The organism is Mesorhizobium sp. M0139, assembly GCF_040322455.1.
Taxonomy (GTDB): domain Bacteria; phylum Pseudomonadota; class Alphaproteobacteria; order Rhizobiales; family Rhizobiaceae; genus Mesorhizobium.
This window is the reverse complement of the sequence record NZ_JAMYTN010000007.1, coordinates 57,672-112,882: the sequence shown is the minus strand read 5'-3', so window position 1 is coordinate 112,882 and position 55,211 is coordinate 57,672. Positions and strand designations below refer to the sequence as shown.

Annotated in this window: 55 protein-coding genes and 1 tRNA gene (2 of these 56 cut by a window edge); 31 read left to right on the top strand and 25 right to left on the bottom strand. The window is 62.9% G+C overall.

Annotated elements, in window-relative coordinates; genetic code table 11:
* Positions 1-797 carry the 5' portion of a 4-hydroxy-tetrahydrodipicolinate synthase gene (gene dapA / locus NKJ58_RS13845; protein ID WP_352853324.1) on the bottom strand. It extends 85 nt beyond the left edge of the window, so only the first 797 of its 882 coding nucleotides appear in the window; it begins with the start codon at positions 795-797; its stop codon lies off the left edge, out of view.
* A 278-nt stretch (positions 798-1,075) separates the two neighbouring features.
* Here dapA and NKJ58_RS13840 point away from each other — a divergent pair, with 278 nt between their 5' ends.
* On the top strand, positions 1,076-3,109 hold the full coding sequence (locus tag NKJ58_RS13840) for a lytic transglycosylase domain-containing protein (protein WP_352853322.1): 2,034 nt from the start codon (positions 1,076-1,078) through the stop codon (positions 3,107-3,109).
* 311 nt (positions 3,110-3,420) lie between these two features.
* Positions 3,421-4,323, top strand: coding sequence for an alpha/beta fold hydrolase (locus NKJ58_RS13835; protein ID WP_352853320.1), 903 nt, complete (start codon positions 3,421-3,423; stop codon positions 4,321-4,323).
* Between the two features lie 59 nt (positions 4,324-4,382).
* On the opposite strand, the gene NKJ58_RS13830 is transcribed toward NKJ58_RS13835, so the two are convergent.
* The gene (locus tag NKJ58_RS13830; protein ID WP_352853318.1) at positions 4,383-5,459 is read right to left on the bottom strand and encodes a tyrosine-type recombinase/integrase; all 1,077 of its coding nucleotides are present in this window, start codon (positions 5,457-5,459) and stop codon (positions 4,383-4,385) included.
* A gap of 239 nt (positions 5,460-5,698) precedes the next feature.
* Positions 5,699-6,871 (bottom strand): porin, encoded by a 1,173-nt coding sequence (locus tag NKJ58_RS13825; protein ID WP_352625976.1) that lies wholly within the window; start codon positions 6,869-6,871, stop codon positions 5,699-5,701.
* Between the two features lie 464 nt (positions 6,872-7,335).
* Here NKJ58_RS13825 and NKJ58_RS13820 point away from each other — a divergent pair.
* The 3 genes from NKJ58_RS13820 to NKJ58_RS13810 all read left to right on the top strand — a co-directional run bounded on the left by NKJ58_RS13820 (position 7,336) and on the right by NKJ58_RS13810 (position 9,417).
* A tRNA-Ser gene (locus NKJ58_RS13820) sits at positions 7,336-7,426 on the top strand.
* Positions 7,427-7,879: 453 nt separating this feature from the next.
* Positions 7,880-8,122, top strand: coding sequence for a GIY-YIG nuclease family protein (locus NKJ58_RS13815; RefSeq protein ID WP_023747471.1), 243 nt, complete (start codon positions 7,880-7,882; stop codon positions 8,120-8,122).
* A gap of 122 nt (positions 8,123-8,244) precedes the next feature.
* Positions 8,245-9,417, top strand: a complete 1,173-nt coding sequence (locus tag NKJ58_RS13810; RefSeq protein WP_023687273.1) for a porin — start codon at positions 8,245-8,247, stop codon at positions 9,415-9,417.
* A gap of 91 nt (positions 9,418-9,508) precedes the next feature.
* Here NKJ58_RS13810 and NKJ58_RS13805 read toward each other — a convergent pair whose 3' ends face one another.
* Positions 9,509-9,670 carry a hypothetical protein gene (locus tag NKJ58_RS13805; RefSeq protein WP_023687272.1) on the bottom strand — a complete coding sequence of 54 codons (162 nt, stop codon included), beginning with the start codon at positions 9,668-9,670 and terminating at the stop codon, positions 9,509-9,511.
* Between NKJ58_RS13805 and NKJ58_RS13800 the strand changes: the two genes are divergently transcribed.
* The 9 genes from NKJ58_RS13800 (at position 9,669) to NKJ58_RS13760 (ending at position 18,256) form a co-directional block, all read left to right on the top strand.
* Positions 9,669-10,781 carry a pyridoxal phosphate-dependent aminotransferase gene (locus tag NKJ58_RS13800; protein WP_352853317.1) on the top strand — a complete coding sequence of 371 codons (1,113 nt, stop codon included), beginning with the start codon at positions 9,669-9,671 and terminating at the stop codon, positions 10,779-10,781. The two genes, NKJ58_RS13805 and NKJ58_RS13800, sit on opposite strands and share 2 nt — an antisense overlap.
* Positions 10,782-10,926: 145 nt before the next feature.
* Positions 10,927-11,217 (top strand): acylphosphatase, encoded by a 291-nt coding sequence (locus tag NKJ58_RS13795; RefSeq protein WP_023732008.1) that lies wholly within the window; start codon positions 10,927-10,929, stop codon positions 11,215-11,217.
* A 69-nt stretch (positions 11,218-11,286) separates the two neighbouring features.
* Positions 11,287-11,943 carry a TetR/AcrR family transcriptional regulator gene (locus tag NKJ58_RS13790; protein WP_023735525.1) on the top strand — a complete coding sequence of 219 codons (657 nt, stop codon included), beginning with the start codon at positions 11,287-11,289 and terminating at the stop codon, positions 11,941-11,943.
* A gap of 65 nt (positions 11,944-12,008) precedes the next feature.
* Positions 12,009-13,172 (top strand): isovaleryl-CoA dehydrogenase, encoded by a 1,164-nt coding sequence (locus NKJ58_RS13785; protein ID WP_352853316.1) that lies wholly within the window; start codon positions 12,009-12,011, stop codon positions 13,170-13,172.
* 1 nt (position 13,173) lies between these two features.
* A complete protein-coding gene (locus NKJ58_RS13780; protein WP_352853314.1) occupies positions 13,174-14,781 on the top strand; it encodes a carboxyl transferase domain-containing protein in 1,608 nt (535 codons plus the stop codon).
* On the top strand, positions 14,782-15,312 hold the full coding sequence (locus NKJ58_RS13775) for an O-acetyl-ADP-ribose deacetylase (RefSeq protein ID WP_352853312.1): 531 nt from the start codon (positions 14,782-14,784) through the stop codon (positions 15,310-15,312).
* Positions 15,313-15,432: 120 nt separating this feature from the next.
* Positions 15,433-15,807 carry a hypothetical protein gene (locus NKJ58_RS13770; protein ID WP_023670207.1) on the top strand — a complete coding sequence of 125 codons (375 nt, stop codon included), beginning with the start codon at positions 15,433-15,435 and terminating at the stop codon, positions 15,805-15,807.
* A 45-nt stretch (positions 15,808-15,852) separates the two neighbouring features.
* Entirely contained in the window at positions 15,853-16,230 is a 378-nt protein-coding gene (locus NKJ58_RS13765; protein ID WP_023684512.1) for a hypothetical protein, read from the top strand.
* Positions 16,231-16,279: 49 nt separating this feature from the next.
* Positions 16,280-18,256, top strand: coding sequence for an acetyl/propionyl/methylcrotonyl-CoA carboxylase subunit alpha (locus tag NKJ58_RS13760; protein WP_023738558.1), 1,977 nt, complete (start codon positions 16,280-16,282; stop codon positions 18,254-18,256).
* Between the two features lie 49 nt (positions 18,257-18,305).
* Here NKJ58_RS13760 and NKJ58_RS13755 read toward each other — a convergent pair whose 3' ends face one another.
* Together NKJ58_RS13755 and NKJ58_RS13750 are read right to left on the bottom strand one after the other, a co-directional pair.
* Positions 18,306-19,427, bottom strand: coding sequence for an ABC transporter substrate-binding protein (locus NKJ58_RS13755; protein WP_023738557.1), 1,122 nt, complete (start codon positions 19,425-19,427; stop codon positions 18,306-18,308).
* A gap of 386 nt (positions 19,428-19,813) precedes the next feature.
* Positions 19,814-20,080 carry an SEL1-like repeat protein gene (locus tag NKJ58_RS13750; RefSeq protein WP_006199745.1) on the bottom strand — a complete coding sequence of 89 codons (267 nt, stop codon included), beginning with the start codon at positions 20,078-20,080 and terminating at the stop codon, positions 19,814-19,816.
* A 437-nt stretch (positions 20,081-20,517) separates the two neighbouring features.
* On the opposite strand from NKJ58_RS13750, the gene NKJ58_RS13745 reads away from it, so the two are divergent.
* The 5 genes from NKJ58_RS13745 (at position 20,518) to NKJ58_RS13725 (ending at position 24,362) form a co-directional block, all read left to right on the top strand.
* Positions 20,518-20,859 carry a DUF2147 domain-containing protein gene (locus tag NKJ58_RS13745; RefSeq protein ID WP_023687258.1) on the top strand — a complete coding sequence of 114 codons (342 nt, stop codon included), beginning with the start codon at positions 20,518-20,520 and terminating at the stop codon, positions 20,857-20,859.
* A gap of 224 nt (positions 20,860-21,083) precedes the next feature.
* Complete coding sequence (locus tag NKJ58_RS13740) at positions 21,084-21,236, top strand: hypothetical protein (RefSeq protein ID WP_023738556.1); 153 nt, start codon at positions 21,084-21,086, stop codon at positions 21,234-21,236.
* A 39-nt stretch (positions 21,237-21,275) separates the two neighbouring features.
* Positions 21,276-21,470 (top strand): hypothetical protein, encoded by a 195-nt coding sequence (locus NKJ58_RS13735; RefSeq protein WP_023670200.1) that lies wholly within the window; start codon positions 21,276-21,278, stop codon positions 21,468-21,470.
* Positions 21,471-21,747: 277 nt separating this feature from the next.
* Positions 21,748-23,208: an AMP nucleosidase gene (locus tag NKJ58_RS13730; RefSeq protein WP_023731828.1), complete on the top strand. Its 1,461-nt coding sequence runs from the start codon at positions 21,748-21,750 to the stop codon at positions 23,206-23,208.
* 140 nt (positions 23,209-23,348) lie between these two features.
* On the top strand, positions 23,349-24,362 hold the full coding sequence (locus NKJ58_RS13725) for an endonuclease/exonuclease/phosphatase family protein (protein WP_156929813.1): 1,014 nt from the start codon (positions 23,349-23,351) through the stop codon (positions 24,360-24,362).
* Positions 24,363-24,387: 25 nt separating this feature from the next.
* On the opposite strand, the gene NKJ58_RS13720 is transcribed toward NKJ58_RS13725, so the two are convergent.
* Together NKJ58_RS13720 and NKJ58_RS13715 are read right to left on the bottom strand one after the other, a co-directional pair.
* Positions 24,388-24,987: a DUF922 domain-containing protein gene (locus NKJ58_RS13720; protein WP_023692824.1), complete on the bottom strand. Its 600-nt coding sequence runs from the start codon at positions 24,985-24,987 to the stop codon at positions 24,388-24,390.
* Positions 24,988-25,130: 143 nt separating this feature from the next.
* Positions 25,131-26,810 carry an electron transfer flavoprotein-ubiquinone oxidoreductase gene (locus NKJ58_RS13715; RefSeq protein WP_023698595.1) on the bottom strand — a complete coding sequence of 560 codons (1,680 nt, stop codon included), beginning with the start codon at positions 26,808-26,810 and terminating at the stop codon, positions 25,131-25,133.
* Between the two features lie 302 nt (positions 26,811-27,112).
* Between NKJ58_RS13715 and NKJ58_RS13710 the strand changes: the two genes are divergently transcribed.
* The 3 genes from NKJ58_RS13710 (at position 27,113) to NKJ58_RS13700 (ending at position 29,725) form a co-directional block, all read left to right on the top strand.
* Positions 27,113-27,667, top strand: a complete 555-nt coding sequence (locus tag NKJ58_RS13710) for a hypothetical protein (protein WP_023698594.1) — start codon at positions 27,113-27,115, stop codon at positions 27,665-27,667.
* Positions 27,668-27,808: 141 nt separating this feature from the next.
* Positions 27,809-28,687: a uracil-DNA glycosylase gene (locus tag NKJ58_RS13705; RefSeq protein ID WP_023670194.1), complete on the top strand. Its 879-nt coding sequence runs from the start codon at positions 27,809-27,811 to the stop codon at positions 28,685-28,687.
* Positions 28,688-28,912: 225 nt separating this feature from the next.
* Positions 28,913-29,725 (top strand): helix-turn-helix domain-containing protein, encoded by an 813-nt coding sequence (locus NKJ58_RS13700; RefSeq protein WP_352546224.1) that lies wholly within the window; start codon positions 28,913-28,915, stop codon positions 29,723-29,725.
* A gap of 19 nt (positions 29,726-29,744) precedes the next feature.
* On the opposite strand, the gene NKJ58_RS13695 is transcribed toward NKJ58_RS13700, so the two are convergent.
* Positions 29,745-30,647, bottom strand: a complete 903-nt coding sequence (locus tag NKJ58_RS13695; RefSeq protein WP_023687251.1) for a DMT family transporter — start codon at positions 30,645-30,647, stop codon at positions 29,745-29,747.
* Between the two features lie 420 nt (positions 30,648-31,067).
* On the opposite strand from NKJ58_RS13695, the gene pepN reads away from it, so the two are divergent.
* Together pepN and NKJ58_RS13685 are read left to right on the top strand one after the other, a co-directional pair.
* Positions 31,068-33,707 carry an aminopeptidase N gene (gene pepN, locus NKJ58_RS13690; RefSeq protein WP_352853309.1) on the top strand — a complete coding sequence of 880 codons (2,640 nt, stop codon included), beginning with the start codon at positions 31,068-31,070 and terminating at the stop codon, positions 33,705-33,707.
* A gap of 310 nt (positions 33,708-34,017) precedes the next feature.
* Positions 34,018-36,339 carry a PAS domain-containing sensor histidine kinase gene (locus NKJ58_RS13685; protein ID WP_023684522.1) on the top strand — a complete coding sequence of 774 codons (2,322 nt, stop codon included), beginning with the start codon at positions 34,018-34,020 and terminating at the stop codon, positions 36,337-36,339.
* A gap of 103 nt (positions 36,340-36,442) precedes the next feature.
* Here the strand turns inward: NKJ58_RS13685 and NKJ58_RS13680 are convergent, their stop codons facing one another.
* The 5 genes from NKJ58_RS13680 to NKJ58_RS13660 all read right to left on the bottom strand — a co-directional run bounded on the left by NKJ58_RS13680 (position 36,443) and on the right by NKJ58_RS13660 (position 44,011).
* Positions 36,443-36,916: an EF-hand domain-containing protein gene (locus NKJ58_RS13680; RefSeq protein WP_023715676.1), complete on the bottom strand. Its 474-nt coding sequence runs from the start codon at positions 36,914-36,916 to the stop codon at positions 36,443-36,445.
* A 65-nt stretch (positions 36,917-36,981) separates the two neighbouring features.
* A complete protein-coding gene (locus tag NKJ58_RS13675) occupies positions 36,982-39,936 on the bottom strand; it encodes a bifunctional [glutamine synthetase] adenylyltransferase/[glutamine synthetase]-adenylyl-L-tyrosine phosphorylase (RefSeq protein ID WP_502902300.1) in 2,955 nt (984 codons plus the stop codon).
* 11 nt (positions 39,937-39,947) lie between these two features.
* The gene (locus NKJ58_RS13670; protein WP_352853307.1) at positions 39,948-41,423 is read right to left on the bottom strand and encodes a sensor histidine kinase; all 1,476 of its coding nucleotides are present in this window, start codon (positions 41,421-41,423) and stop codon (positions 39,948-39,950) included.
* A 107-nt stretch (positions 41,424-41,530) separates the two neighbouring features.
* Positions 41,531-42,205: a response regulator transcription factor gene (locus tag NKJ58_RS13665; protein WP_023670185.1), complete on the bottom strand. Its 675-nt coding sequence runs from the start codon at positions 42,203-42,205 to the stop codon at positions 41,531-41,533.
* Positions 42,206-42,457: 252 nt separating this feature from the next.
* Positions 42,458-44,011, bottom strand: coding sequence for a Do family serine endopeptidase (locus tag NKJ58_RS13660; protein ID WP_023752740.1), 1,554 nt, complete (start codon positions 44,009-44,011; stop codon positions 42,458-42,460).
* Between the two features lie 191 nt (positions 44,012-44,202).
* Between NKJ58_RS13660 and NKJ58_RS13655 the strand changes: the two genes are divergently transcribed.
* Both NKJ58_RS13655 and NKJ58_RS13650 read left to right on the top strand, forming a co-directional pair.
* Positions 44,203-44,472, top strand: coding sequence for a CopG family ribbon-helix-helix protein (locus tag NKJ58_RS13655; RefSeq protein WP_023684527.1), 270 nt, complete (start codon positions 44,203-44,205; stop codon positions 44,470-44,472).
* Entirely contained in the window at positions 44,469-44,777 is a 309-nt protein-coding gene (locus NKJ58_RS13650; protein WP_023742647.1) for a type II toxin-antitoxin system RelE/ParE family toxin, read from the top strand. The genes NKJ58_RS13655 and NKJ58_RS13650 overlap by 4 nt, the downstream gene beginning before the upstream one ends.
* Here the strand turns inward: NKJ58_RS13650 and NKJ58_RS13645 are convergent.
* The 8 genes from NKJ58_RS13645 to NKJ58_RS13610 form a co-directional block, all read right to left on the bottom strand.
* The gene (locus NKJ58_RS13645; protein WP_352668411.1) at positions 44,774-45,238 is read right to left on the bottom strand and encodes a cytochrome c-type biogenesis protein; all 465 of its coding nucleotides are present in this window, start codon (positions 45,236-45,238) and stop codon (positions 44,774-44,776) included. The genes NKJ58_RS13650 and NKJ58_RS13645 overlap by 4 nt on opposite strands.
* Positions 45,235-47,226, bottom strand: coding sequence for a heme lyase CcmF/NrfE family subunit (locus NKJ58_RS13640; RefSeq protein WP_352853304.1), 1,992 nt, complete (start codon positions 47,224-47,226; stop codon positions 45,235-45,237). The genes NKJ58_RS13645 and NKJ58_RS13640 overlap by 4 nt, the downstream gene beginning before the upstream one ends.
* Positions 47,226-47,669, bottom strand: coding sequence for a cytochrome c maturation protein CcmE (gene ccmE, locus NKJ58_RS13635; protein WP_023670179.1), 444 nt, complete (start codon positions 47,667-47,669; stop codon positions 47,226-47,228). The genes NKJ58_RS13640 and ccmE overlap by 1 nt, the downstream gene beginning before the upstream one ends.
* Before the next feature lie 3 nt (positions 47,670-47,672).
* On the bottom strand, positions 47,673-48,827 hold the full coding sequence (gene ccmI / locus NKJ58_RS13630; RefSeq protein WP_023731026.1) for a c-type cytochrome biogenesis protein CcmI: 1,155 nt from the start codon (positions 48,825-48,827) through the stop codon (positions 47,673-47,675).
* 85 nt (positions 48,828-48,912) lie between these two features.
* On the bottom strand, positions 48,913-49,356 hold the full coding sequence (locus NKJ58_RS13625; RefSeq protein WP_023752744.1) for an RT0821/Lpp0805 family surface protein: 444 nt from the start codon (positions 49,354-49,356) through the stop codon (positions 48,913-48,915).
* A 172-nt stretch (positions 49,357-49,528) separates the two neighbouring features.
* Positions 49,529-50,947: an ATP-binding protein gene (locus NKJ58_RS13620; RefSeq protein ID WP_352853302.1), complete on the bottom strand. Its 1,419-nt coding sequence runs from the start codon at positions 50,945-50,947 to the stop codon at positions 49,529-49,531.
* Entirely contained in the window at positions 50,931-51,596 is a 666-nt protein-coding gene (locus NKJ58_RS13615) for a response regulator transcription factor (RefSeq protein ID WP_023670175.1), read from the bottom strand. The genes NKJ58_RS13620 and NKJ58_RS13615 overlap by 17 nt, the downstream gene beginning before the upstream one ends.
* Before the next feature lie 81 nt (positions 51,597-51,677).
* Positions 51,678-51,938 (bottom strand): hypothetical protein, encoded by a 261-nt coding sequence (locus tag NKJ58_RS13610; protein ID WP_352597549.1) that lies wholly within the window; start codon positions 51,936-51,938, stop codon positions 51,678-51,680.
* A 280-nt stretch (positions 51,939-52,218) separates the two neighbouring features.
* On the opposite strand from NKJ58_RS13610, the gene NKJ58_RS13605 reads away from it, so the two are divergent.
* A complete protein-coding gene (locus NKJ58_RS13605) occupies positions 52,219-52,605 on the top strand; it encodes an ester cyclase (RefSeq protein ID WP_023684533.1) in 387 nt (128 codons plus the stop codon).
* 6 nt (positions 52,606-52,611) lie between these two features.
* Here NKJ58_RS13605 and NKJ58_RS13600 read toward each other — a convergent pair whose 3' ends face one another.
* A complete protein-coding gene (locus NKJ58_RS13600; protein WP_023670173.1) occupies positions 52,612-53,019 on the bottom strand; it encodes a DUF3168 domain-containing protein in 408 nt (135 codons plus the stop codon).
* Between the two features lie 217 nt (positions 53,020-53,236).
* On the opposite strand from NKJ58_RS13600, the gene NKJ58_RS13595 reads away from it, so the two are divergent.
* Together NKJ58_RS13595 and NKJ58_RS13590 are read left to right on the top strand one after the other, a co-directional pair.
* Positions 53,237-53,446, top strand: a complete 210-nt coding sequence (locus tag NKJ58_RS13595) for a hypothetical protein (protein WP_023692810.1) — start codon at positions 53,237-53,239, stop codon at positions 53,444-53,446.
* A 7-nt stretch (positions 53,447-53,453) separates the two neighbouring features.
* Positions 53,454-53,645: a hypothetical protein gene (locus NKJ58_RS13590; protein ID WP_023692809.1), complete on the top strand. Its 192-nt coding sequence runs from the start codon at positions 53,454-53,456 to the stop codon at positions 53,643-53,645.
* A gap of 43 nt (positions 53,646-53,688) precedes the next feature.
* Here the strand turns inward: NKJ58_RS13590 and NKJ58_RS13585 are convergent, their stop codons facing one another.
* Positions 53,689-53,955: a DUF1488 family protein gene (locus NKJ58_RS13585; protein ID WP_023670170.1), complete on the bottom strand. Its 267-nt coding sequence runs from the start codon at positions 53,953-53,955 to the stop codon at positions 53,689-53,691.
* Positions 53,952-54,215 carry a hypothetical protein gene (locus tag NKJ58_RS13580; protein WP_023670169.1) on the bottom strand — a complete coding sequence of 88 codons (264 nt, stop codon included), beginning with the start codon at positions 54,213-54,215 and terminating at the stop codon, positions 53,952-53,954. The genes NKJ58_RS13585 and NKJ58_RS13580 overlap by 4 nt, the downstream gene beginning before the upstream one ends.
* 247 nt (positions 54,216-54,462) lie before the next feature.
* On the opposite strand from NKJ58_RS13580, the gene NKJ58_RS13575 reads away from it, so the two are divergent.
* Positions 54,463-54,825 carry a co-chaperone GroES gene (locus NKJ58_RS13575; RefSeq protein WP_023698577.1) on the top strand — a complete coding sequence of 121 codons (363 nt, stop codon included), beginning with the start codon at positions 54,463-54,465 and terminating at the stop codon, positions 54,823-54,825.
* A gap of 64 nt (positions 54,826-54,889) precedes the next feature.
* Positions 54,890-55,211 carry the start of a chaperonin GroEL gene (groL, locus tag NKJ58_RS13570; protein WP_352853300.1) on the top strand. 1,307 nt of this gene lie beyond the right edge of the window, so 322 of the gene's 1,629 nt are visible here — the first part of the coding sequence; it begins with the start codon at positions 54,890-54,892; the stop codon falls past the right edge of the window.

Genomic DNA, 55,211 nt, shown 5'->3' with positions numbered 1-55,211 from the left:
ACGTTCTCGACCTTGCCAATCTTCGACAGCGCATATTTGACGCCGCACAGGCCGGGCTCAAGGAAGATCGCCTTGTGCAGCGGCAACAGACGATCCTGCAATTCCAGCGCCTTGGCGCTGTCACCGGACAGTGTGGCTTCCTGGAATTCGGCGCACAGCCGCGGCGCGACATTCGACGTCACCGAGATGCAGCCGACGCCGCCATGGGCGTTGAAGCCGAGCGCCGAGGCATCCTCCCCTGAAAGCTGGATGAAATCCTTGCCGCAGGTGGCGCGCTGTTCGGACACGCGCTCGACCTTGCCGGTGGCATCCTTGACGCCGACGATGTTCTGGAAGTCGCGCGCCAGCCTGCCCATCGTCTCCGGCATCATGTCGATCACCGAGCGCGGCGGGATGTTGTAGATGATGATCGGCAGCTTGGTCGCCCTGGCGACAGCGGCGAAATGCTCGTACAAGCCGCGCTGTGTTGGCTTGTTGTAATAAGGCGTGACGACCAGAGCGGCATCGGCGCCCGCCTGCTCGGCATATTGCACCAGACCGACCGCTTCAGCGGTGTTGTTGGAGCCGGCGCCGGCGACGACCGGAGCGCGGCCCTTGGCCACATCGATGCAGACCTTGACGACATGGCGATGCTCGTCATGCGACAGCGTCGGCGACTCACCGGTGGTGCCGACCGGGACGAGGCCCGTCGTGCCCTCGCCAAGTTGCCATTCGACGAAAGCGCGAAAGGCTTTCTCGTCGAAACGTCCGCTCTTTTCGAACGGCGTCACGAGCGCAGTAAGCGAGCCTCTCAGCATGTCGTCCAACTCCTTGGAACTTGTTTGTTTATGCGTATCATCGTCCCAAAACCGGTTCCCGCTTTTGGGCGACATGCATCGGGCGCCTTCTAGCCGAAAGCTAAGCCGCGCACCATAGTCTCGACACTGTTGCGCGGCAAGCATGCCGATGGTGCCAGCAAGCGCAATTCGAACGGCCTCGATAACCCTTTGTTTACGAGCTCTTCACGACCTAAGTCTAGGCTCTCGGGCACCTGGGCTTGCCATCTAAAGTGCCGCAACAGGGAAAGATCAGGATCATGCCGGCCAGTCGGCCACTCCGCTTCATATTGCTTGGCGCCGTTGCCCTGCTGATAGTGGGGACGGCGGCAAACGAGAGCGTCGACGAGCAGACGACCTCATCGATCCCGATGCCTGACATGCAAGATGGAGCGCAGACCGATGCGCCCTCCGCCAATATCGCCGTGTTGAAAGGCAGTCTCGACGCGTTGGCGACCGGCGATATCGCCGCGGCACGAGCGGTGCGCGAAACATTGCCGGCCAGTTCGCTGGACCGCCATATCCTGGCCTGGGCGATCGCGCTCTATGGCGGCGACCGTGTGCCGAGCAGCGAGATTGCCGATACCGCAAAGATGTTGCCGAATTGGCCGGGCACCATCGCTCTGCGCAAGAACAGCGAGCGCGCGCTTTATCGCGAAAACCCCTCGCCGCAGACCGTGGTGAAAGCCTTTGACGGCAGCCAGCCGCTGACCTTTCAAGGCGTGGTCATCCTTGCCCGTTCTTATTTAGCTCTTGGCAACACCAAGGCTGCGCTTTCCGTGCTGTCGCCATTCTGGCGCACCGAGAAGCTGGAAGCCAGGGACGAGGCGGCCGTCAGCAAGGAGTTTGGCGCCATCATTCCGGCTGCCGACCATCGTTTCCGCATGGAACGGATGTTTTATGCCGACCGGGAGAATTCGGCGCTGCGGGTCGCAGCCCTTGCCGGCGCGCAACCGCTGGCCGATGCCTGGGCCGCCGCCTCGCGTGGCGACAAGAACGCGGCCAAGCTGTTGAAAGCAGTGCCTGCCGCACAGCAATCGGCCGGCTATTTCTTCGCGCAAGCCGAATATCTGCGCAAGCAGCGGAAGTTTGCGGACGCCGCCGCGGTGGTAATGAAAGCGCCAACGAACCGCGACGCGCTGGTCGATCCCGATGCCTGGTGGGTCGAGCGCCGCGTGCTGTCGCGCGCGCTGGTCGATCAGGGCGACTGGAAGACCGCTTACAAGATCGTTGCCGCGCACGCCGCCGAAAGTCCCGCGAGTGCCGCCGAGGCGGAATTCCACGCCGGCTGGTATGCGCTGCGCGGCCTCAACGATCCTGCGATGGCCTCGACCCATTTTGCCCGCATCGCCGATCTCGCGCAGGGACCGATGTCGCTGTCACGCGCCTATTACTGGCTTGGCCGCGCGGCGGAAGCCGGCGGTCCCGGCAATGCGAAGGATTATTTCACCAAGGCGGCGGCCTATGGCACCACTTTCTACGGCCAGTTGGCGGCGGAACGGGTTGGCTTGCGCACGCTGAACATCGCCTATCCCGAGCCAAGCACTGCCGACCGCCAAAGCTTTGACGGCCGCGAAGCGGTCAGCGCCATCAAGCGGCTGCAGGAGGCGGGCTACGACCGATATGCCGAGACGCTCTACCGCGATCTCGCCGGGCAGTTGACCAGTCCCGGCGAGCTGGCGCTGCTTGCGGTGCTGGCGGAAAAGCAGGGCAATCATTTCATGGCGCTGAAGATCGGCAAGATCGCCGGCGCGCGCGGCATCGACGTCGGCGCGCTGTCGCATCCGCTGGGCGTCATTCCCGACACCGCCGACATTTCCGGCTCCGGCAAGGCGCTGGCCTATGCGATCGCTCGCCAGGAAAGCGAATTCAATGTCGGCGCCGTCTCCAGCGCCGGCGCGCGCGGCCTGCTGCAGCTGATGCCGGGCACTGCCAAGCAATTGGCGAAGAAGGCAGGACTGAGCTTTTCCCAGGATCGGCTGACCAGCGATGCCGGTTACAATGCGACGTTGGGGGCTGCCTTCCTCGGCGAGCAGCTCGACCGCTTCGGCGGCTCCTATGTGCTGACCTTCGCCGGCTACAATGCCGGCCCCAACCGCGCCAGCCAATGGGTAGCCAAGTACGGCGACCCGCGCGGCAAGGGCATCGACGCCGTCGTCGACTGGATCGAGCGGATTCCCTACACCGAAACAAGAAGTTACGTGCAGCGCGTGATGGAGAATTACGAGGTCTACAAGATGCGTATTTCGGGGAAGTACGACATCGTTGGGGATTTGGTGAACGGGCGGGGTTGAGGCGGCAGAGCTGTCGCCATGGGCAGACGTTGGCGATCCTTCGCGCCCCCCTCTGGCCTGCCGGCCATCTCCCCCACGAGTGGGGAGATCAGCTGTCGTTGCCGATTTCGCCAATCTCCAACGTCGAAGGAAGGGCGTAGCGCCTGAACCGCCAATCTCCCCCCTCGTGGGGGAGATGTCCGGCAGGACAGAGGGGGGCGCTGTCCCTCCGACATTTCCAAGAGTGTCAGCTTGCCGACAACCCTCGATTTGACCGCTCCCACCCTCGCCTGTAGCAGACGGAGACAATCCGGCCAGGGAGTCCTTTCAATATGTCGAGCACCGACGGCTTTTCCGATTTCTTCTACACAGCGCCGGACGGCCTCAGACTTCACGCTCGCATCTACGGTGAGACAAACTCGGGAAACTGGCCGGTGGTCTGCCTGCCCGGCCTGACCCGCAACGCGCGCGACTTTCATGAGTTGGCGCTTTATTTGTCACAGCGGGCCGACAATCCGCGCAAGGTCATCGCCTTCGACTACCGTGGCCGCGGCCAGTCCGCTTACGACCCTGATATCGGCCACTACACTATCGGCATCGAGGCCGGCGATGTCCTCGCCGGGCTGGCTGCCCTGGACGTCGAGGAAGCGGCCTTCATCGGCACATCGCGTGGCGGACTGATCATCCACGTGCTCGGCGCGCTGCGGCCAGCCATACTGAAAGCCATAGTGCTGAACGACATCGGACCCGTGATCGAGGCCGCGGGGCTGGCCCATATCCAAACCTATCTCGACCCGGCACCGGAACCGAAGAGCCGCCATGAGGCGATCGATGCGCAACGCGTCGCGCACGACGCGGATTTTCCCGCTCTGACCGCGGCGGATTGGGAGCGGATGGTGTCGGCCGTCTACCGCGAGACGGACGAAGGCCTCCTGTTGCCGGATTTCGACCCCCAACTGGTCGAGACGGTGGCGGGCCTCGACCTCAGCAAGCCGTTGCCGGATCTGTGGCCACAGTTCGAGGCGCTGGCGGCGATACCTTTGCTTGCCATTCGCGGCGCCAACTCGAAACTCTTGTCGGCCGACACACTCGACGAGATGCAAAAGCGTCATCCCGGCATGGAAGCGACCACCGTCGAGGGCCAAGGCCATGCCCCCTTCCTGGAGACAGGCAATTTGCCGGGCGCTATCGCGGCCTTCCTGAATGGAGTACCAAATGCGGCCCAGAAAAAGTAAACCCCAAGATCAAAGATGATCCTGGGGTTGCCGAGGCAGTATATGAAAGCCTTGGGTAACTATTTGGCTTTCGAGCTTTTCCGGGGCGCCTTGGGTGCCTTCGCCGCTGCCGCTTTACTTTTTTGAGCAGGCGCTGGCACTGAGGCCGTGGTCAGCGGCGATGCGAAGGCCGAGCTTTTTCCATCGCCGGATAACCCCTCGCCGCGGGCCGTTTCCAGCACGACAACGCAGCCGTCGAGATCGTTGGTGGCCAGATGCGCATAGCGCATGGTCATCGAAAGCGTCTGGTGGCCGAGCCACATCTGCACGCGGCGGATGTCGATGCCGCCCTGGACCAGACGCGAGGCACAGGTGTGACGCAAGATGTGCGGAACCACCTGGTCGTCGGCGCCGAGACCGACTTCGGCCTTGGCATCGTTCCAGATGGCGCGAAACTGCGCCTGGCTGAGTTTGGTGAACGGACCTTTGGGCCGGCGGCCCTCTGAGGGCGGCAGTTTGATCACCTCCTTGACCCGCTCGGTCATCGGGATGGTGCGGCTGCGGCCGGATTTGGTGATCCAGAACGAGACGCGGTGTTCCTGGATGTCGTTCCAGATCAGTCCGAGCGCCTCGCCGAGACGGCATCCGGTGTCCACGAGAAAGCATGAAAGACGGTAGGCATCCTCGCTGCGGGTCCTGATGGCGGCGAACAGCCTTGCTTCTTCGTCCCTTTCGAGGAAACGTATCCGTCCCGCCCGCTCCTTCTGGCGGCGGAACTCGGGCAGGCTGTGGATATCCCCCATCTTGTAAGCCTTGCGCAGCAGTTTGCTGAGGGCAGCCATCTTTCGATTGATGGTTGCGTTGCTGTTGCCGCGCTGGCGCAAGGTGCCGATAAGGTTGTCAAGGGTGCTCTGGTCGAAGGCGCTGAACCGTTCTCCGAGGAGAATCTCGTCTATTTCGCCGATGAAGGAGCTGACATTGTACTTATGTCGCCCATCATCCCAGAGTATGTCTCGGTACGCTGAAAAAAGCTCTCCGACCCGGTGCGACTTTACTTCTCTGATCTTGTTGTAGCTGTATTTTATCTTCGCATTTTGAGAAGAGAACATTGAGAAATGTTCGGAGGGGTCGCCCTCTTGTATCGCTTCGATGGTCATAAATTGCCACACCCCCGAGTGGATAGAGTCAGACCTACCCGCTTGGAAGCGTCCTTTCAAGAGATTTAATCACGCAGTTGTGAATTCATCCACCATCAGCGGATCCCACGAACTCACCCTACGGACTGTTCAGCTGCCGATTCCCCCTGTTCCTTCTGCTTGTCTTGACCCAGTCACGAACCAAAACAGCCCGGGCGTTGAATCGCCCGGGCTGGTATTCACCTGTTTAAAGCTAGCCCTTAGAACGAGCGCTGGAAGCGGAGCATGCCGCCAATGGCGTCGTCATCACGGGCATCGGTCCAATCGGAGTCGCCAACGTTGATGTAGTCGACTTCGGCCGTGACCGTGAAGCCGGGGACGACGTCATAGGCGATGTTCGCCGCGGCGCCGAAGTTCTTGTCCTCGTCATACGAAAGCTGGACGTTGAACGAGGTCTTCTCGTTGATGGTGTAGGTGCCACCACCCCAGACTGCCCAGTTGCCGCCCCACTGCTTGTAGAAGCCGCGGCCGCCGGCCGGGATTGCCCAGGTCGGATCCGACAGATTGTCGTCGGTGCCGTAGCCGCCAATGATGAACAGCGACAGGTTCTGCATCGGGGTGACGTCCAAACGCACCTTGCCGGCTACTTCTTCATAGTTGCTGTCGTAAGCAATGACGCCGGTGATGGCGCCCCAGCCCTGCGTATACTTCAGACCGCCGACGACATGCGGAACATAGCTGTCGATGGTGCCGACGACGCCAGCGCCTTCTTCGAGCGAGAGGACGGCGGAGAAGCCGTTGCCCGCATCGAAATAGTACTGGATGACGTTGGTGTCGAAGCCGCCGTAGGGGACCAGCGTATCCTGGATGACGTTGCCGGCATAGCCGATGAACGTATTGAAGGCCGATTCGTCCTTACCAACGCGCAAGCCACCGAGCTGGATCCAGGCGAAGTTCAGCGAAACGCTCTTCATGCCGGCCGGATTGCTATCGAAAGCGGTTTCATCGACGAGGGGTGTGGCCGGATCATCAGCGATGTTGGTGGCGTACCGATTGTTGTTGCCGAAGTTGAAGCGGGTCTCGGTGTAGGTCTTCAAGGTGCCGAGTTCGGTTTCCTGGCCGGTCCAGGTCTTGAAGGTGGCGCGGGCATTCTTGTACCAGGTGTCCTGCGCGTCACCATCTTCGTGGTCGAGCGACTCCGCACCCGTGAATGCGCCGACGTCGCCGGCGCCGATATCGTAGCGGACATAGCCGCCGATGCGCAGGCAGGTTTCGGTGCCGGGAATGTAGAAGTAGCCCGAGCCGTAAACGTCGCAAATCTTGACGTATTCAGCCGGTTCCGGCTCGGCGACGACGACGGCGTCGGCGGCGCGCGCACCGGAAACTGCGATCAGGGCCGCAGCGGAGCCGAGGAGAAGGCTCTTAATGTTCATTTTCTGACCTCCAGTCAAAAGTTAAAAAACGGGTCTGGGTATTCTTTGCTGAAGGACAGCGTTCCCTGCCCCATCCCCACTACCGAAAAAGATGCGCACCGCGCCGCTCCTTCGAAATCGACATTACCCATGAGGCGGCGGCGTTCAACCACGATCGTACCGGCGAAAGGGCTATGCGGGCGCTATCCCCATGCGTTGTTGCACAAATGACACGATTTGGCCTCAGTCAGAAAGCTCTCATTAACCATCGAAGGGCCCGCAAGCCTTATCCAGCGCCGCGCAATGCGGCCGAATCCGGCGATGGCCGGCCAGAATTGCGGCCATGTCGCCGACTCGCCAGCCAGGGAACTGCCGTAGAATCGCCGCATGCAAAAGGCGCCGCTGCGGCCGAATGCGGATTTTTCAACGATTATCGCGCCGGCTTGTTGATTGTGCCGGCGCTTTTCTCTATCCAGCGGCGCAACGGAGAGGTGGCCGAGTGGTCGAAGGCGCTCCCCTGCTAAGGGAGTAGAGGTCAAAAGCTTCTCGTGGGTTCGAATCCCATCCTCTCCGCCATCCTGCTTCGCTCTTCGAGCTTCGCAGGACAAGCCCAACCCTCAGCGCGAAGCAGGATGGCGGAGAGGATGCCCTCCGAAGCCTTGGCGTAGGAGGGCCGGACCGTGTGGTGTGCTACGTGCCGCACAGCGTAAGCCCAGAGAATCCCTTGCAAATTCGATTGGCAGTCCTGCTTCGCTCTTCGAGCTTCGCAGGACAAGCCCAACCCTCAGCGCAAAGCAGGATGGCGGAGAGGATGCCCTCCGAAGCCTTGGCGTAGAAGGGCCGGACCGTGTGGTGTGCTACGTGCCGCACAGCGTAAGCCCAGACAATCCCTTGCAAAATTCGATTGGCAGTCCTGCTTCGCTCTTCGAGCTTCGCAGGACAAGCCCACCTCAGCGCGAAGCAGGATGGCGGAGAGGATGCCCTTCGACGCCCGGCAAAGGAGAGCAGCTCATGTGGTAAGAGCAGCTCATGTGGTATGTGTATCTTCTGGAGAGTGCGGCTGCCGAACGCGAACGCTATATCGGCATAACGACGGACCTGAAACGACGGCTTGTCGAGCACAATGCGGGGAAATCCAGCCATACATCCAAGTTTCTGCCGTGGCGGATCGTGACCTATATGGCCTTTTCGAACCAGGGCAAGGCAGCTTCATTCGAGCGCTATCTCAAATCCGGTTCAGGGCATGCCTCCGCAAACAAGCGCCTGTGGTGATGGCCGCATCACCCGCAGCAAAGTTCCATTTTTCAATAGACCTCAACAATAACAACTGATTACAGCGAAAACGCCTGTCGCCGGCTTCACTGTCTTGTTCGATTCTGACTGGAGGTCAGAAAATGAACATTAAGAGCCTTCTCCTCGGCTCCGCTGCGGCCCTGATCGCAGTTTCCGGTGCGCGTGCCGCCGACGCCGTCGTCGTCGCCGAGCCGGAACCGGCTGAATACGTCAAGATTTGCGACGTCTACGGCGCCGGCTACTTCTACATTCCCGGCACCGAAACCTGCCTGCGCATCGGCGGCTATGTCCGCTACGACATCGGCGCCGGCGACGTCGGCTCGTTCGACGGTGCGAGGTCCTTCGACCATAAGGATGGCGACGAGCAGGATACCTTCTACAAGAACGCCCGCTTCACGCTGAAGACCTGGACCGGCCAGGAAACCGAACTCGGCACCTTGAAGACCTACACCGAGACCCGCTTCAACTTCGGCAATCGTAACGGCTATCCGTCGGCAGACGATCCGGCAACGGAAGCAGACGAGTTCAACTCCAACCCTGCCGGCAACAAGAACGTTTCGCTGAACTTCGCCTGGATCCAGCTCGGTGGTCTGCGCGTCGGTAAAGACGAATCGGCCTTCGACACGTTCATCGGCTACGCCGGCAACGTCCTTCAGGATACGCTCGTTCCCTACGGCGACTTCGACACCAACGTCGTCCAGTACTACTTCGATGCGGGCAACGGCTTCTCGGCCGTCGTCTCTCTCGAAGAAGGCTCGGGCTTCGACACCATCGACAGCTACGTTCCGCATGTCGTCGGCGGCGTGAAGTACACGCAGGGCTGGGGCGCCATCACCGGCGTCGTCGCTTATGACAGCAACTATGAAGAAGTCGCCGGCAAGGTTCGGTTGGACATCACCCCGATGCAGAACCTGTCGCTGTTCATCATGGGCGGCTACGGCACCGACGACAATTTGACGGACTCGAGCTATGCGATCGACGCTGGCGGCCGCGGCTTCTACAAGCAGTGGGGCGGCAACTGGGCATTCTGGGGTGGCGGCACCTACACCATCAACGAGAAGACCTCGTTCAATGCCCAGGTCTCGTATGACGAATGGAAGAATCTCGGTGTTGCCGCCAACATCGCCTACGACGTTGTTCCCGGCTTCACGGTCACGGCCGAAGTCGACTACCTCAATGCAGGCAAGTTCGACGACGCCAATTTCTCCAACTTCACCAACGCCGACAAGAAGAGCAGCATCGGCGGTCTCCTCCGCTTCCAGCGCTCGTTCTAAGACGCTCAGCCTGGCTGAAAATCGAACCCGGCGGGCAACCGCCGGGTTTTCTTTTTGAAGCGCCCGTCGCCATTGGCTGCAGTGCTGGCCTTCAAAAGGGTTGCCGCCTACCGGCGGTCAGGTCGTAGAGCGTGGCCACCCGCGCCGATTTCATCACGGGCGTGATGGCCACTATTTCCAGCCGCGCCAGAACTTGCGCCGTCCTATTGGGCACGCTAGCAAGAAGGCCCATCTTCTCGTGAGCCTTTGCCATGCGCCAGCGCCCTGCCCTCACGCCGCTTGTCGGCGCGCTTCCCTCGACGGTGCCGTTTGTCGGACCGGAAGCGCAGGAGCGCGAGCGCGGACGTGCTTTTCGCGCCCGCATCGGCGCCAATGAAAGCAGCTTCGGGCCTTCGCCGCGCGTTATCGCCCGTATGGAGCGCGTCGCGCGTGACCAGTGGATGTATTGCGATCCCGACAATTACGAGCTGAAGCAGGCTGCGGCCGCCCATCTCGGCATCGGCGCCGAAAACGTCGTGGTCGGCGAAGGCATAGACGGGCTGCTTAGCCTGGTGGCGCGCATGTATGTCGCGCTTGGCGACGCGGTGGTCACCTCGCTCGGCGCCTATCCGACCTTCAACTTCCACGTTGCCGGCGTCGGCGGCCGGCTGGTCACGGTGCCTTACGAGAACGACAAGGAAAGCCTGGACGGCCTGCTCAAGGCAGTCATCAAGGAGAAGGCGCCGCTGGTCTATCTCTCCAATCCGGACAATCCGATGGGCAGCTGGTGGGAAGCAGGAGATATCACCCGCTTGGTCGAAGCGTTGCCGGAAACCACCATGCTGGTGCTCGACGAGGCCTATGGCGAATTGGGGCCGGCCTCGGCGCTGCCGCCGATCGATGTCGCGCGACCCAATGTCATCCGCATGCGCACCTTCTCCAAGGCATACGGGCTGGCCGGCATACGCTGCGGCTATGCGGTGGCGGAAGCCGAGGTGATCCGTGACTTCGAGAAGATCCGCAACCATTACGGCGTCAGCCGCATGGCGCAGATCGCCGGCGTCGAGGCGCTGGCCGACCAGGACTGGCTGCACAGCGTGGTGGCGCGAGTCGCTGCCGGCCGCACACGTATAGCCGGGATTGCGGAGACGAACGGGCTGAAGCCGCTGCCATCGGCGACCAATTTCGTCACCATCGACTGCGGCCAGGACGGCGCCTTCGCGCTGAAAGTGCTGCAAAACCTTTTGTCGCGCGACGTTTTCATCCGCAAGCCGATGGCGCCAAGGCTCGAACGTTGCATCCGGGTCAGCGTCGGCCTCGATCATGAACTCCACATCTTTGCCGAGGAACTGCCCGGCGCACTCGCCGCGGCGCGGGGAAACTAGCCCCGCCGATTGCCATCGCAACAGAGCCTGCCGAGGCCGCCAAGGCCAAAACAGAATCAGCCGGGCCCCCGGCTTCCGTCGATCCAACAACAATCCAACCCTTCAAGGCTGTTGCTTTCGTCCGATCCCGCGCCAGTTCTTGAGCATGGGAGATAACGACCGGCAAAAGGCGGTGCAGGCGCGCATGCATGGTAAGGTGCAAGGCGTCGGCTACCGGATGTGGGCGCGACGCGAAGCGATAAGGCTTGGCCTCGTAGGTTGGGTACGCAATGAACGAGACGGCACGGTGACGGCCTCGATTGCCGGTGCCGATGCTGCGGTTTCCACAATGATCGAACGGCTCCGGCAAGGGCCAAGGGGAGCTTCGGTTTCGAGGGTCGAGATCGAAGAATTCGAACTCCTCGACGCGCCCATCGACTTTCGGATCATTGTCTAGATGGAACCACTTTATTGCCGCTTGAATTAATTGAACGTTCGTTTTATTACTAAATACCGGGAGACGATCATGGCACGCACAACGGGATCCGACGGCGAAAAAACTGAAGCGGCCGTCCGCGAGGCAGCGGTCAGCCTGATCGCCCGCTTCGGCTATGAGGCGACGTCGATGCGGCAGCTTGCCGCCGAGGTCGGCGTCCAGGCGGCCGCGCTCTACCGCTATTTTCCGACCAAGGAAGACCTGCTGTTCACGCTGATGCGCGAACATATGGAAGGGCTGATCGAAGCGTGGGACGCCGCACGCCCCGACGCTGCCGATCCGGCAACGCGGCTTGCCGCCTATGTCGAAAACCACATCGCTTTCCACATCGAGCGCCGCCACTCCACCCATGTCTCGAACATGGAATTGCGCAGCCTGTCACATGACCGGCTGACGCAGATCCTTCGCATGCGCACCGCCTATGAGAAGGAGTTGCGCGCCATCCTGCGCGACGGCGCGGAGGCCGGCGCCTTCAGTGTCGATGACACCGGGCTCACTGCCATGGCGCTGATCCAGATGATGACCGGCGTCATCGTCTGGTTCCGGCCGGGCGAGCGGCTGTCGATGGCTGAAGTCACGGCGACATATCTTTCAATGACAATGCGCCTGGTTGGCGCGAACATAGACGGCAAGACTTACAGCGCCGCGCGTCCCTTCGGACGCGCAAATGACGCTGTAGCATTTTGATTTCGCGCATGATCCTTTCCGAAAATCAAAGTTGATTTCGGGGTCATGCGGCAGGAGGGAACGGCATGTACACGAACACACTCAGCTTCGGGCATGGCGAGGACATCGAGGCGCTGCGCGATCTGGTGCGCCGCTTTGCCCAGGAGAAAATAGCGCCGATCGCCGCCGAGATCGACCGCAGCAACCAGTTCCCCGCGCATCTGTGGAAAGAACTCGGCGCGCTCGGCCTGCTTGGAATCACCGCCGATCCCGATTTCGGCGGTAGCGGCATGGGCTACCTCGCCCATGTCATTGCGGTGGAAGAGATTTCGCGCGCCTCGGGCTCGGTCGGCCTTTCCTACGGCGCCCATTCGAACCTCTGCGTCAACCAGATCAACCGCTGGGCGAGACCTGCGCAGAAGGAGAAATTCCTGCCGGCATTGTGCTCGGGCGAAAGGGCAGGTGCGCTGGCCATGTCGGAATCGGGCGCCGGCTCCGACGTCGTCTCGCTCAAGCTGCGCGCCGAAAAGCGCAACGACCGCTATGTGCTCAACGGCTCGAAAATGTGGATCACCAACGGCCCCGACGCTGAAACGCTGGTGGTCTACGCCAAGACCGATCCGGAGCGGAAATCGCACGGCATCACCGCCTTCATCGTCGAAAAGACGATGGCCGGCTTCTCGGCATCGCCAAAGCTCGACAAGCTCGGCATGCGCGGCTCCAACACCGGCGAACTGGTGTTCGACAATGTCGAGGTGCCCTATGACAATGTGCTGCATGAGGAGGGCCGCGGCGTCGAGGTCCTGATGTCGGGCCTCGACTACGAGCGCACCGTGCTCGCCGGCGGACCGCTCGGGCTCATGGCGGCTTGTCTCGACGTGGCGATCCCCTATGTGCATGAGCGCAAGCAGTTCGGCCAGCCGATCGGCGAGTTCCAGCTCGTGCAGGGCAAACTTGCAGACATGTATTCGACGATGAACGCCGCGCGCGCTTACGTTTATGCTGTCGCGGCTGCCTGCGATCGCGGCCAGACGACACGCAAGGATGCTGCCGGCTGCGTGCTGTTTGCCGCCGAAAAGGCGACGCTGATGGCGCTCGACGCCATCCAGCTGCTTGGCGGCAACGGCTATACCAACGAGTACCCGACCGGCCGGCTGTTGCGCGACGCCAAGCTCTACGAGATCGGCGCCGGGACCAGTGAGATTCGCCGCTGGCTGATCGGACGCGAGATCATGGCGGAGGGGGTTTAGCATGGCCGTACTCCAAACCCAGATCTCGCCCTCCTCCGAAACCTTCCGCGCCAATGCTGAGCGCATGCGGGCGCTGGTTGCCGACATTGCGGAGAAAGCAACCAGCGTCGAGCGCGGTGGCTCGGAGGAGGCGCGCGAGCGTCATGTTTCGCGCGGCAAGCTGTTGCCGCGCGAGCGGCTGGCGCAATTGCTCGACACCGGCTCGCCTTTCCTCGAGATCGGCCAGTTCGCGGCATGGTCCATGTATGGCGAGGAGATTTCCTCGGCCGGCATCATCGCCGGCGTCGGCCGTGTCGAAGGGACCGAGGTGATGGTCGTGGTCAACGACGCCACGGTGAAGGGCGGCACCTATTATCCGCTCACGGTGAAGAAGCATTTGCGCGCGCAGGAGATCGCGCTGCAAAACAATCTGCCTTGCGTCTATCTGGTCGACAGCGGCGGCGCCAACCTGCCCAACCAGGACGAGGTGTTTCCCGACCGCGAGCATTTCGGCCGCATCTTCTACAACCAGGCCAACATGTCGGCGGCCGGCATTCCGCAGATCGCCTGCGTCATGGGCTCATGTACTGCGGGCGGCGCCTATGTGCCGGCAATGTCGGACGAGACGATCATGGTGCGCAACCAGGCGACCATTTTTCTCGGCGGCCCGCCGCTGGTGAAGGCGGCTACGGGCGAAGATGTCAGCGCCGAGGAGCTTGGCGGCGCCGACGTGCACACCAGGCTGTCCGGTGTCGCCGACCACTATGCGCTGGACGACGAACATGCGCTCGCGATTTGCCGGCGCATCGTCAAGAACCTCAACCGGCGCAAGACCGTAAGCCTGAGCTTACAGGAACCCGCGCCGCCGCTTCACGATCCGCGTGAACTCTATGGCATCGTGCCGACGGATTTGCGCCAGCCCTATGATGTGCGCGAGGTGATCGCGCGCGTCGTCGACGGCTCCGAGTTCGACGAGTTCAAGCAGAATTACGGCACCACGCTGGTCACCGGCTTTGCCCATCTTCAGGGCATGCCGGTCGGCATCATCGCCAATAATGGCGTGCTGTTTTCCGAAAGTGCTGTCAAGGGCGCGCATTTCATCGAACTGTGCTGCCAGCGCAAGATCCCGCTGATCTTCCTGCAGAACATCACCGGCTTCATGGTCGGGCGGAAATACGAGGCCGGCGGCATCGCCAAGGACGGCGCCAAGCTGGTGATGGCGGTCGCCACCGCTCGCGTGCCGAAGGTGACCATGATCATCGGCGGCTCGTTCGGCGCCGGCAATTACGGCATGTGCGGACGCGCCTACTCGCCGCGGTTCCTGTGGATGTGGCCGAATGCGCGCATTTCGGTGATGGGCGGCGAACAGGCGGCGACCGTGCTGGCGGTGGTCAAGCGCGAGGGCATCGAGCGCAAGGGCGGTGAGTGGAGCGCGGACGAGGAAGCGAAATTCAAGAAGCCGATCCTGATGAAATACGAGCATGAGGGCCACCCGCTCTACTCCTCGGCGCGGCTGTGGGACGACGGCATCATCGATCCGGGGAAAACGCGCGAAGTGCTCGCGCTCAGCCTTTCGGCCGCGCTCAACGCCGACATCGAAGAAACGAAGTTCGGCGTGTTCAGGATGTAGATGAGCAAGTTCGGCGAACGGATACATGTCCACACCGGCGACATCACCAGGCTTGCGGTCGATGCCATCGTCAACGCCGCCAATTCCTCGCTGCCGGGCGGCGGCGGCGTCGACGGCGCCATTCACCGCGCCGCAGGCCCGGAGCTCGAATTCGAATGCCGGATGCTGAACGGCTGCAAGGTCGGCGAAGCAAAGCTTACCAAGGGCTATCACCTGCCGGCACGTTACATCATCCACACGGTGGGACCTGTCTGGCAAGGCGGCGGAAAAGGCGAAGCCGGGCTGCTCGCCTCCTGCTATATCAGGTCGCTCGAAATCGCCGCCGCCAGGGATTGCCGGACCGTGGCATTTCCGGCGATCTCCACCGGCATCTACCGTTATCCGAAAAATGAGGCGACGCAGATTGCCGTTGGCATCGCAGGTACCTTCGTCGGACAGAACTCAACGCCCGAAACAGTTATTTTCTGCTGCTTCGACGAGCCAACAGCTCAACTATACCGACAAGCCGTTGCTGCCATTGGAGGATGCTAGTCTGCATGGATAAGATGGTTCATCCACCTACGCAAAAGCAATTTTCGGTGAGCAGGCTGGCGGCACTGGAGAATAGACGCTATTGTTCATCCCGCATTGGGCAACGGGGATGGGGTAAAGATGAGGCCGAAATATTCGGGAAAGACGACTGCGTCGGTACTTGCAGTCTTGCTTATATTTGCGGTACCCGGCGTTGGCGCCGCGGCATCGCTGGCGGGAAGCAAAGGCGACATCCATTTCTATCCGTATTTGCCGAAAAGCCCGAAAGACCAGTGCACCATGGCTTACAACGCCTATGTGGCCGCCGGCGGCCATTCGGCCTATGCGACCACGCCCTATGCCCGGATCCGTTCGTTGTACATCATCTGCGGCTCGGGCTTGAATGCACCGTCACAGAAGGCTGCCGAAGAACGGGCGATGAAATCCTGCGAGTCCGCCCGCAGCCATTACAAGGTCATTACAGGTGCGGGCTGCGAAGTTGCGGCATCGAAGTAGGCCGACAAGCATCGGCTTGGGCATTTTTCAAATGGGCGGCGCAAGATGAAATCGACACGCATCAAACGAATTACTGTATCGATGCTTGCCGGCCTGCTCGTATTTACGGCACCCGGTATCGGGGCGGCTGGATCGCTGGCGGGCAGCAAGGGAGACACCCGATTCTGGCCTCCGTTGTCACTGAATCCAAAGGAGCCCTGCACGAAGTCGTACAACGCCTATGTCGCGGCGAGTGGCCACTCGGCCTACGCGACCACATTCTACTCGCGCGTCGACGATCTTTACATCATCTGCGGTGCGCGGCTGAACGCGCCATCTCAGAAGGCCGCGGAAGAGTTGGCGTTGCGAAGCTGTCAGGTTGGCCTGAAAAAGTGGAAGGTTCAGACCGCGAGCGGCGGCTGCAAAATCGCGGCTTCGAAATAGGCTCATTCCTGCCAGACCGGCGCCGCCCGAGACAAACTCTGGAGGCTCCATGTTCGCCAAGATCCTGATCGCCAATCGCGGCGAGATCGCCTGCCGGGTGATATGCACGGCCAGGAAGATGGGAGTGCGCACCGTTGCCGTCTATTCCGACGCGGACGCCAAGGCCCTGCATGTCAAAATGGCCGACGAGGCAGTGAGTATCGGTTCCTCGCCGGTCGGCGAAAGCTATCTGCGCGGCGACAAGATTGTTGCGGCGGCGCTGGCGACCGGCGCCGAAGCAATTCACCCCGGGTACGGCTTCCTCTCGGAAAACCCCGATTTCGTCGACCTGGTGGTGGCGGCAGGGCTCACCTTCATCGGCCCGTCGGCCGCCTCGATCCGCGCCATGGGGCTGAAGGATGCGGCCAAGCGGCTGATGGAAAAGGCCGGCGTGCCGGTGGTGCCGGGCTATCATGGCGAGGCGCAGGAGATCGTGCTGCTGGCGTCCAAGGCGCGTGAGATCGGCTATCCCGTGCTGATCAAGGCGCGCGCCGGCGGCGGCGGCAAGGGCATGCGCCGCGTCGAACATCCCGAAGATTTTTCGGAAGCGCTGTCAGGCGCACGGCGCGAGGCCAAGGCCGCGTTCGGCGACGATCGCGTGCTGGTCGAAAAATACGTCGACAAGCCGCGCCACATCGAGGTCCAGGTGTTCGGCGACAATTTTGGCAATGCCGTGCATCTCTACGAGCGCGACTGCTCGGCGCAGCGCCGCCACCAGAAGGTGATCGAGGAAGCGCCGGCGCCCGGCATGACGCTGGCGCTGCGCGAGGCGATGACGGAAGCGGCGGTCAAGGCCGCCAAGGCGATCAGCTATTCCGGCGCCGGCACCATCGAATTCATCGTCGATGCCTCGCAAGGGCTGAAGGCCGACCGCTTCTGGTTCATGGAAATGAACACCCGCCTGCAGGTCGAGCATCCCGTCACCGAAATGGTCACCGGCACCGACCTGGTCGAGTGGCAGTTGCGGGTAGCCGCCGGCGAAAAGCTGCCGAAGACGCAGAGCGAAATCACGCTTTCCGGCCACGCCTTCGAGGCGCGCATCTATGCCGAGGACGCGGCGAAAGGGTTTCTGCCGGCGACCGGCACGCTGCATCACCTGGCGTTTCCCGACAACGCGCCCGAAGGCGCCAGCATGCGCATCGAGACCGGCGTGCGGGCCGGCGATGCGATCTCGCCCTTCTACGATCCGATGATCGCCAAGCTGGTCATCCACGCCAAGGACAGGCAGGCGGCACTCGATGCGCTCGGGACTGCGTTGTCGCAGACCGAGATTGCCGGCTCGACCGTCAACACCGCCTTTCTCGCGGCACTTGCCGCGAACGCCGATTTTTCGGCTGGTGATGTCGATACCGGCCTGATCGGCAGGCATCAGGAAGCGCTGACCGCGGTCGCCCCGCCGAGCAGCGAGATCGTTGCCGCGGCGGCCCTTGCCGCGGCGGGCGCCGGTGCTTTGCCGCCGTCGAACGATCCGTGGTCGTCGCTTGCCGGCTATGCGCATTTCCACAGCGTTGCGCGCCGCACGCGCCTGCGCCATGGCGAGGACGATATACTGGCGCGTGTTTCAGTGCGGCCGGACGGGCGCTTCGAGGTGGCGCTGGACGCGCCCTATGACAGCGTCAATTCGCATGATCTTCGCGCCGCCCCTCGCCTTGCCCGCTGGCCAGGCCACGTCACCGTGTTCGAAGGCGCGGTCGGCTACAGTTTCCTCGTCCCGGATCCGCTGGCGCGCACCGACGAGGCGGCCGCCGCTTCCGGCAGCCTGCGCGCGCCGATGCCAGGCGTGGTCAAGCTGGTGCGCGCGGCAAAGGGCGAAAGGGTGATCAAGGGCCAGCCGCTGTTGATCCTGGAAGCGATGAAGATGGAGCACACGATCGCGGCCAGCCATGACGGCGTGATCGCGGAAATCGCCACAGAGGGCGCGCAGGTCACCGACGGAACGGTGCTGGTGCGCTTCGTTGAAGAGGCTGCAAGCCGGCTGGAGGCTTGAACAAAAATGGCCGGGACAAGCCCGGCCATTTCCATGAGTACGCGGCCGCTTACTGCGCGATCGGTGCGTATTTGCCGTCGTGCCACTGGTTGATGTCGTAGCTGGCGTTCTTCAGATCGCCCTTCTCGTCGAAGGTCACGTCGCCGACCACGGTGCTGAAGGGCGTGCCGTTCTTCAGCGCTTCGGCTACCTTGACCGGATCGTCCGTTCCGGCGCGCTTGACGCCCTCTGCAAACGCCTGAACGACGGCGTAGGAGAACAGCGTAAAGCCTTCCGGCACGAAGCCGCCCGCCTTGATCTTGGCGATGGCCTCCTTGGCTTCCGGCTTGGCCTGCGGGTCCGACGGGAAGACGAACAGGGTGCCTTCACCGGCGGGGCCGGCGACCTGCCAGAATTCCGGCGAGGCGATCGAGTCCGGCATGATCAGCTGGAACTTGACGCTCTGCTCGGCCGACTGACGCAGGATAAGCCCGGCTTCCGGGTGATAGCCGCCGAAATAGACAACGTCGGCCTTGAGGTCCTTCAGCTTGGTGACGAGAGCCGAATAATCCTTCTCGCCGGCATTGATGCCTTCATAGTCGATCTCCTTGAGGCCACCGGCATTCATCGTCGCCTTCACGGCATCGGCAACGCCCTGACCGTAGGCGCTCTTGTCATGCAGGATAACGACATTCTTGCCGGCATATTTCTTGGCGATCCACGGGCCAATGAAGGCGCCCTGCGCGTCGTCACGCGTATAGAGACGCATGATCGTCGGCCAGCCGGCCTTGGCGGCGGCATCGGTCAGCTCGGGATTTGAAGAGGCCGGGCTCATCATCAGCGCGCCGGCCTCGGCGTAGACGGCGGAAGCCGGGATGCTCGAACCTGAACAGGCATGGCCGTCAATAAACTTGACGCTGTTGGCAACGATCCGGTTGGCCACAGAAACCGCCTGCTTGGGATCGCACTGGTCGTCCTCGATGTCGAGCTTGATTATCGAGCCGTTGACACCGCCGGCGGCGTTGATCGCATCGGCGGCTGCCGTTGCGCCCTGCTTGAACTGATCGCCGATCGTGGCGAGCTGTCCGGTCATCGGGCCGACCACCGAAATGGTGATGTCATCGGCAAAGGCAACCGGCGCGCTCATCATCAGGCCAAATACGGCCGCGCTCAAAATACCCGTTTTTTTCATGGTGATAGAACTCCTCCCACACTCGCGCAGCCGCTCTGGCCGCGCTTCTTTCCGAAGGCGGGACAATTTCATCCTTCATTGGGCCTGTCTAGGCGCATCGGCGCCGCTCGATTGGGCCTCATCAACGCAAAAAGCCACGCCAGCCTGTTCCGGCCGGTCGTGGCTTTTTGCTCGTAGCAGTCCCCATGCGCCCCCGCGCCACGAAAACCTGCCCGCCGTCCCCATTGTGCACGACTGGACCGTGCCGGCCTGCCGCGTTCTTGTTCTTTCATGGTCGGCCGTCTTGTCGCGGCCTCGTCGTTTCACCGGTTCCGACCGTCTTTGCGGTCTTGATCCCGGGGCTTCCCTGTTTTCGATAATCTGCCTGCGATAATCTGCTCGCGATCTCAGTGCATCGTCATCCATTCGCGGGCTTCGCGCAGCGCCTTGGCGATCTCGACCTTGGACATTGCGGCCGACAGTTCCGAGCGCAGTTCCGCGGCGCGGACCGAGCCCTTGATGGCGGCGATGTTGAACCATTTGTGGGCGGCAACGACATCGGTCTCGCAATCGCGGCCGGTCGCATACATCATGCCCAGTTCGAAAAGAATGTCGGCCTGGGCAGTTGCCCCCATGGCGCCGAAGCCGGCTTCAAGCATTTCAAAACGTGCCATTTTAGTCCCCTGTCTGGCTCCCGAGAGCGGGCCTCTTCTGTCCCCCGGTGTTCCCTGGGGAGCCGCTCTTTCGATGCTTCCGAGAATGAGGCCGAGCCTTGAATCCGTCGTTAAATGGCGTGCTTAATTTGGAGAAAACAAAGCTAAAACAAGAGGTAAACGCGGAAATTCGTTAAGGATACAAAGTCAGCAATCCCGCCGTTTCTCGACCGATTTGACGAAAATTTGCAAGGCGCCGATCAACACTCTGCTAACCACGCGAACCAAAGCCAACGCCTCGATCGTTTCATTTCCACGGGCTGCACTCTCCCGACCCCGCATGAAAATTGCGAAACCTTCCGTCGCGGCACGCTTTTGTTTTGCCGGGAGCTGGATTAGCTTACGTTTGCGTAAGGGGCAGAGAGGCGGCTGCCCCATCTAAACCAGGGAGGACAGATATGTTTCGCAAAGTGAGCTTGGCCCTGGCGGCCGCCGTGATGATGGCTGGTGCGGCTTGGGCCGATCCGATCGAAGGCAATTGGAAGACACAAGCCGGCGACACAGCAGTTATCGGCGGCAGCGGTTCATTCTCCATCACCCTGAAGACCGGCAAATATGCCGGGAAGACCATCGGTTCGCTCAAGGCGGCCGGGGCCAACAAATATGCCGGCAACATCACCGATCCGGCAAACGACAAGACCTATTCGGGCAAGGCAACACTGTCGGGCACCTCGCTCAAAATGAGCGGCTGCGTGCTCGGCGGGCTGATCTGCAAGAGCCAGACCTGGCACAAGCTCTGATCTTGCTGCTTTGAGTTGACCAACGGGGCCTTCACAGGCCCCGTTTTCTTTGCAGGACGGTCCGCGCCATAGCGACGACCGTGCCGTTTGCGGCGGCGCAAACCCGAACCGACGCTCTCTCTAAGACCTCGTCAATCACTTTGAACCGCAGATGAACGTCGGCATCAGCGCCGGTTCAGTCGCATCAGGGCATTTGATGGCGTGTTCAAGGAGACACTACGCAAATGCTCGCTCGCCGCTTCACCATCGTCTGCCTGTTGATGAGCCTGTTCGGGATGCTCTTCGCCATCCTCGTGGCCGAATCCGGCCGTCCGGCCCGTTCCTGGAATGCAGCCAGTTCCTGCCAATTCGATTGCATGAACCATTTTCGCCCCTGAGACGACAAAGACATAGATCCAAACAGAAAAGCAAAAGCCATGAACCGCATCGCCATCAACGCCCTCCAGACCCTTCGGCTCCTGCCGCGGGCGGCGCTCGTTCTGGTCGTGTTGTCGGCGCCGGTCCTGGCCATGCCGATGATGCGGGCCAATGCCGACACGACGATCGACGCGCCGGCGACGAAGAAGCATGGCGTCGGCTTTGTCTTGCTGGTCAGTCTGCAGCGCGGGTAAGGTGTGCCGGTATTAAGGTGATGCTGGCCTGCAAGTGGCGGCCTTGGTGCTCACATGCTTCGAGTACGCTCCGCTCCGGTTCTCGAAGCCAACCAGTTTGGTCGCTTCGCGCCCGTCCTCGACTCCGGCTCAGCCTTACCTGAATCTCAGCACACCTTGGGCGTGGACGAATAAATCGACCACTTGGCGGCCACCCTCCCCTCCCAAGTGCGGCCTCAAGTCTCTATATTGAGCCATGGAAAAGCGAATCTACCCACAAGCTATCGAATCGGTCGTCATGCCGGAGCCTTTCGGCAAGCAGAGCTTCGACGACGCCAAAAAGGCCGTGGCCGCCTTGCAGGTGCTCTACGACCGCAACACCAAGTTTCTGCGCGACTCCTTTGCCACGCTTGCCGCCGGCGGCGACGAAAGCAAGCGCTACCGCGCCTTCTACCCGGAGATCGGCGTCACCACCAATTCGTTCACCCAGATCGACTCGCGCCAGGCCTACGGCCACATGCCGACCCCCGGGCATTTCTCGACCACCATCACCCAGCCGGTGCTGTTCGAACGCTATCTCGTAGAGCAGCTTCGCCTGATCATGCGCAATCACGGCGTGCCGGTAACGGTTTCGGAATCGACCACGCCGATCCCGCTGCATTTCGCGTTCCTTGAAGGAACCCATGTCGATGGCGCCGCCGCCGACCGCATCAAACGGCCGATCCGCGACCTGTTCGACGTGCCGGATCTCGACGGCACCGACGACCAGATCGCCAACGGCACCTTCGAGGTCGCGTTCGGCGAACCAAGGCCGCTGGCGCCGTTCACGGCGCAGCGCATCGACTATTCGCTGCACCGCATGACGCACTACACCGCGACCAGCCCGCAGCATTTCCAGAACTTCGTGCTGTTCACCAACTACCAGTTCTACATCGACGAGTTCGTCGCCCGCGCGCGGGCCCAGATGGCTGAAGGCGGCCACGGCTATACCGAATTCGTCGAACCGGGCAATGTCATCACCAAGGCAGGGCAAAACGCGCCCAGCGAAGGCGTGGCGGCGCCGCGCCTGCCTCAGATGCCAGCCTATCATCTGAAGAAGCCGAACCATGGCGGCATCACCATGGTCAACATCGGCGTCGGCCCGTCCAACGCCAAGACGATCACCGACCATGTCGCGGTGCTGCGGCCACATGCATGGCTGATGCTCGGCCATTGCGCCGGCCTGCGCAACACTCAGGCGCTGGGCGACTATGTGCTGGCGCATGCCTATGTCCGGGAAGACCATGTGCTGGACGATGACCTGCCGGTGTGGGTGCCGATACCGCCGCTGGCCGAGATCCAGGTGGCGCTGCAGGAGGCGGTCGCCGAAGTCACCGGACTTTCCGGCTACGATCTCAAGCGCATCATGCGCACCGGCACCGTCGCCACCATCGACAACCGCAACTGGGAACTGCGCGACCAGCGCGGACCGGTGCAGCGGCTGTCGCAGTCGCGCGCCATCGCGCTCGATATGGAATCGGCCACGATCGCCGCCAATGGCTTCCGCTTCCGCGTGCCCTACGGCACGCTGCTTTGCGTCTCCGACAAGCCGCTGCATGGCGAGTTGAAGCTGCCCGGCATGGCGACCGAATTCTACAAGCGGCAAGTGGCGCAGCATCTGACCATCGGCATCAAGGCGATGGAGAAGCTGGCGGAAATGCCGATGGAACGGTTGCATTCGCGCAAGCTGAGAAGCTTTTCGGAGACGGCCTTTCAGTAGACCGGCTTGCCGTAAATGTTTGCCGCGAGGCGTTTCGTCATCTTGATTGGGCCGCATTTCAGCCGATAAAGGCCTGATACCTCGGCAATGTATTACCCGGTCTATGGGCAAGACCCGGTCTGATGGCACGCGTGCGAAAGATGATGGCTTCAATGGCGTTCCTGGCAATGCTCGGCCTCTCGGCCGCGCTTGTAGCCGGGTTCTTTGGCGCACTGCATCCGGCCTTCGATTCCTTCGCCCATTTCCGCATCCATTTTGCCGTGCTGATGGGGCTGATTGCGCTGCCGCTGCTCGCCACCTCGTTTCGCCTGCAGGCGGGCGTGGGCCTGCTGCTGGCCGTGGCCGCCTTCGCCAGCACGTTGAGCACCTTGCCGCGCCTGTGGCCGGTGCGGGCCGCCAATGACGCCGCGCCCGGCAACGAACCGGTCTACCGGCTGCTGCAGATGAACCTGCGTTTCAACAATCCGACACCCAAGAAGGTTCTTTCGCTGATCGGCAGGACCAACCCAGACGTGATCACGCTCGACGAAGTATCGGCCATGTGGGCGACCGAACTCAGCTATATCCAGAACGCCTATCCCTATCGCATCCTGTGCGCCCATCCCGACGGCGTGTGGGGCGTGGCGCTTTTGTCCCGGCGACCCTTTGCGGCCGGCACCGAGCCGCATTGCGAACCGCGCGGCGCGATGGCGGCCGCCACCGTCGATTTCGGCGGCACTCCGGTCGATGTCGCGGCGATCCATTTGAGCTGGCCGTGGCCGAAGGAACAATACTGGCAGATCGGCGAGTTGACCGAGACGCTCACCTCGCTCGGCGAGACGGCGATCATGGCCGGCGACTGCAATGCCGTGCCGTGGAGCGCCGCGGTACGGCGCGTTGCCTCGCTCGGCGGACTGACCGTGATGCCGTCGGCCGGACCGACCTGGATCCACCGGACCCTGCCCGATTTCCTGCGGCGCTATGCGGGCCTGCCGATCGACCAGGTGTTTTCGAAGGGCGGGGTGACCATCCTGTCGTCGACGCAGATGGAAGAGACCGGCTCCGACCATCTGCCGGTGATGGTGGAATTTTCATTGATGCGCGACGAGACCAAGCCGGTCGACGAGGATTCTACCGCGACTGTGTCGCTGATCCAGCCCAGCATGGGCGGCTAGATCGTACGCCACGGGGCTTACGGTTTCACAAGCCTACCAAGGCCTCGATGATGCGCTCGACATGGCCGCCTTCACTGTGCTCGCGCGCGTCGAACGCGATCTGTTTTGCCTCATAGAGCTTGGAAGTGGCTTGCAAGCGCCGCGTGGCTTCGACGCGCGTTTTGTTGCATTGCGGATCGTTGGCAAATTTCAGGCCGCGAACCGACCGCTCGGCAGCCTGCATCATCTGCCCGGCGATACGGCCATGGGTTCCTTCATGAGCGAGAACGCCTGTGAAAAACCGGTTCCAGCGTTTGCGCAGCGCCGGCGTGACGGCCGAGGCGACGCGCGGGTAGGTGTAGGCGATGTTGAGCGTTCCATTGGCCTGGCGCAGGCGGCAGACGCCGTTGACCTGACCCACGTCCAGGCTCCAGTCGGCGGTGTAGCTTGTCTGCGCGATGGCGTGGGTCATGAAACCGTGCTTGGGGCCCCTGCGGTTCATGGCGATAACCAGACCGGCACCTGTCGTGCCGGTGATGTCATAGGTTCGCGTCTTGACGACGGTTTTCACCCCCGCCGACGCCGTCCCGACGACGCCGCAGGCCGCGCTTATGACGGCGACGCAAAACAAGACCAACACGCGCATGCCATTTTCCCCATGGACGCGGCAATGAGACCACAAGCAGACGACGGTTTCAACAATCTTTGGCGCCGAGCGCCTTACATGCCTTGGTAAACCCGGCCATCGCCGCCATTTTTGCTGGTCGAGACGGCCCCGGTCGGTGGGGCTCACATGCCCTGATAGACCGGGCCTTCGCCGCCTCGTGGCGGCACCCAGTTGATGTTCTGGTTGGGATCCTTGATGTCGCAGGTCTTGCAGTGCACGCAGTTCTGCGCGTTGATGACGAAGCGCACATCCTTGGCAGACGGATCGGCGGCGGCGTTGCCGTCCTTGTCGACCCATTCGTAAACACCGGCCGGGCAATAGCGGGTCGAAGGCCCGGCAAAGACATCATGCTCGGAACGCTTCTGCAACTCCATGTCGCCGACGATGAGATGCACCGGCTCGTTTTCCTCGTGATTGGTGTTGGACAGGAACACCGAGGACAGGCGGTCGAAGGTCAGCACGCCGTCCGCTTTGGGATAGGCGATCTTCTTGTGCTTGGCCGCGGGCTCAAGCGTGGCATAATCGGCCTTGCCATGTTTCAGCGTGCCGAAGGGCGAGAAGCCGAACAGCGTGTTCAGCCACATGTCGAGACCACCGAGGCCGACGCCGATAATGGTGCCGAAGCGCGACCAGAGCGGCTTGACGTTGCGGACCTTCTTCAAATCCTTGCCGATATCGGTCGCGCGCCAGGCGTCCTCATAAGACGACAGTTCGTCATTGGCGCGGCCGGAGCCGATCGCTTGCGCGACATGCTCGGCCGCCAGCATGCCGGACAGCACCGCATTGTGCGAACCCTTGATGCGCGGCACGTTGACGAAGCCCGCCGCACACCCCATCAGCGCGCCGCCGGGGAAGGAGAGTTTCGGCACCGACTGCCAGCCGCCTTCGGTAATGGCGCGCGCGCCATAGCCGATGCGCTTGGCGCCCTCGAAGGTGCGCGATATCGCCGGATGCGTCTTGAACCGTTGGAATTCCTCGAAGGGCGACAGCCAGGGGTTCTTGTAGTTGAGATGCAGGACGAAGCCGACCGCGACCTGGTTATCCTCGAGGTGGTAGAGGAAGGAGCCGCCGCCTGTCTTCAGGTCGAGCGGCCAGCCGAAGGAGTGCTGCACCAGGCCCGGCCGGTGGTTCTCGGGCTTGACCTGCCACAGCTCCTTGAGGCCGATGCCGTATTTGCCGGGCTCACGCCCGTCGGACAGTTTGTATTTTGCGATCAGCTGCTTGGACAGCGAACCGCGCGCGCCCTCGCCGATCAGCACGTATTTGCCCATCAGCGCCATGCCCGGCGCAAAGCCCGGGCCATGTGTGCCGTCTTTTTCGACGCCCATGTCGCCGGTGACGACGCCCGTGACGGCGCCGGCATCGTTGTAGACGAGGCTGACGGCAGCAAAGCCCGGATAGATTTCGACGCCTAGCGCTTCAGCCTTGGTTGCCAGCCAGCGGCAGACATTGCCGAGCGAGACGATGTAGTTGCCGTGATTGTTCATCAGCGGCGGCATCAGTATATTGGGCAGACGGAACGAGCCGGCGGGGCCGAGCACCAGGAAATCGTCGGCCGTAACCGGCGTCTTGAAGGGATGGCCATCTTCCTCGCGCCAGCCCGGCAACAGGCGGTCGATGCCTATTGGATCGACGACGGCGCCTGACAGAATGTGTGCACCAACCTCGCCGCCCTTTTCCAACACCACGACGGAAAGCTCGGGATTGACCTGCTTGAGACGGATCGCTGCGGCAAGGCCCGCCGGGCCGGCCCCGACGATGACCACGTCGAATTCCATGCTCTCGCGTTCGATCTCGCTCATCAACCCCTCCGCACTGGCCAACCGTTTCCGGCATTTTGCTGGCTCCTGCGCTGCATAGCGCATCAATCCGCGACAGGAAACCGGCGCTGACGTGACAATGCCGATTTCGACAAAAAGTCGCGGATGACAACTCTGCCGCAAGCGTTTTGCGCGCGGCCGCGCTCAGCGTCCCATATTTTAATTGTTCGACGGCTCTCTTATCGGCCATACTTATTTCCATGCGCACGCCGTCCGGCTATTCATTGACGCGCTTCCCCCTTCCGCCCGGCCGGACGTGCCGAGCGATCCTTCTCGCCCTTTCAATGCTTACGCCGGTTCGCGCTCAGGCCGAGCCGGTGAAGGTGTGGGCGACCGGCGCCTATTCCTTTTCCGACGAGCTTGGCGGTTTCCACATCACCGGCGCCTCGGGCACCGGCACCAAGGAAGATCCGTTGGTCATCTCCGAGGAGCTGAATTCGTCGACGCCGGTGACGCTCACCATCCGCACCACCAAACCGATCCAGCCGTTCAGCACCAACGGCGAATTCGCCAACGGCATCCTGTACATGCGTATCGAGGTGCTCAACAACAGCGGCCAGGCCTGGGTCGAATTCCAGTTCGAGCTGCAGGAGATACTCAACCAGCCGAGCGTGTTCGGCGACGGCCTGTCCTTCGACCAGCGCAACAAGACGCCCGACAACATCCTGTCGAGCGCGTACGCCGATTTCGACCGCGATTTCGAACCCTATGACCGGCTCTTGTTCAAGAGTGGACAGATCGACCCGCTGAAGAGGGGACGCTTCGAGTTTCTGATCACCGACTACACGCCGCGCTGGACGTTCTATCTGGTGCAGGATCCGCGGATACCGACGGGGTAAGCGGCAGACGCCGTGAAAATCGCCACGAAATGCCCTTCGTGATTGGCGAAAGCCGACGAGCGCGTAATCTCCCTCCTTAAGGGGGAGATTACTAACCGCCCAACCTTGCAAATCGTCTCTCGGCGGACGAATGTGCCCGGCATGACTGCCGCCTCCCCCAACAACCGATCCGACCTGGCCGAGTTGCTCGCCTTCTACGCCTCTGCCGGTGTCGACGAAGCGTTGGAGGACGCGCCGGTGAACCGGTTTGCCGGGGCAGCACCGAAGCGCCCCGAGCGCACAACGGCGCCTGCCGCGCCGCCTCGCGAAAACAAGTTTCCGGAACAAGCCGCCGCCAGCCCCGGGCTGGACGCAAGCCGGGTGCCGGACGCGCCGGCGCGTTCCGTTCCGGCCATGGCGACGGTGCCCGACGAGGCACAGGCGGCCCTGGCCCGGCAAATGGCGGCAAGTGCCTCGACGCTCGACGAACTGCGCCAGCACATGGCGTCGTTCGATGGCTGCAACCTCAAATTCACCGCCAAGAACCTGGTCTTTGCCGACGGCAATCCGGAAGGTTCGGTGATGTTGGTCGGCGAGGCGCCCGGCCGCGACGAGGATATTGAGGGCCTGCCCTTCGTCGGCCGCTCGGGCCGGCTGCTCGACCGCATGCTGGCGGCGATCGGGCTTGACCGGACTTCGGTCTATATCGCCAACGTCATTCCCTGGCGGCCACCCGGCAACCGCACGCCGACGCCGCACGAGACCGAAATCTGCCGTCCCTTCATCGAGCGGCAGATAGAGCTGGTCAATCCGAAGGTGCTGGTCAATCTCGGCGGCCCTTCGGCCAAAACCCTGCTCAACACTACCGAGGGCATCCTGCGCCTGCGCGGCAATTGGCAGGTGCACACGACGGTGTCGGGCACTGCCATTCCGGCCATGCCGACGTTGCACCCGGCCTATCTCTTGCGGACGCCGGCGCACAAGAAACTGGCGTGGCGGGATTTTCTCGAGGTGAAAGCGAAGTTGCGAGAGGTGGGGTGAGGCGCGCCTCTTCCTTCCACCCTTGTGGGGGAAGGTGGATCGGCGCGCAGCGCCGAGACGGATGAGGGGTGTTCCAGCGGAGTGAGACGTTGGCGTTCCCTGGAACACCCCTCATCCGACCGAGCTTCGCTCGGCCACCTTCTCCCACAGGGGGAGAAGGGAGAACCGCGCCAATGACCTCAGAGGTAATTGAAATACCGCCCGCCCCGGCCTACTCATCCTCCCATGACAACAGCCCAAACCTCCGCCGGCAGCCTGATCCGCGAATGGCGCACGCGCCGGCGCATGAGCCAGCTTGATCTCGCAATGGAGGCTGAGATTTCCCAGCGTCATCTCTCCTTCGTCGAAAGCGGCCGCGCCGCGCCCTCGCGCGAGATGGTGCTGCATCTGGCCGAGCAGCTTGAGATTCCGCTGCGGCAGCGTAATCAGCTGTTGCTGGCTGCCGGCTTTGCCCCGAGCTTCAGCGAGCGGCCACTCACAGATACGACGCTGGCGCCGGCGCTTGCCGCGGTCGAGAGCGTGCTCAAAGGGCATGAGCCGTTCCCCGCCCTCGCCGTCGACCGGCACTGGAACCTGATTTCCGCCAATGCCGCCATCGGCCCGTTTCTGGCCGATGTTGCCGAGCCGTCGCTGCTCCAGCCGCCGGTCAATGTGCTGCGCCTCAGCCTGCACCCGAACGGCATCGCACCGCGCATCGTCAATCTCGCGGAATGGCGGGCGCATCTGCTGGAGCGGCTGAAACACCAGAACGATGCCGCCGGCGATCCCGTCCTGGTCGAGCTGGAGCGCGAATTGCGAACCTATCCGTCCGGGCTCAAGAGTGCGCGGCCGGTGCCGGTCGAGCCCAACGGCATCGTCCATCCGCTGCGGCTGGCGCATGGCGACCAGGTGCTGTCCTTCATCAGCACCATCACCGTCTTCGGCACGCCGCTTGACGTGACGCTGTCGGAACTGGCGATCGAGTCTTTCTTCCCGGCCGACGAGCAGACGCGAGCGGTGCTGGTGCGGCTGGCGAAGGAACGTGCGGAAGCTAACTGAGCCAACCCCGCGGACCTCCTCACCCCTGTGGTGGCGCTGCCTTGCGCGTTCGGGTGCGTTCCAGGCCGAGTTGGCGCTCGCGCCAGATGATGAACATGCCGGCGGCAACGACGATCACACCGCCGACGAGCGTGTTGATGGTCGCGATATCGCCAAAGGCGAAATAGCCGACGACCACGCCGAGGATCATCGAGGTGTATTCGAACGGCGCCACCACCGAAGCTTCGGCATGGCGGTACGCCGCCGTCATCAAAATCTGCGCCAGCCCGCCACAGAACCCTGCTGCGACCAGCAGACCGGCCTGCAGCGGCGTCAGCGCCTGCCAGCCGAAGGGCAGCGTAAGCAGCGCCATGACACTCGCCGTCGCCGAGAACCACAACACGATGGTCGCTGTTCGTTCAGTCTGGACAAGATTGCGCACGAGCAGGATGGCATTGGCGGAGATTGCTGCAGAAACAAGAGCAGCGATGACGCCCAGCACCTCCTGGTCGCCGAGCGCGACGCCCGACGTGAGCAGCGTCAGCTCCGGCCAGGAGATGATCAGCACGCCGACCAGACCGACCGCAACCGCGCTCCAGCGATAGACGCGAATGGCTTCGCCGAGGAATAGCGAGGAGAACACCACCACCAGCAAAGGCTGGGCATAGTTCAGCGTGATCGCCTCAGGCAGCGGCAGCCGGGTCAGCGCAAAGAAGCCGAGCCCCATGGCGCAAACGCCGACGACACCGCGCGCAATGTGGTTCAGCGGGCGTTTGGTGGCGAACGCCGTACCCAGTTTTCTCTTGAAGGCCAGGAAGGCGATGATCGGGAAGATGGCGAAGAAGGAGCGGAAGAAGACGATCTGGCCGGCCGGCAAAGTGCCGGCGGCCTTGATGCAGGTTTGCATGCCGACAAAGACCGCCACCGACATGACCTTGAGCATGATCCCGGTGAGAACATTAGAGCGCCGCGCGTCGTCTTCGACGCGCAAAGGACGCTCTGACACTTTAAATCTGCGCATCGTGCTTTCCAAAAATCGACATCGATTATTGGGCCGATGCGCGCCGGGATGATCGGACAGTTTCCCGCCCGCTTCGTCTCCAGGTCCGGCTTTCACTGTTCTGTTGCTTCCCGGATCTCCGCTGAGATGCGCGTCGAACGACGCGGTACACAGGCGCCCATGCCGAACTTCGATCTGACGACGGTCATCAAGGCCTCACGATGATGGCGGAAGGGGAACGCCCCGAAATAGGCATTGGCGCAGTTTTGTCGAGTGACCGTTTCGTGTAAAGAGCGCGCAACTTTAGATTTAATGGGCCATGACACGTCAGCGGCTCCGATAGCGACAGGGAAACCCAAGGGAATGCGAACCGATACCGGCCAGGTCTTCAAGCTCGAAGACTACCGCCCCAACGACTTTTCCATCCCGCAAACCGGCCTCACCTTCCGCCTTTCGCCAGACGCAACGCGTGTCACCGCAGTGCTGACGATCGAACGCCGCGATGGCGCCGCCGCCTCGACGTCGCTGGTGCTGGACGGCGACGGCCTGGTGCTCAAGCGCATTGCCATCGACGGTCGCGAGCTTGCCCCGGCCGAGTATCTCGCCACGCCGGACCAGCTGACCATTTTGAGGCCGCCGGCCCGTTTCCAGCTGCTGCTCGAGACCGAGATCGCGCCGGCCAGCAATGAGGCGCTGATGGGCCTCTACCGCTCCAGCAATGTCTATTGCACGCAATGCGAGGCCGAGGGCTTTCGCCGCATCACCTATTTCCTCGACCGCCCCGACATCCTGTCGGTCTATACCGTGCGTATCGAGGCGAGGCTGGACGAAGCGCCGCTGTTGCTTTCCAACGGCAATCCGGTCGAAAGCGGCGCGCTTGCCGACGGCTGGCACTTTGCAGTCTGGCACGACCCCTTCCCCAAGCCGTCCTATCTGTTTGCGCTCGTGGCCGGCAATCTCGGCAAGGTTGCGGACAGTTTCGTCACCATGTCCGGGCGCGAGGTCGAACTCGGCATCTATGTCGAGCCAGGCAAGGAGGGGCTTGCCGGCTACGCCATGGATGCGCTGAAGCGCTCGATGCAATGGGACGAGCAGGCCTTCGGCCGCGAATACGACCTCGACGTCTTCAACATCGTCGCCGTTTCCGACTTCAACATGGGGGCCATGGAGAACAAGGGCCTCAATATCTTCAACGACAAGTATGTGCTGGCCGACCGGGAAACCGCCACCGATGCCGATTTCGCCAATATCGAGGCGATCATCGCGCATGAGTATTTCCACAACTGGACCGGCAACAGGATCACCTGCCGCGACTGGTTCCAGCTCTGCCTTAAGGAAGGGCTGACGGTCTTTCGCGACCATGAATTCTCCGCCGACCAGCGCTCGCGTGCGGTCAAGCGCATCGCCGAAGTGCGCACGCTCAGGGCGCACCAGTTCCCCGAGGACCAGGGACCGCTGGCGCATCCGGTACGGCCGCGCCGCTACCGCGAGATCAACAATTTCTACACGGCGACGGTCTACGAAAAAGGCTCGGAAGTCGTGCGCATGATCCGCACGATTCTCGGGGCCGAGGCTTTCCGCGCCGGCATGGACCTCTATTTCGAGCGCCATGATGGCGAGGCCGCGACGATCGAGGACTTCCTGAAGGTGTTCGAGGACGCCTCCGGGCGCGACCTGTCTCAGTTCGCGCTCTGGTATCACCAGGCGGGCACCCCGAACCTGACCGTCAGTTCGACGCACAATCCGGCGACGCGCGAGTTTACCCTCGAGATCGAGCAGTCGGTGCCGCCGACACCGTCGGAGAGCCGCAAGCGCCTGATGCACATTCCGCTCGCCTTCGGCTTGGTCGGCGCCGGCGGCGAACCGGTCGCCTATGGCGGCGTCGAAGGCGCCACCGTCGAAGACGGTATCATCCATATCCGCAAGCGCCGACATATGGTGCGCTTCTCAGGCGTCGCCGAGCGGCCGGCGGTGTCGCTCAATCGCGGCTTTTCGGCGCCGATCACACTTTCGGTCGAGCAGAAGGCCGACGACCAGTTCTTCCTCGCCGGCCATGACAGCGATGCCTTCGCGCGCTGGCAGGCGTTCAACACGCTGCTCACCGATGCGCTGATAGCGGCCTTCCGCCAGATCCTCGGCGGCGCGAAGCCGGCTTTCACCGCCAGGCTGACCGGACTTGCCGGCAAGATCGCCGGCGACGAGACCCTGGAACCTGCCTACCGGGCGCTGGCGCTGTCACTTCCGGGCGAGGCCGACATTGCCCGCGACATCGGCACGAACATCGATCCCGACGCCATCTTTGCCGCTCGCGAGGCGTTGGCGCTGGCAATCGCGCGCGCCAATCAGCAAACGTTCACCGACCTATACGGCCGCCTCGCCGGCGACGGGCCGTTCAGCCCCGACGCGGCAAGTGCGGGACGCCGCGCGCTGCGCAACATCCTGCTCGACTACCTCTCGCTGCTGCCGAAAGGTGCTGCGCTCGCCGCCCGGCATTTCGAAACCGCGACCAACATGACCGACCGCGCCGCAGCGCTGACCGTCCTTGCGCACCGCCATGACGGTTCGCCGGAGGCGATCAAGGCGCTGGCCGATTTCGAGGCGCGTTATGGCGCCGATCCGCTGGTCATGGACAAATGGTTCCAGATCCAGGCCAGCGTGCCGGGACGCCGGACAGTCGACACGGTACGCGAGCTGACTGGTCACGCAGCTTTCTCGATGGCCAATCCGAACCGGGTGCGCTCGCTGGTCGGCACATTCGCCAGCGCCAACCAGACCGGCTTCCACCGCGCCGATGGCGAAGGCTACCGGTTTTTTACCCAGACCGTACTCGAGGTTGAAAAACGCAATCCGCAAGTGGCGGCCAGGCTGGCGACAGCGCTGCGCTCGTGGCGCTCGCTGGAGCCGGGCAGGCAAGCCAAGGCCAGGGAAGCGCTGCTGGCCATCGCCGGTGCCGAGAACCTGTCGGCGGATTTGCGGGACATTGTGGAGCGAACGCTGGCCTGATCCCTCCCCCTTGAGGGGACGGTGGACAGCCGCCGAAGGCGGATGGACGGGTGGGGTCGTTGCGGCAGTGCGCGACCTCGACCAACTTCGACCGTGATTGAGAGAGTCGAGCGCTTCGCCGAGGACCCCACCCGGCCCTTCGGGCCACCCTCCCCTCAAGGGGAGGGATTTCAGCGTTATTTCAATCAATTTTTAATGTTTTTCGGCCGCGCCTCTGGACAAGGCGAATCACCTTTGATTCTTTACAGACGATTCGGATGTGCGGTGTTGCCGGATCGTCAAGCGTACGGAAATTCGGGGAGTGCCATTTATGGCCAAGGCGGACGCGTGGGGCGCGCCCGAAGGGACGGCTTTTGAGCGGCGCAAGGCGCGAGGCGACGGCCTCGCCGGCAATACGCGGCTCATCGCTGAACCAGCCTACCGGCGGCTCCTGGCTGCCGAACCCCTTCTGCGCCGTTCGATACCGGCTCTCATCATCATCTTCCTGATCGTCATCGCCGCACTGCGCGTGCTGTCGCTGATGAACGAGCGCGACGAGGCCGAGCGCGACGGCAAGGCGGTGCTAGGTCTCGCCGCCGGCCAGATGGCGAACGCAATCTCGGCCGACCCGACCGCGGCATCCAGCGGTGCAATTGATCTTCTGGAAAGCACGAGCCGCCAGGGCGCCATGGGCAGAAGCCATGTGCTTGTGATCACCGACAGCGCCTTCAAGATCATTGCCGTGTCGCCGCTGTCGACCGGCTGGCAAGGGCGATCGCTGGACAGCCTGGTGCTGGACGGCCAGCCGCTGTTCATGTTCGGCGACCGCGCCGGGGTCATGGATGTCAGCATCGGCGGCCAGGACTGGTACGCGGCGGTGAGCCTGACCCGGGACCGCAAGAACGCCGCGGCCGTGCTGGTGCCGCAGGAAGCGGCGTTCGACAACTGGCGCAAGACCGTCTCGCTCAACGTCACGCTGTTTGTGCTGACAGCCGGCGTGCTGATCATCATCCTCTACGCCTATTTCGGCCAGGCATCGCGCGCCCAGACAGCCGACCGCATCTATCTCGAAGCCCATCAGCGCATCGACATGGCGCTGGTTCGCGGTCGCTGCGGCCTGTGGGACTGGGACATGGTGCGCGGCAAGATGTACTGGTCGCGCTCGATGTACGACATGCTGGGCTACGAGCCCTGCAACTCGATGCTGTCGTTCGGCGAGGTCGACGACATCATCCACCCCGAGGACGGCGACCTGTTCGAGCTGGCCAACAAAATCGTCGAGCGCGAGATCGACCATATCGACCAGGTGTTCCGGATGCGTCACGCCGACGGCCAGTGGGTGTGGATGCGCGCCAGGGCCCAGGTGATCGACCCGGAAGCGCCTGAGATCCAGCTGATCGGCATTGCCGTCGACGTCACCGAGCAGCGGCATCTGGCGCTGCGCTCGGAGGCGGCCGACCTGCGCCTGCGGACCGCGATCGAAAACATCAACGAATCCTTCGTGCTGTGGGATGCCGCCCAGCGCCTGATCATGTGCAATTCCAAATACCAGAAGGACAACGGCCTGTCGGACCGCGACGTCATGCCGGGCGCTGCGCGCGCCGTGCTTGAAGAGCGCATGCTGGCCTTCGCCTCTGAACGGCGGCTGGCCAACACCAACGGGCCGCAAGGGGGCGCAACCTTCGAGCGGCAGCTCTCCGACGGCCGCTGGCTGCAGGTCAACGAACTGAGGACCCGGGACGGCGGCACGGTCTCCGTCGGCTCCGACATCACCCAGATCAAGCTGCACCAGGAAAAGCTGGTCGACAGCGAGCGCCGGCTGATGGCGACCATCCACGACCTCAGCCTCGCCCGCCGGGCCGAGGAAGAGCGCGCCAAGGAACTGGTCGAGCTCAACCGCGAATATATGAAGGAAACCGAGCGCGCCGAGGCCGCCAATCGGGCCAAATCCGAATTCCTAGCCAACATGTCGCACGAGCTGCGCACGCCGCTCAACGCCATCATCGGGTTCTCCGAACTGATGGAACAAGGCCTGTTCGGGCCGCTCGGTTCGCCGCGCTACGAGGAATATGCCAACGACATCAACGGCAGCGGCAAATATCTGCTCGGCGTCATCAACGACATACTCGATATGTCGAAGATCGAAGCCGGCCAATTCTCGGTGGACCGCGAGGAAATCGATCTCTGCCCGCTGATCCGCGAGACGGTGCGGGTGATCTCGCTGCAGGCGGCGGAGAAATCGATCACGGTCGAAACCCGCATCGCTGATACGATGACGCTGTTCGCCGACCGCCGGGCGATCAAGCAGATCGCCATCAATCTGCTGTCGAATGCGGTGAAGTTCACCGGCCAGGGCGGCCATATCTCGGTGCGCGCCCGCAACACGTCAGGCGCGCTGGTGCTGACCATCGAGGACAATGGCTGCGGCATTCCGAAGGAGGCACTGAGCAAGCTTGGCCGCCCCTTCGAACAGGTGCAGAACCAGTTTTCGAAGAACCACGCCGGTTCCGGCCTCGGCCTTGCCATCTCGCGCTCGCTGGCCGAGTTGCAAGGAGGAGCGCTGAAAATCCGCTCGACCGAAGGCGTCGGCACGATCGTGTCGGTGCGCATCCCGGTGAAGAAGGCGCAACCGGCGGTGAAGGCGGCGGCCTGACGGCCCGCCAATGCCAGCGGTGCTCTCCGCTGCGTTCAAGGACTGAGTAGGCGCGGTCATGTAAGGACTCCGGCGGCTTCGCCGCCGGAGCCACAATCACCACTCACTCCATGCTGTCGTCGCCGCCGTCCCATTGGTGGTGGCGGCCCATGCGGCCTTTCTTTGGGAGTTCGTTGCGCTCGATCTTGCCGTCATTGTTGCGGTCGAGCATGGCGAACACCTTCTTCTCACGCCCGGTGATGTCGTCCGTGGTCAGCGTGCCGTCGCCCTTGGTGTCGTAGCGGGCGACGATACGCTTTGCCATTTCCTCGAACCGCGCCTTTTCCAGCGCGTCGGCGAGCTGGGCAACGGTCAGCTTGCCGCCATTGTCGGCGACCAGCTTCTTCAGCCGCGCGTTCATGGCGTCGGAAAACTGGTCGAAGCTGATGGTGCCGTTGGAATCCTTCATCGCCTTGTCGAGGCGCATCATCGCGCCCTCGCGCATTCTGGCGCTGGCATTGTTCTCGGCATAGGCGGTGGTGCCAACGGCGCCGGCAAGCGCGACGAAGGCAAGGGCAAGTCCGGTTGTCTTTCTCATGGGTATTCTCCTGTTGCATCGTCACCCCCGATGCGATCCGAAACAGCCGCCAGCGCTTCACGCCCTCACAACCGTTTCGTACGAAGCAAAAGGTCGAAATCCTTTCCGACCTTTTGCGACGTCTCCTTGAGGTGTGCTTCCAGCACACCGAAATCCGGCAGGTCAGTCACCGCCAGAAGCAGATCCGACAGTCCCGGCGGAACGTCATCGCGTTCGAATGCGCCGGTGAGGCAAAGCCGCGTCATCTGGGTCAGCGCCAGATAGAGCTGGTAGGCTTCGCAAAGCTGCTGCCTGACGTCAGCCTCGGCGAAATCCGGCGACAGATGCGCCAGAATTTCGCCGGTCGCGGTCACCCTGCGGCCGGCTTCGACCTGCCCGGTTATAACCGCCACCTGCGCGATGAATTCGAGGTCGATGAGGCCGCCGGAGATGAGCTTGATGTCCCAGAGATCGCGCGGCGATTTTTCCTTCTCGATCAGCGCGCGCATCTCGGATGCCTCCGCCCTCACCTTGGCGGCGTCGCGCGGCAAGGCCAGAAGTGCCGCCACCTCGGCCTCGACCTCGGTGCAAAGGGCCGCGTCGCCGCCGATGGCGCGCCCCCGGGCCAGCGCCATGTGCTCCCAGGTCCAGGCCTCCTGGCGCTGGTATTTCTTGAAGGCATCGATGTGGGTGGCCACCGGCCCCTTGTTGCCGGATGGCCGCAAGCGCAGGTCGAGCTCGTAGAGAACGCCTTCGGCGGTCGGCGCCGAGACAGCCGCGATCAGCCGCTGCGTCATCCTGGTATAGTAGTGCGATGGTGCGAGCGGCTTGTCGCCTTCGGACTCGTCGGCATCCGCGTCGTGGTCGTAGAGCAGAATGAGGTCAACATCGGAGCCGGCGGTGAGCTCGCGGCTGCCGAGTTTGCCCATGCCGAGCAGCGACACGGTGCCGCCGGCGATGCGGCCATGACGCAGCGCGAATTCGGTGGTCACCGCCTGCAATGCGGCGTCGATGGTGAGGTCGGCGAGATCGGAAAAGGCGCGGCCGGCGCGCGCCGCGTCGATCGAGCCGGCGAGCAGCCTGACACCGATCAGGAATTTCTGCTCGGAGGCAAAGATGCGCAGCCGGTCAAGCACATCCTCGTAGGGCCTGTCGCCATCGATGAAAGCGGCCAACCGCGCTGAGAGATAGGCGCGGTTGGGCAGTTCGGTGAGCAGCGCCGGGTCGAGCAGACCGTCGAAGACATGCGGGCGCCTTGTGATGATTGCCGCCAGCCGAGGCGCGGCGCCCATGATCGTCGCCATAAGCTTCAGCAGAGCGGGATTCGACTGCAGCAGCGAAAACAGCTGGATGCCGGCGGGCAGGCCGGCGAGGAATTCATCGAAGCGAACCAGCGCCTCGTCGGCCCGGCGCGTCTGGCCGAAGGCTTTGAGCAGCGCCGGCGTCAGTTCGGTCAGCCGCTCGCGCGCTTCCGCCGACTGGGTGGCGCGATAGCGGCCGAAATGCCAGCCCCGAATGACGCGGCAGATGTCGCTTGGCCGCTGGAAGCCAAGGCCATGCAAGGTCTGCAGCGTGTCGGGATCGTCGACATCGCCGGTGAAGACCAGATTGCCGACGCCGGCCGACAATTCAGGCGCGGTCTCGAACAGCGCGGCGTAATGGCGCTCGACCTCATGCAAAGCCGCGCGAAAGGTTTCGGCAAATCTGGCGGCATCGGCAAAGCCCAGCATATGGGCGATGCGTTCCAGCCCTTCATCATCGTCGGGCAGAATATGCGTCTGCTCGTCGGCGACCATCTGGATGGCGTGTTCCACGCCGCGCAGAAACCAATATTGCTGCGTGAGCGCGTCGCGTGCATCGGCGGTGATCCAGTTGCGCGCCGCCAGCGCACCCAGCATCGGCACAGTCTCGCGGCCGCGCAGCTCCGGAAAACGGCCGCCGGCGATCAGTTGCTGGGTCTGGACGAAGAATTCGATTTCGCGAATGCCGCCGCGGCCGAGCTTGACGTTGTGTCCTTTGACCGTGATCTCGCCATGACCCTTGTGGGCATGGATCTGGCGCTTGATCGAATGAACGTCGGCGATCGCCGCATAGTCCATGTATTTGCGCCAGACATAGGGCTGCAATTCCCGCAGGAACGCGTCCCCGGCATCGAGATCGCCGGCCACGGGACGCGCCTTGATCATGGCGGCGCGCTCCCAGTTCTGGCCGCGCGCCTCATAGTAGCGAAGTGCTGCCTCGACCGGGATGGCCAGCGGCGTCGAGCCTGGATCGGGACGAAGCCTCAAATCGGTGCGGAAGACATAGCCGTGCCCGGTGCGGTCCTGCAGGATGCGGACCAGCCTGCGGGTCAGGCGCGCAAACAGCTCTGTGGCGTCGAGCGGATCGACGATTGCCGGCGCATCCGGATCGAAGAAGACGACCAGGTCGATGTCGGAGGAGAAATTCAGTTCATGCGCGCCAAGCTTGCCCATGCCGAGCACGATCCAGCCGGATTGCCGTGACGGATTTTCGGGATCGGGCAATTTGAGCTTGCCTTGGCTGTGCGCCTCGCGCAGCAGGAAGTCGACCGCCGCGCAGGTGCAGGCATCGGCGAGATTGCTGAGGCGCCTTACCGTCAGCGCTGCATCGGCCTCGCCGGAGAGGTCTGCAAGTGCGATCAGGAAGTGAGCTTCACCCTTCCACTGCCTGAGTTCCATCATCAGGCTGGATTCGGAAACGGTCTCGGAAAAGGCGGCCTTGCCGATCGCTTCGGCGATGGCGAGCAGCCGAGCCTCGACACTGCCATCGAACAGCGCGTCGAGGATTTGCGGCCGGCGGCGCGCGACATCGCGGAGGAAGGGCGAGAGGTCGAAGACGGCAGCGAGAAACTCCTGTGCGGCGCCCTTGCCCCCTAGGAATTTCGCCAGCCGCGGCAGGTTCTCGTCCTTGGCATCGCCAGCGATCTCCGACAGTTCACGCCGGGCGCGGGCCTCATCCAGCGGCGCGAGCCGCGCCGCCAGTTGCAGGCGCCATTCGGTCTCGATCCGTTTCGCAGCCATCCTCACCGCCATCAATGGTCCTCCCGCGCCGGGAAGCTCATGATAACGGACAATCCGGGATTGGCAGGCAGAAGTTCAAGCCGGCCATTGTGAAAAGTCATGATCGCCTTGGCGAGGCTGAGGCCAAGACCGGATCCCGGCTGCGAGCGGCTCTTTTCCAGCCGCACGAAGCGCTCGGTCGCCCTGGCGCGGTCGGCATCGTCGGGGATGCCATGGCCATTGTCGGAAACGGAAAGGCGGATTTCGTGACCGACGCGCTGCAGGGCTACGCGCACGGCAGGCTTTTCCGTCGCATCGGTCGAGTATTTGATGGCGTTGTCGACGATGTTCGACAGTGCCTGGCCGATCAGCTCGCGGTTGCCATCGACGGAAAAATTCCCGTCCGCGGCAGTTTCAAGCACCACGCCAGCCTCCTCCGCCACCGGCTCATAAAGCTCGACAACGTCATGCACCGCGGCGGCGAGATCGACCTTGCTGGTGCTCTCCGAGGAATAGCCGGCCTCCAGCCTGGAGATCATCAGGATGGCGTTGAAGGTTTTTATCAGCTGGTCGGATTCGGCGATGGTGCCTTCCAGCGCCTGCCGGTAGTCGGTGGTCTTGTGCTTGCCCGAAAGTGTCGCCTCAGCGCGGTTGCGCAGTCTGGTCAGCGGCGTCTTCAAATCATGGGCGATGTTGTCGGAGACCTGCTTCAGCCCTTCGTTGAGCGTCGCTATCCTGGCCAGCATGGTGTTGAGGTTTTCCGACAGGCGGTCGAACTCATCGCCGGCGCCGGTCACCGGCAGCCGTCCCGTGAGATCGCCGCCCATGATGCGGCGGCTTGCCTCCGAGACGCTGTCGATGCGCTTCAGCGCGGCGCGGCCGACAAGGAACCAGATCAGCAGCCCGCCCAGGCCCATCATGCCCAGCGCCAGCATCAGGGCGCGGCGGACGACGGCGCGGAAGCGCTCGGGCTCGCCGAGATCGCGGCCGACCAGCATGATCATCTGGTTGGGCAGCCGCAGCACCAGCGCGATGGCGTTGTGGCCCTTCTCGCCCTCGGGCTGAATTTCGGTCTCGCCGGGCTGCGCGCCATTCGGGTCAGAAGCCTGGTTGCGCTGCCGTTCGAGCTCACCTTCGCCGAAACGGCGATAGGAGAAGGGTTCGGTCGTCCAGCCACCGGTCTCGAGCACCCCCGGTGCCAGGCTCTGCACGTTGCCGGTGAGGATCTGGCCGTTGACATCGGCAATGAGATAGAGGTTGGCGCCGGGCTGGCGCGAGCGCTGCTCGACGACGCGCACCAGCCGCGGCAGGCCGCCGCTCTGATAGGCACGGGCGAGGCCGAGCACCTCGTCATTGATGGTCTGCTGGGTCTGGCCGGTCAGCATGCGGGCCGACAACGACGTCATGTAGAAGACCAGCAACACGGCACATAGCGCGAAAAGCAGGAAATAAAGCGCTGAAAGCCGCGCCGCCGTCGTCCTCATGATGGCCGGCAGGGAAAGGGCCATCGAGTTCTAGCTCATGATGAGATTTGGCTGAAATCTCATCATGACCTACCCCTTTGTTGGAGCATGATCTTCTCCAAAAACCGGTACCTACTTTTTGGGATCATGCTCTAGCCGCTCTTCAGCATATAGCCGGCGCCGCGAACCGTATGCAGGATCGGCTTGTCGAAACCCTTCTCGATCTTGCCACGCAGGCGCGAGACGTGAACGTCGATCACGTTGGTCTGCGGATCGAAATGATAGTCCCAGACATTTTCGAGCAGCATGGTGCGCGTCACCACCTGGCCGGCATGGCGCATCAGATATTCGAGCAGGCGGAATTCGCGCGGCTGCAGCGTGATCTCGCGCGCCGCGCGCTTGACCGAATGGGACAGCCGGTCAAGCTCGAGATCGCCGACCCGGTAGACGGTTTCGGCCTCCCTGGCGCTGGCGCGGCGGTTCAGCACCTCGACGCGGGCGAGCAATTCGGAAAAGGCATAGGGCTTGGTCAGATAGTCGTCCCCGCCGGCGCGCAGACCGGTGACGCGGTCATCGACTTCGCCCAGCGCCGACAGGATCAGCACCGGCGTGGTGTTGCCGCGCGAGCGCAGGCCGGCAATGACGGAGAGCCCGTCGCGGCGTGGCATCATGCGGTCGACGACCATCACGTCATAGTCGCCGGCATCGGCCAGCGCAAAGCCGGTTTCGCCGTCGCCGGCTACATGGGCGGTGTGCCCAGCCTCGGCAAAGGCCTTCTGCATATAGTCGGCCGCCTCGCGATCGTCTTCTATGACGAGAATCTTCATAGAGCCGTTATACGCGATTTCGCCGGAAGATTGAGAGGCCGCCATAAGCGCAAAAGCTTTCGTTCAAGCATGTCGTTTTGCCAAACCGCCGTGCACTTTGGGCGACATGCTTCGATGTTAGAGCGGCAGCGGGCGATGGGGGCCCGCTGCCGCCGGGGGCAGAACACGATGACTGACTAACGCGTTCGGCCCCTTGCTTCCCGTGCGGCGGCTCGGGGGTGTTGAAACCGCCGCACTGGAAACTGTGTGATGTCAGCCTTTGGCGACTGGCAGCGCGACGAAGCGGTTTGAATCGTCGCGGGTGATCTGCATCAGCACCGCCTTGCGGCCGGACTTGACCGCATCGGCCATCGCCTTGGCGACGTCTTCGGTGCCGTTCACCTCCGTCGAATTGACCGAGGTGATGACATCGCCGGGCTGGATGCCGCGGTCGGCGGCATCGCTGTCGGGATCGACATCGGTCACCACCAGGCCCTTGCCGTTTTCCGACTTGGTGACGGTGAGGCCGAGATCGGCCAGCGCGGCGGGCTTTGCCGGTGCCGCGGGCTGCTGCGGGTCGGCCGAGGCCTGCTTGTCAGTGGATGGCAACGTGCCGAGATCGACCTTGATGGTCTGGCTCTTGCCGTCGCGCCACACCGTGACGTCGACCGACTTGCCGGGTGGGTACGCGCCGATCAGACGAGCCAGTTCCTTCGGCGATGCGACGTCCTTGCCTTCGACCTGGGTGATCACGTCACCGGCGGTGATGCCGGCCTTCTTGCCGGGGCCACCGTCCTGGGCGCCCGAAACCAGAGCCCCGTTCTGCGACTTCAGGCCCAGCGATTCGGCGATGTCCGATGTAACCGGCTGGATTTCGACGCCGAGCCAGCCACGCTGCACCGAGCCGCTCTTCATCAGATCCTGCACCACCTGCTTGGCGGTGGAGGCCGGAATGTCGAAGGCGATGCCGACGCTTCCGCCCGACGGCGAGAAGATCGCGGTGTTGATGCCGACGACCTGGCCGTTGAGGTTGAAGGTCGGGCCGCCCGAATTGCCGCGGTTGACCGAGGCGTCGATCTGGATGAAGTCATCATAGGGACCGGCGCCGATATCACGGCCACGGGCCGAGACGATGCCGGCGGTGACGGTGCCGCCGAGGCCGAAGGGATTGCCGACGGCCACCACCCAGTCGCCGACGCGAACCTTGGAATCGTCGGCGAAATCGACATAGGTGAACTTGCCGACGCCATCGACCTTGAGCACCGCCAGATCGGTGCGCGGATCGGTGCCGATCAGCTTGGCGTCAAGCTCCTTGCCGTCATTCATCACCACTGTGAAGGCGGAGCCTTCCTCGACGACATGGTTGTTGGTGACGAGATAGCCGTCATCGGAGATGAAGAAGCCAGAACCCTGCGCCACCGGACGCGGCTGGTCGTTGTTATGGTCGCGGTGGCTGAAGCGACGATTGCCGCCGTCATGGCCGTTCTGATCGCCAAAGCCGCGGAATTGCTTGAAGAACTGGCGCAGCTGCGGATTGTCGGGCAGGTTGTTCATGCCGTCCGGATCGTCGGACTGGTCGGAGCCGTCATCGGCGGCAGGCTCGATCTTGGCCTTGACCTTGACGCTGACCACGGCCGGCGAAACGCGCTCGACGACATCGGCAAAGCCCGGCACCTGGGGCGCTTCGACCCGCACGGCGTCGGCCAGAACGGGAGCTGTACCAGTGGCAACGGCGCCGAAACCGATGCCGCCGGCAATGGCCAGCGAAGCGGCGGCGGCCAACAGGCGCTTGCGGGTGCGGGAATATGGGTTGGGGGCGATAGTCATGGGTCTCGTATCCTCTTTTCACTGGATGCGGCTCAGGCAGAGCATCCTCGGACAAGAGAAATAGAGAGGCGCACATTACCGCGCCATTTCCGAAGCATGAAAGTTTTGTAATGTTGGGCGGACGCACAAATCGCTTGGTTGCGCTCGCCTGCTGCCCTATGGTGTACACAACTCAGCACAAGGCTTTCACAATGACAGCAAGCACCACCATGACCATTCGAGTCTCGTCCGAGACCAAGCTGAAGCTGGAGCAGATCGCTACCGATACCAGGCGTAGTAAATCGTTCCTCGCCGCCGAGGCGGTCTCAGCCTATGTCGATCGCGAGCTGGATATCATCGAAGGCATAAAACGTGGCATGGCCGACGCAGAGGCTGGCCGCGTCGTGCCCCACGACGACGCCATGGCGGAGCTCGACGCGGTGATCGAAGCAGCGAAAGCCAGGCGCGCAGGCAAGGCGTGAAGCTGTTCGTCACCTGGTCGCGAGAAGCGCTGGACGATCTCACGCAGCAAGTTGCCTTTATCGCTCAGGACAATCCTGCCGCCGCCCGACGCCTCGCGGACCGTATCCGTGAAATGGGCCGGGGCCTTGGTGATATGGCGACGGGCCGACCTGGCCGGGTAACAGGCACTTATGAGAAGCCCATCGGCCGCCTGCCCTACATCATTGCCTATGAATTGCGCCTGATCGCCGGCCGTCAGAGCATCGTTATCCTGCGCGCCATCCACACGTCGCGGGACTGGCCTTTGGAGGAATGGCCGAGCTAGTCGCTCAGCATCTTGTCCAGCGCCGCCTGTTCCTCGGCGCTCAGCGCCTTGGTTGCCAACGAGCGGCGGGAGCGTGTGGTCAGCACAACGAAAATGCCGCCGACTAGAAGCAGAAGCACCGGCGTGCCCCAAAGCAAGGCGTTGCGCGGGCTGAAGCGCGGCTTCAACAGCACGAACTCGCCGTAGCGCGACACGATATAGTCCATCACCTGCTGGTCGGTATCGCCGGCAACCAGGCGCTGGCGCACCAGGATGCGCAGGTCGCGGGCGAGGTCTGCATCGGATTCGTCGATGGACTGGTTCTGGCAGACCATGCAGCGCAGGCCTTCCGACAGGAGCCGCGCCCTCGCCTCGAGCGCCGGATCGGTGAGAACCTCGTCCGGTTTCACCGCTTGCGCCGCGCCGGCAAACAGCAGCGCCAGAAGCAGGGTGAGCGAGGCCAACGAGAACCTGGTGCTCACGGCGCGCCTGCCGACCGCATGGAGGCTGCCTGCTTGCGGCGGCGCGAGGGTGCGCCAACCCGCAGGCGACGGTCGAGCAGCGACATTGCGGCTCCCGCCATCATCACCAGAGCTCCGCCCCAGATCAGCGTCACCAGCGGCTTCCACCACAGGCGCACCACGACGGATCCATCGGTGCCTTCATCGCCCAGCGACAGATAGAGCTGGCTGAAGCCGATCGTCTCGATGCCGGATTCGGTCGTCGTCGTCTGCCGCACCGGAAAGAAGCGCTTTGCCGAGGTGATTTCGGCTGAAACGCCGCCATCGGCGCCGATCAGGGAAAAGCGGCCGCGCTGCTCGCTGTAGTTCGGACCCTGCGCCGGGAAGAGGCCGTCGAAACGCAGCGTGTGGCCGGAGAGTTCGACGCTCTCGCCGGCATGCATCGACAGTATCCTTTCGGTGCCGAAGCACAGCGTGCCGACAATGCCGAGCGTCGTCAGCCCGAGGCCGAGATGGGCAAGTGCAGTGCCGAACACCGAACGCGGCAGGCCGGCGAAACGGCGCAGCATGATGGCGGGCGACACATTGCCAAAGCCGGACTTGACGGCGAGGTCGGTGAGCGCGCCGCAGACCAGCCAGCAGGCGAGGCCGACACCAAGGGCGGCGAACACCGACGCGCCGTCGATGAACAGCCCGGTGACCAGCATCGCCAGGAGAGCGGCGCCGAAAGCCGCCATCAGGCGCTGGGCGACGGCATAGAGGTCACCGCGCTTCCAGGCGAGCAATGGTCCGAAAGGAACCACGACCAGCAGCGGCACCATCAGCGGGCCGAATGTCAGGTTGAAGAAGGGGGCGCCGACCGAGATCTTGCCGGCCGAAAGCGCTTCGACCGCCAGCGGATAGAGCGTGCCGACCAGCACGGTGGCCGTGGCCGTAGTCAGGAACAGATTGTTGAGAACGAGTGCGCCTTCGCGCGAGATCGGGTGGAACAGGCCGCCGGCCGTCAGCCGCGAGGCGCGCAGCGCAAACAGGGCCAGCGAGCCGCCGATGAACAGCGTCAAAATGCACAGGATGAAGATGCCGCGGGTCGGATCGGTGGCAAAAGCATGCACCGAGGTCAGCACGCCGGAGCGCACCAGGAAGGTGCCGAGCAGCGACAGCGAGAAGGTGAGGATGGCAAGCAGCAGCGTCCAGATCTTGAGCGCCGAACGCTTCTCCATGACGATCGCCGAATGCAGAAGAGCCGTGCCGGCCAGCCACGGCATAAAGGAGGCGTTTTCGACCGGATCCCAGAACCAGAAGCCGCCCCAGCCGAGCTCGTAATAGGCCCAGTAGGAGCCCATCGCGATGCCGCCGGTGAGGAACATCCAGGCGACCAGCGTCCACGGCCGCACCCAGCGCGCCCAGGAGGCATCGATGCGGCCTTCGATGAGGGCGGCGGCCGAGAAGGAAAAGCAGATAGAGAACCCGACATAGCCGAGATAGAGCAGCGGCGGATGGATGGCGAGGCCAAGATCCTGCAGGACCGGGTTGAGATCGCGGCCCTCGATCGGCGCCGGATTGAGCCGGGTGAACGGATTGGATGTCGTCAGGATGAACAGGAAGAAGGTGGCGCCGATAGCCCCCTGCACGGCCAGCACATTGGCGCGCAGCGTCGCCGGAAGGTTGGAGCCGAAGACAGCGACCAGCGCACCGAAGAAGGTCAGGATCAGCACCCAGAGCAGCATCGAGCCTTCGTGATTGCCCCAGGTTCCGGTGATCTTGTAGATCAGCGGCTGCAGCGAATGCGAGTTTTCCCACACGCTCGCCACCGAGAAATCGGAACTTGCATAGGCGCCGGCGAGTGCTGCGAACGACAGCGCCGTGAGCGCGAAGCCTGTGACCGTGACGGGACCGCCGACAGCCATCAGCCTCTGGTTGCCGGTACGGGCGCCGATCAGCGGCACCAGCGTCTGCACCAGCGACAGCACAAAGGCGAGGACGAGCGCGAAGTGTCCGGTCTCAACCATTACTGGCTCTTGCTCTCTTGCCACACGCCCTTGGCCTTCAGCCCGTCAGCGACTTCCTTGGGCATGTAGCGCTCGTCATGCTTGGCCAGCACGCTGTCGGCGACGAAAACGCCGTCGGCGCCAAAGCTGCCTTCGGTGATGACGCCCTGCTCCTCGCGGAACAGATCGGGCAGGATGCCGGTATAGCTGACCTTGACCGATTTGTGCGTGTCGGTGACCGAGAACGCAACCGTCGCGCCCTGCCCGCGCACGACCGTGCCCTTTTCGACGAGGCCGCCGAGCCTGATGCGCTGTCCCGGCTGCAAGCTGGCGGTGGTCAGATCGGCGGGCATATAGAAATAGGAGGCCTTCTGGCCCAACGCATAGAAGGTCAGCCCGGTGGCGGCGCCGAGGAAGGCAAGACCTCCGACAATCACCGACAATCGCTTCTGCTTGCGCGTCATGTCCTACTCCGTCGCCGTCAGGCCGAGCGAGGCGGCAAAGGCGGTGAATTTCTTCGCTTCCTCACTGTCGGCGCCAAACACGGCAATACCGCGATGCAGCGCGTCGCGCGCCTGGTCGGCCTTGCCCAGCACAACATAGGAACGAATGAGCCGCATCCATCCTTCCGTGTCGCGCGGATTTTGCCGCAATTTTTCGTCGAGGCCGGCGACCATGGTTTCGATCATGGCCTGCCTGTCCTGCGGCGCCATCGACGAGGCGGCATCGACGGCTGCGGCGTCGGGGCCTTTGGCGGGCTCTCCTGACGCGACGCTGCGGTTGGCGGCCTCGGCCAGTGCCTGTTGGACAGCTCCGCGCCATGGCGAATCCTGCGGCAGGGAATCGAGCATTTTCTGCCAAGCCGTGGTTGCCTCGGGTATGCGGCCTTCCTGGGCCAGCGCCATCGCCAAATAGAACGAGGCTTTCGCGTTTCCCGGGTCGAGTTTTAGCGCCTGTTCGAAAGCGTATTGCGCATCGGCCGAAACGATGCCGCCGGCCGCATTGGCGATCGCTTCGCCGAGACCGGCCTCGCGGGCAGCCGTGTCGCCATCGAGGCGGATGGCATTGCGATAGGCGGTCACGGCATCGGGAAAGCGCTGCAGGCGCAGATAGATCGGGGCGAGCACGTCCCAGCCGCGTCCATCGCCAGGGTTGGCGGCAAGATGGGCCTCGGCGCGCGCCACCAACTCGTCGACCGAACTATCGGCCGGATTCTTGGCCAGCCGTTCGGCAAGCGGCTGCGACGGCAGATCCGGCGAGCCGAGCTGGCTGTAAAGGCCCCAGCTGAGCAGAGGGACCGCCAGTACCGCAGCCGTTGCCACCAGCCTTGCCGCCTTTGACGGCTGCCGCGTGCCAGGCGCATCGGCTTGACCGACATTGGCTTGACCAACATCTCCCAGGCGAAGGATGCGGCGGGCGATTTCGGCGCGCGCCTCCTCGGCTTCCGCCGGCTGGATCAGCCCGCGCGCGGCGTCACGCTCAAGCTCGGCCAGTTGGTCGCGATAGACTTCGAGGTCGTGGTCGCTGCTGGTCGGAGCGTCCTTGCCGCCACTGGTCAGCGGCAGCAGCACCGTCAGGCTTGCGCCTAGCGTGAGGATTGCGGCTATGACCCAGAACAGCATGGTTCTTCCAATAGAGCGAGAGCCCTGCTCTCACAACATGAGGTCGCTGCGACGCTTTGACGGGATTCCGACCCCGGCCCAATGTTCAGGTCAGCGGCGTCCAGCTGCCGTCGGCGTTGCGGCATGCGGTGCCCCGCGCGGTCTGGCCGGCCGTGCCGGTAAACACCGTATGGGTGTACTGGCGGCAATCCTGCGAGCCGACGCGGTAGGGCTGGGCCGCGACGACTTCGCCGGAATGGGCCGAACTGTCGCCCTTCCAGGTCACCTTCTGGCCGCTCGCGGTATATTCGAGCGCCTTGTACTCCGCCTCGAGCGCCTTGCGCTTCTCGGTGCTGGTCAGGCCGCTGCCGATCGACCCGCCGACGAGCCCGCCAGCCATGGCCGAGATGATCGTCGTCGCGACCTTGGCACCCGAGGGAGGTGACGCGGGCGGATTGGTGATGGAAATATCCGGGCCACTGCCCTTGCCCAGCGTTCCGCAGCCGGAAAGAGCGAGCAGTGCGGAAACGAGCGCAACGCGAATCTTCATGCCAACAACCGGTTTTCTTGAACGGGATGCGCTGGGTGCCGCGTCATCGGGGATGTCTGCTGGCCATAGTATTGATATTTGTCGGAAATTTGGCCGTTTGCCGACCGCCCAGGGAACAATCGACAGGCCGCCATAACACAGGCCCCCAACCATGTCGATTGGTCATCAAACATCATTGGAGGCTCCGCAAGCGCACAACCGCCTTCAGCCCGCCCATCGTGGAGCGTTCCAGCGCCAGCGCCCCGCCATACTCGTTGACGAGGTCGGCAACGATGGCAAGTCCGAGCCCGGTTCCCGGCTTTGTCTCGTCGAGGCGCCGGCCGCGTTTCAAGACATCGCGGGCCTTGTCCTCGGGGATGCCGGGACCGTCATCCTCGATCGATAGCTCGAACAGGCCGGCTGCGGCCGGCGTGACGGATACGGCAACAGTGCTCTTCGCCCATTTCATCGCATTGTCGAGAAGGTTGCCGAGCAGTTCCTCCAAATCCTCGCGCTCGCCAGCAAAGACGATGTCGGCCGCCAGCAGCGTAAGCGACAGGCTGACATCAGGCTTGAGTTTTTGCAGCACGCGCACCATGCGCTGCACCAGCGGCGTCACCGGCGTGCGGTAGACGACGCTGTCGCGCTGCGCCGCGACCCGTACCCGCTGCAGGTAGTGGTCGACCTGTTTCTGCATCGACGCCGCCTGGTCGGCGATGAGCTGGCCCTTGGCGCCGCCTAGAGCCCGGCCCTCATTGATCAGCACGGCGAGCGGCGTCTTCAGCGAATGGGCAAGGTTGCCGACCTGCGTACGCGAGCGCTCGACGATGCGCTTGTTGTTTTCGATCAGCGCATTGGTTTCGTTGGCGAGCGGCTCGATCTCGGCGGGAAACCGGCCATCGAGCCGCTGCGCCGTGCCTTCGCGCACCTGGGCAAGCGCGTTGCGAACCCGGCGCAAGGGCTGGAGGCCGAGCAGGATAGCGATCGCATTGATGGCGATCATGCCGACGCCGAACAGGCTGAGATAGGTCAACAGGCGGCCCTGGAAGGTGGCGATCTCGTGCTCGAGCTCGGTCTTGTTGCCCATCACGCGGAAGCGCGCGGCGCGGTTCTTGGCATCGAGGACGAATTCGCTTTCGAACACTTGCAGTTCCTCGTCACCGATGCCGTCGGTGGAATAGCTGCGCTGGAAACTGGAATTGAAAGGCACCTCGGCAACGGTCGGCGACGGGATCGTCGTGGTCATCGAGGACGAATGAAGGTTGCCGTGCACGCCTTCGGAAGCCGGCTCCACCGACCAGTACCAGCCCGAATTCGGCTCCGAGAAGCGCAGGTCGCCAAGGTCGGGAGCGCCGGTGAGCTGGCCGGTTTCGGAAACGCCGACGGAGCCGATCAAATTGAACAGATGCGCCGACAGCAGGCTGTCGAAGCCGCGCTCGCTGGCCTGGCGGTAGAGCGTGGTGATCAGAGTGAAGATGACGATCAGGGTGAGGATCGCCCAGATCGTGGAAAAGCCGATGACGCGGAAGGCCAGCGAGCGAGGCCAGAGCCGCGCCGAAAAAGGCTTCCTTGCTGGTATGGGGAGCGGTTCCGCCTTACGCCTCCGGCTCACGCATGCGATAGCCCATGCCGCGCACGGTTTCGATCATGTCGATGCCCATCTTCTTGCGCAGCCGGCCGACAAAGACCTCGATGGTGTTGGAATCGCGGTCGAAATCCTGGTCGTAGAGATGCTCGACCAGCTCGGTGCGCGACACCACCTCACCCATATGGTGCATCAGATACGCCAGCAGGCGGAACTCATGCGAGGTCAGCTTCAGCGGCACGCCGTTGACATCGGCCTTGGAGGCCTTGGTGTCGAGGCGCAGCGGCCCGCAAGTGAGCTCGGACGAGGCATGGCCGGCGGCGCGGCGGATCAGCGCCCTCACCCTGGCCAGCACCTCCTCGATGTGGAACGGCTTGGTGACATAGTCGTCGGCGCCGGCATCGATGCCCGACACCTTGTCGCTCCAGCGGTCGCGCGCTGTCAGGATCAGCACCGGCATCTTGCGGCCGTTGCGGCGCCAGCGCTCGACGACGCTGATGCCGTCCATCTGCGGCAGGCCTATGTCGAGCACGACAGCATCGTAGGGCTCGGTGTCGCCGAGGAAATGCCCCTCCTCGCCGTCATAGGAGCGGTCGACCACATAGCCGGCATCGACCAGCGCGTCGGCCAGCTGCCGGTTGAGATCCTTGTCATCTTCGACGACGAGTACGCGCATGATCGGTCAGGCCTGTTGATGTGTCAGATATAGGCCGATTCCGGTGGTCTGGGAAACGAGCCCTGCAAGGGGAAGATTGGATCAGTTCGCCGGGACGACGATCTCGGAGCGGCGCGGACGCTGGCCGTCCTTGCCCGGCACAAGCACGATGATGATGCAGACCTCCTGGCCGCCACGCGTCGTCTGCGAAGCCTTGGCCAGCGTGCCGCCATTCTGCTCGGCAACCTGCTGGCCGATCGCGTAGCAATCCGCCGCGGCTGTTGGCGTCGCTTGCGACGCCAACAGGCCGGCCGCTGTGAGCGCCAGTATCGCGGTTCTGACATGAGAGCGAAGCGTTTTCATGGTCGGCGTTGTAACGCAACTGTGCTGAACGTGAAATGAACGGTGAACGGGTGAAAATCCATCCCCGCAATACCCCCTGCGCGCGCAACGAATGAATGCGATCCTACCGCCCAGTCCCTCAGACCGGGCAATGGATTCATAACCGGAAAACCGGCTGCGCGGCTATGGTGTTTGCGCGCAGGTTCTCAATTCGCAGCCAGATTGGGAACAGGTCAAGGCGAGACCATTCTGAAGGGCCGCCCTAAATAGCGCGGGAAACGCCAAATCATCGGAGTGCGCCATGACGGATAAAGACCTTGCCGACCTTTACCGGGGCTATATCGCTTGCCTGAATGCCCAGGACTGGGCGAAACTTGGAGACTTTGTCGGCGACGAGGTGCAGCACAATGGCGAAATGCTGGGCCTGTCGGGTTATCGCCGTATGCTCGAAGGCGATTTCGAGGCGATTCCCGACCTCCGCTTCAACATCGAACTGCTGGTCTGCCAGCCGCCGCGCGTGGCGGCGCGCCTGCATTTCGACTGTCATCCCAAGGGCGTGCTGTTCGGCCTGCCGGTGAACGGCAAGCGCGTGTCGTTCGCTGAGAATGTTTTCTACGAATTCGGAGAGGGTCGCATCCGCGAGGTGTGGTCAGTCATCGACAAGGCCGAGATCCAGGCGCAGATCTAGGTTGCTTCAATCACTTTGTTCGGTGAGAGCGCGTATCCGCAGCACCCCGTGGTAGAGCGCCAGGTCCTCGTCGTAGCGGGCCTCGGCGAACTCCAGCGACAGGCGGGTCTGGTCGCGCGAGCCGGTGGCGAAAGCGGCGCCGTCAAGGCGCGCCCGGATGCTGTCCATAATCAGACGCGTCTCGGCCTCGCCTTGCGCCTTCGACCAGACATGCAGCGTGATGAGCTGGTCGTCATCATTGTCGGCGCCGGTGTCCAGATCGAATGCGCTGGTCCTGCCATAGGTCACATAAGGGAAGGCGGCACTGTCGGCCGCCTGCTCGCGCAACCCGGCGCCGCCGAGCAGCGCCGTCAGCGAGGCATCGCTCTTCAATCTCATGAACAAGGCTTGCAGCAAATCGCCGGGCGCCGTCATCGTCGTCTCCGTTCGCCTGTCACGCTTTGAACAACCTCAGTTTCGCGCGCAACCTAACCGCGTTGCACGGATTTCGCCAGATGACGATCCGCCTGATGGAAGGCGGCGAATCGGGCGGCATGGCCCTTTCACGGACCGGGTTCTATTTGGCATGCGGGGAGTTTCAAGAAGGGTGTTATGAGGAGCCCTGTTTTCTCCGGCAATTCGAGGTCATTTCATGCGAACGCCACCGCTGCTGCCGGCTTTTGGAAAGCTTGGCGTCAAGCCCCCGGTCGCGATTGCGGCAGCACCCGCCCTGTCGAAGAGCACCGTGGCCCTGCGCATGCGCGAGATACTTTCAATGCATGGCGGCCTGGCCTTGAAGCTGTCGGTGGTGGCCTGGACAATCCTGATCCTGGCGGCGGCATTTTTCATGTCAAGGGCCTGATGCCGATATGACAAACCGCTACGCGTTGCGCATGTACGAGCCCGAGAGCTGGACTATCTTCGACATCTTCACCGGCCAGCCTGTCGAGCTTAAGCAACAGGTAATGGTGGCCATGAATTTGCGCGATGCGGAAGCGATGGCCGACCGCCTGAACAGCCGGGACGTCAAGCGGCGGGCAAAAGCCGACCGCAAGTCCTGACGCACGCTGATCTCAGCCGCTCTGATTGCAAGACGAACGCGCGCTAACCGAAATCCGCGGCTGTGAGCACATATATGCTCTTGCGGGTGCGGGCGTAGGCCTTGCTGGCAATGTCATGGATGGAGCTGGACGCGGTGTCGAAAGCCGCCAGATAGGTGGCTTCCGCGGTCGCCGTCCCTGATGGCGCCTTCGAGAGGGCATCGGCTGCGACAGAGAAGGAAATCTGGAACATGCCGTCGTGGCCGACAAAGCGGATGCGCTTGCCGGCCTCGTCATAGAAGCGACTTGGATTGGGGAATGTCAGGCTCATGACGTGCCCCCCTTCGGCGCGGCGGCGGCTTTCTTGACTGTCGCCCGCTTCTTCTTCGGTGTCGGGTTCAAGGCTTCCGCGACGCGGTCGGCCTCTTCCTTGGCCAAGCGCAATTCCCTGAGCCTTGCCGTCTTGATCTCCCTGGCCCTCGCTTCGGACATGTAGTCGGAGGTTGCCTTGTTGCGCTCGGCCGTCTTCTTCTGCTTGTCCATGAAGCGGGCTTCAGCTTTTTCCATGATGCTCTGATTGCCTTCGGCCATCGCCTAAATCTCCTTCGTGCCTGAAATTGTGAAATCGAACTTACGATATAAATAGTCACTTTTGCCTCGGAATTCAATTTTTTGAAATATCTAGGCGCCTCGCGACGTTTCGAACCCTGCAGACATCATAATACTTTTTAATATTTAATTTTGGCCACGAATAATTTTTGGCACTCCTATCTATCGAGTGCCAACACGCCTATAAGAACGGCGCGGTCGCCTATGCCGGCCCCAGAAAGAAGTTCTCATGAAGTTTCGGCCACTCCACGACCGCGTCGTCATCCGGCGCGCCGAAGGCGATGTCAAATCCAAGGGCGGCATCATCATTCCCGACAATGCCAAGGAAAAGCCGCAGGAAGGCGAAGTCATCGCCGTTGGGCCGGGCGCACGCGACGAAAACGGCGCGCTTGTTCCGCTCGACGTCAAGGCCGGCGACTTCATCCTGTTCGGCAAATGGTCGGGCACCGAGGTCAAGATCGACGGCGAGGACCTGCTGATCATGAAGGAAGCCGACATTATGGGCGTCATCGACAAGAGCGAGACGGCCGCTATCGGCAAGAGCGGGACGGTCGTCACCGAGAAGAGCGTCAAAGCCAAGAAGGCTGCCTGACCGGCCTGGCTTTGCCAGGCTCCGGCGAGCCGCTTGCTTCACCACACCAACGGGATTGAAAAAAATGTCTGCCAAGGAAATCAAATTCGCCACCGACGCGCGCGACCGCATGCTGCGCGGCGTCGAGATCCTCACCAATGCGGTGAAGGTCACGCTCGGCCCCAAGGGCCGCAACGTCATCATCGACAAGGCCTATGGCGCGCCGCGCATCACCAAGGACGGTGTGACGGTGGCCAAGGAAATCGAGCTTGCTGACAAGTTCGAGAACATGGGCGCGCAGATGGTGCGCGAAGTGGCTTCGAAGACCAACGACCTCGCCGGTGACGGCACCACCACCGCCACGGTGCTGGCCGCATCGATCCTGCGCGAAGGCGCCAAGCTGGTTG

Bases quoted from the DNA above. Each gene is read 5' to 3' on its own strand.
- NKJ58_RS13840 (WP_352853322.1), top strand. From the start codon at position 1,076: ATGCCGGCCAGTCGGCCACTCCGCTTCATATTGCTTGGCGCCGTTGCC.
- NKJ58_RS13835 (WP_352853320.1), top strand. From the start codon at position 3,421: ATGTCGAGCACCGACGGCTTTTCCGATTTCTTCTACACAGCGCCGGAC.
- NKJ58_RS13830 (WP_352853318.1), bottom strand. From the start codon at position 5,459: ATGACCATCGAAGCGATACAAGAGGGCGACCCCTCCGAACATTTCTCA.
- NKJ58_RS13825 (WP_352625976.1), bottom strand. From the start codon at position 6,871: ATGAACATTAAGAGCCTTCTCCTCGGCTCCGCTGCGGCCCTGATCGCA.
- NKJ58_RS13815 (WP_023747471.1), top strand. From the start codon at position 7,880: ATGTGGTATGTGTATCTTCTGGAGAGTGCGGCTGCCGAACGCGAACGC.
- NKJ58_RS13810 (WP_023687273.1), top strand. From the start codon at position 8,245: ATGAACATTAAGAGCCTTCTCCTCGGCTCCGCTGCGGCCCTGATCGCA.
- NKJ58_RS13800 (WP_352853317.1), top strand. From the start codon at position 9,669: ATGCGCCAGCGCCCTGCCCTCACGCCGCTTGTCGGCGCGCTTCCCTCG.
- NKJ58_RS13805 (WP_023687272.1), bottom strand. From the start codon at position 9,670: ATGGCAAAGGCTCACGAGAAGATGGGCCTTCTTGCTAGCGTGCCCAAT.
- NKJ58_RS13795 (WP_023732008.1), top strand. From the start codon at position 10,927: ATGGGAGATAACGACCGGCAAAAGGCGGTGCAGGCGCGCATGCATGGT.
- NKJ58_RS13790 (WP_023735525.1), top strand. From the start codon at position 11,287: ATGGCACGCACAACGGGATCCGACGGCGAAAAAACTGAAGCGGCCGTC.
- NKJ58_RS13785 (WP_352853316.1), top strand. From the start codon at position 12,009: ATGTACACGAACACACTCAGCTTCGGGCATGGCGAGGACATCGAGGCG.
- NKJ58_RS13780 (WP_352853314.1), top strand. From the start codon at position 13,174: ATGGCCGTACTCCAAACCCAGATCTCGCCCTCCTCCGAAACCTTCCGC.
- NKJ58_RS13775 (WP_352853312.1), top strand. From the start codon at position 14,782: ATGAGCAAGTTCGGCGAACGGATACATGTCCACACCGGCGACATCACC.
- NKJ58_RS13770 (WP_023670207.1), top strand. From the start codon at position 15,433: ATGAGGCCGAAATATTCGGGAAAGACGACTGCGTCGGTACTTGCAGTC.
- NKJ58_RS13765 (WP_023684512.1), top strand. From the start codon at position 15,853: ATGAAATCGACACGCATCAAACGAATTACTGTATCGATGCTTGCCGGC.
- NKJ58_RS13760 (WP_023738558.1), top strand. From the start codon at position 16,280: ATGTTCGCCAAGATCCTGATCGCCAATCGCGGCGAGATCGCCTGCCGG.
- NKJ58_RS13755 (WP_023738557.1), bottom strand. From the start codon at position 19,427: ATGAAAAAAACGGGTATTTTGAGCGCGGCCGTATTTGGCCTGATGATG.
- NKJ58_RS13750 (WP_006199745.1), bottom strand. From the start codon at position 20,080: ATGGCACGTTTTGAAATGCTTGAAGCCGGCTTCGGCGCCATGGGGGCA.
- NKJ58_RS13745 (WP_023687258.1), top strand. From the start codon at position 20,518: ATGTTTCGCAAAGTGAGCTTGGCCCTGGCGGCCGCCGTGATGATGGCT.
- NKJ58_RS13740 (WP_023738556.1), top strand. From the start codon at position 21,084: ATGCTCGCTCGCCGCTTCACCATCGTCTGCCTGTTGATGAGCCTGTTC.
- NKJ58_RS13735 (WP_023670200.1), top strand. From the start codon at position 21,276: ATGAACCGCATCGCCATCAACGCCCTCCAGACCCTTCGGCTCCTGCCG.
- NKJ58_RS13730 (WP_023731828.1), top strand. From the start codon at position 21,748: ATGCCGGAGCCTTTCGGCAAGCAGAGCTTCGACGACGCCAAAAAGGCC.
- NKJ58_RS13725 (WP_156929813.1), top strand. From the start codon at position 23,349: ATGATGGCTTCAATGGCGTTCCTGGCAATGCTCGGCCTCTCGGCCGCG.
- NKJ58_RS13720 (WP_023692824.1), bottom strand. From the start codon at position 24,987: ATGCGCGTGTTGGTCTTGTTTTGCGTCGCCGTCATAAGCGCGGCCTGC.
- NKJ58_RS13715 (WP_023698595.1), bottom strand. From the start codon at position 26,810: ATGAGCGAGATCGAACGCGAGAGCATGGAATTCGACGTGGTCATCGTC.
- NKJ58_RS13710 (WP_023698594.1), top strand. From the start codon at position 27,113: ATGCTTACGCCGGTTCGCGCTCAGGCCGAGCCGGTGAAGGTGTGGGCG.
- NKJ58_RS13705 (WP_023670194.1), top strand. From the start codon at position 27,809: ATGACTGCCGCCTCCCCCAACAACCGATCCGACCTGGCCGAGTTGCTC.
- NKJ58_RS13700 (WP_352546224.1), top strand. From the start codon at position 28,913: ATGACAACAGCCCAAACCTCCGCCGGCAGCCTGATCCGCGAATGGCGC.
- NKJ58_RS13695 (WP_023687251.1), bottom strand. From the start codon at position 30,647: ATGCTCAAGGTCATGTCGGTGGCGGTCTTTGTCGGCATGCAAACCTGC.
- pepN (WP_352853309.1), top strand. From the start codon at position 31,068: ATGCGAACCGATACCGGCCAGGTCTTCAAGCTCGAAGACTACCGCCCC.
- NKJ58_RS13685 (WP_023684522.1), top strand. From the start codon at position 34,018: ATGGCCAAGGCGGACGCGTGGGGCGCGCCCGAAGGGACGGCTTTTGAG.
- NKJ58_RS13680 (WP_023715676.1), bottom strand. From the start codon at position 36,916: ATGAGAAAGACAACCGGACTTGCCCTTGCCTTCGTCGCGCTTGCCGGC.
- NKJ58_RS13675 (WP_502902300.1), bottom strand. From the start codon at position 39,936: ATGGCTGCGAAACGGATCGAGACCGAATGGCGCCTGCAACTGGCGGCG.
- NKJ58_RS13670 (WP_352853307.1), bottom strand. From the start codon at position 41,423: ATGGCCCTTTCCCTGCCGGCCATCATGAGGACGACGGCGGCGCGGCTT.
- NKJ58_RS13665 (WP_023670185.1), bottom strand. From the start codon at position 42,205: ATGAAGATTCTCGTCATAGAAGACGATCGCGAGGCGGCCGACTATATG.
- NKJ58_RS13660 (WP_023752740.1), bottom strand. From the start codon at position 44,011: ATGACTATCGCCCCCAACCCATATTCCCGCACCCGCAAGCGCCTGTTG.
- NKJ58_RS13655 (WP_023684527.1), top strand. From the start codon at position 44,203: ATGACAGCAAGCACCACCATGACCATTCGAGTCTCGTCCGAGACCAAG.
- NKJ58_RS13640 (WP_352853304.1), bottom strand. From the start codon at position 47,226: ATGGTTGAGACCGGACACTTCGCGCTCGTCCTCGCCTTTGTGCTGTCG.
- ccmE (WP_023670179.1), bottom strand. From the start codon at position 47,669: ATGACGCGCAAGCAGAAGCGATTGTCGGTGATTGTCGGAGGTCTTGCC.
- ccmI (WP_023731026.1), bottom strand. From the start codon at position 48,827: ATGCTGTTCTGGGTCATAGCCGCAATCCTCACGCTAGGCGCAAGCCTG.
- NKJ58_RS13625 (WP_023752744.1), bottom strand. From the start codon at position 49,356: ATGAAGATTCGCGTTGCGCTCGTTTCCGCACTGCTCGCTCTTTCCGGC.
- NKJ58_RS13615 (WP_023670175.1), bottom strand. From the start codon at position 51,596: ATGCGCGTACTCGTCGTCGAAGATGACAAGGATCTCAACCGGCAGCTG.
- NKJ58_RS13610 (WP_352597549.1), bottom strand. From the start codon at position 51,938: ATGAAAACGCTTCGCTCTCATGTCAGAACCGCGATACTGGCGCTCACA.
- NKJ58_RS13605 (WP_023684533.1), top strand. From the start codon at position 52,219: ATGACGGATAAAGACCTTGCCGACCTTTACCGGGGCTATATCGCTTGC.
- NKJ58_RS13600 (WP_023670173.1), bottom strand. From the start codon at position 53,019: ATGACGGCGCCCGGCGATTTGCTGCAAGCCTTGTTCATGAGATTGAAG.
- NKJ58_RS13595 (WP_023692810.1), top strand. From the start codon at position 53,237: ATGCGAACGCCACCGCTGCTGCCGGCTTTTGGAAAGCTTGGCGTCAAG.
- NKJ58_RS13590 (WP_023692809.1), top strand. From the start codon at position 53,454: ATGACAAACCGCTACGCGTTGCGCATGTACGAGCCCGAGAGCTGGACT.
- NKJ58_RS13585 (WP_023670170.1), bottom strand. From the start codon at position 53,955: ATGAGCCTGACATTCCCCAATCCAAGTCGCTTCTATGACGAGGCCGGC.
- NKJ58_RS13580 (WP_023670169.1), bottom strand. From the start codon at position 54,215: ATGGCCGAAGGCAATCAGAGCATCATGGAAAAAGCTGAAGCCCGCTTC.
- NKJ58_RS13575 (WP_023698577.1), top strand. From the start codon at position 54,463: ATGAAGTTTCGGCCACTCCACGACCGCGTCGTCATCCGGCGCGCCGAA.